The sequence below is a fragment of the Blastococcus sp. CT_GayMR19 genome, assembly GCF_004570385.1.
Lineage (GTDB): Bacteria > Actinomycetota > Actinomycetes > Mycobacteriales > Geodermatophilaceae > Blastococcus_B.
Window position 1 is genome coordinate 1 of record NZ_SPQL01000002.1, and the last position, 56,229, is coordinate 56,229.

The 56,229-nt window shown below is 73.4% G+C and carries 56 protein-coding genes and 2 tRNA genes (1 of these 58 only partly in view); 28 read left to right on the plus strand and 30 right to left on the minus strand.

The window, feature by feature from the left end; all coding sequences use genetic code 11:
* Positions 1-228: 228 nt before the first annotated feature.
* The 3 genes from E4P39_RS02580 to E4P39_RS02585 form a co-directional block, all read right to left on the minus strand.
* Positions 229-435 carry a hypothetical protein gene (locus tag E4P39_RS02580; protein WP_135134852.1) on the minus strand — a complete coding sequence of 69 codons (207 nt, stop codon included), beginning with the start codon at positions 433-435 and terminating at the stop codon, positions 229-231.
* 145 nt (positions 436-580) lie between these two features.
* Positions 581-748: a hypothetical protein gene (locus tag E4P39_RS22105; protein ID WP_167761533.1), complete on the minus strand. Its 168-nt coding sequence runs from the start codon at positions 746-748 to the stop codon at positions 581-583.
* Between the two features lie 153 nt (positions 749-901).
* The gene (locus E4P39_RS02585) at positions 902-1,633 is read right to left on the minus strand and encodes an NUDIX domain-containing protein (RefSeq protein WP_135134853.1); all 732 of its coding nucleotides are present in this window, start codon (positions 1,631-1,633) and stop codon (positions 902-904) included.
* Positions 1,634-1,704: 71 nt separating this feature from the next.
* Here E4P39_RS02585 and nadA point away from each other — a divergent pair, with 71 nt between their 5' ends.
* From nadA to E4P39_RS02615, 6 genes are all read left to right on the plus strand, one after another.
* Positions 1,705-2,718, plus strand: coding sequence for a quinolinate synthase NadA (gene nadA, locus E4P39_RS02590; protein WP_135134854.1), 1,014 nt, complete (start codon positions 1,705-1,707; stop codon positions 2,716-2,718).
* Positions 2,715-4,388: an L-aspartate oxidase gene (locus tag E4P39_RS02595; protein ID WP_135134855.1), complete on the plus strand. Its 1,674-nt coding sequence runs from the start codon at positions 2,715-2,717 to the stop codon at positions 4,386-4,388. The genes nadA and E4P39_RS02595 overlap by 4 nt, the downstream gene beginning before the upstream one ends.
* Positions 4,385-5,269 (plus strand): carboxylating nicotinate-nucleotide diphosphorylase, encoded by an 885-nt coding sequence (gene nadC, locus E4P39_RS02600; protein WP_135134856.1) that lies wholly within the window; start codon positions 4,385-4,387, stop codon positions 5,267-5,269. The genes E4P39_RS02595 and nadC overlap by 4 nt, the downstream gene beginning before the upstream one ends.
* 346 nt (positions 5,270-5,615) lie before the next feature.
* A complete protein-coding gene (locus E4P39_RS02605) occupies positions 5,616-5,867 on the plus strand; it encodes a DUF4242 domain-containing protein (protein ID WP_135134857.1) in 252 nt (83 codons plus the stop codon).
* Positions 5,868-6,121: 254 nt separating this feature from the next.
* Positions 6,122-8,068: an EAL domain-containing protein gene (locus E4P39_RS02610; protein ID WP_245159592.1), complete on the plus strand. Its 1,947-nt coding sequence runs from the start codon at positions 6,122-6,124 to the stop codon at positions 8,066-8,068.
* A 71-nt stretch (positions 8,069-8,139) separates the two neighbouring features.
* Positions 8,140-8,925, plus strand: coding sequence for a transglutaminase family protein (locus E4P39_RS02615; RefSeq protein WP_135134858.1), 786 nt, complete (start codon positions 8,140-8,142; stop codon positions 8,923-8,925).
* On the opposite strand, the gene E4P39_RS02620 is transcribed toward E4P39_RS02615, so the two are convergent.
* Positions 8,864-9,844, minus strand: a complete 981-nt coding sequence (locus tag E4P39_RS02620) for a pyridoxamine 5'-phosphate oxidase family protein (RefSeq protein ID WP_209306308.1) — start codon at positions 9,842-9,844, stop codon at positions 8,864-8,866. The two genes, E4P39_RS02615 and E4P39_RS02620, sit on opposite strands and share 62 nt — an antisense overlap.
* Before the next feature lie 56 nt (positions 9,845-9,900).
* Positions 9,901-11,325, minus strand: coding sequence for an NAD(P)/FAD-dependent oxidoreductase (locus tag E4P39_RS02625; RefSeq protein WP_135134859.1), 1,425 nt, complete (start codon positions 11,323-11,325; stop codon positions 9,901-9,903).
* Positions 11,326-11,399: 74 nt separating this feature from the next.
* On the opposite strand from E4P39_RS02625, the gene E4P39_RS02630 reads away from it, so the two are divergent.
* The 9 genes from E4P39_RS02630 to E4P39_RS02670 all read left to right on the plus strand — a co-directional run bounded on the left by E4P39_RS02630 (position 11,400) and on the right by E4P39_RS02670 (position 21,257).
* Complete coding sequence (locus E4P39_RS02630) at positions 11,400-13,028, plus strand: thiamine pyrophosphate-binding protein (protein WP_209306309.1); 1,629 nt, start codon at positions 11,400-11,402, stop codon at positions 13,026-13,028.
* A 58-nt stretch (positions 13,029-13,086) separates the two neighbouring features.
* Positions 13,087-13,599, plus strand: a complete 513-nt coding sequence (locus tag E4P39_RS02635; protein ID WP_135134861.1) for a flavin reductase family protein — start codon at positions 13,087-13,089, stop codon at positions 13,597-13,599.
* A gap of 84 nt (positions 13,600-13,683) precedes the next feature.
* The gene (locus E4P39_RS02640) at positions 13,684-14,268 is read left to right on the plus strand and encodes a sigma-70 family RNA polymerase sigma factor (RefSeq protein WP_245159593.1); all 585 of its coding nucleotides are present in this window, start codon (positions 13,684-13,686) and stop codon (positions 14,266-14,268) included.
* Positions 14,252-15,331: a hypothetical protein gene (locus tag E4P39_RS02645; RefSeq protein ID WP_135134862.1), complete on the plus strand. Its 1,080-nt coding sequence runs from the start codon at positions 14,252-14,254 to the stop codon at positions 15,329-15,331. Before E4P39_RS02640 ends, E4P39_RS02645 begins: the two co-directional genes overlap by 17 nt.
* A 19-nt stretch (positions 15,332-15,350) precedes the next feature.
* Entirely contained in the window at positions 15,351-16,337 is a 987-nt protein-coding gene (locus E4P39_RS02650; protein ID WP_245159594.1) for an ABC transporter ATP-binding protein, read from the plus strand.
* A gap of 227 nt (positions 16,338-16,564) precedes the next feature.
* A complete protein-coding gene (locus tag E4P39_RS02655) occupies positions 16,565-17,416 on the plus strand; it encodes an ABC transporter permease subunit (RefSeq protein ID WP_135134864.1) in 852 nt (283 codons plus the stop codon).
* A gap of 134 nt (positions 17,417-17,550) precedes the next feature.
* A complete protein-coding gene (locus tag E4P39_RS02660; protein ID WP_135134865.1) occupies positions 17,551-20,154 on the plus strand; it encodes a bifunctional FO biosynthesis protein CofGH in 2,604 nt (867 codons plus the stop codon).
* Positions 20,155-20,226: 72 nt separating this feature from the next.
* Complete coding sequence (locus E4P39_RS02665) at positions 20,227-20,658, plus strand: hypothetical protein (RefSeq protein WP_135134866.1); 432 nt, start codon at positions 20,227-20,229, stop codon at positions 20,656-20,658.
* Between the two features lie 134 nt (positions 20,659-20,792).
* A complete protein-coding gene (locus tag E4P39_RS02670) occupies positions 20,793-21,257 on the plus strand; it encodes a hypothetical protein (protein WP_135134867.1) in 465 nt (154 codons plus the stop codon).
* A 6-nt stretch (positions 21,258-21,263) separates the two neighbouring features.
* On the opposite strand, the gene E4P39_RS02675 is transcribed toward E4P39_RS02670, so the two are convergent.
* Complete coding sequence (locus tag E4P39_RS02675; RefSeq protein WP_135134868.1) at positions 21,264-22,022, minus strand: sulfite exporter TauE/SafE family protein; 759 nt, start codon at positions 22,020-22,022, stop codon at positions 21,264-21,266.
* A gap of 272 nt (positions 22,023-22,294) precedes the next feature.
* On the opposite strand from E4P39_RS02675, the gene E4P39_RS02680 reads away from it, so the two are divergent.
* The 4 genes from E4P39_RS02680 to E4P39_RS02695 all read left to right on the plus strand — a co-directional run bounded on the left by E4P39_RS02680 (position 22,295) and on the right by E4P39_RS02695 (position 24,308).
* Positions 22,295-22,585: a hypothetical protein gene (locus tag E4P39_RS02680; RefSeq protein ID WP_135134869.1), complete on the plus strand. Its 291-nt coding sequence runs from the start codon at positions 22,295-22,297 to the stop codon at positions 22,583-22,585.
* A gap of 103 nt (positions 22,586-22,688) precedes the next feature.
* Positions 22,689-23,123, plus strand: a complete 435-nt coding sequence (locus E4P39_RS02685) for a cupin domain-containing protein (RefSeq protein ID WP_135134870.1) — start codon at positions 22,689-22,691, stop codon at positions 23,121-23,123.
* Between the two features lie 91 nt (positions 23,124-23,214).
* Positions 23,215-23,589, plus strand: a complete 375-nt coding sequence (locus E4P39_RS02690) for a hypothetical protein (protein ID WP_135134871.1) — start codon at positions 23,215-23,217, stop codon at positions 23,587-23,589.
* 71 nt (positions 23,590-23,660) lie between these two features.
* Positions 23,661-24,308: an HAD family hydrolase gene (locus E4P39_RS02695; protein ID WP_135134872.1), complete on the plus strand. Its 648-nt coding sequence runs from the start codon at positions 23,661-23,663 to the stop codon at positions 24,306-24,308.
* Here the strand turns inward: E4P39_RS02695 and E4P39_RS02700 are convergent.
* Positions 24,295-26,175, minus strand: a complete 1,881-nt coding sequence (locus E4P39_RS02700; RefSeq protein WP_135134873.1) for a bifunctional diguanylate cyclase/phosphodiesterase — start codon at positions 26,173-26,175, stop codon at positions 24,295-24,297. The genes E4P39_RS02695 and E4P39_RS02700 overlap by 14 nt on opposite strands.
* 138 nt (positions 26,176-26,313) lie before the next feature.
* Here E4P39_RS02700 and E4P39_RS02705 point away from each other — a divergent pair, with 138 nt between their 5' ends.
* Positions 26,314-26,736, plus strand: coding sequence for a hypothetical protein (locus E4P39_RS02705; protein ID WP_135134874.1), 423 nt, complete (start codon positions 26,314-26,316; stop codon positions 26,734-26,736).
* Between the two features lie 73 nt (positions 26,737-26,809).
* Here E4P39_RS02705 and E4P39_RS02710 read toward each other — a convergent pair whose 3' ends face one another.
* The 4 genes from E4P39_RS02710 to E4P39_RS02725 form a co-directional block, all read right to left on the minus strand.
* On the minus strand, positions 26,810-27,550 hold the full coding sequence (locus E4P39_RS02710) for a phosphatase PAP2 family protein (protein WP_167761534.1): 741 nt from the start codon (positions 27,548-27,550) through the stop codon (positions 26,810-26,812).
* Positions 27,551-27,647: 97 nt separating this feature from the next.
* Positions 27,648-28,802, minus strand: coding sequence for an acyl-CoA dehydrogenase family protein (locus tag E4P39_RS02715; protein ID WP_135134876.1), 1,155 nt, complete (start codon positions 28,800-28,802; stop codon positions 27,648-27,650).
* Between the two features lie 3 nt (positions 28,803-28,805).
* Positions 28,806-30,809 carry an acetyl/propionyl/methylcrotonyl-CoA carboxylase subunit alpha gene (locus E4P39_RS02720; protein ID WP_135134877.1) on the minus strand — a complete coding sequence of 668 codons (2,004 nt, stop codon included), beginning with the start codon at positions 30,807-30,809 and terminating at the stop codon, positions 28,806-28,808.
* Positions 30,810-30,899: 90 nt separating this feature from the next.
* Positions 30,900-32,504, minus strand: a complete 1,605-nt coding sequence (locus tag E4P39_RS02725; protein WP_135134878.1) for a carboxyl transferase domain-containing protein — start codon at positions 32,502-32,504, stop codon at positions 30,900-30,902.
* A gap of 112 nt (positions 32,505-32,616) precedes the next feature.
* Here E4P39_RS02725 and E4P39_RS02730 point away from each other — a divergent pair, with 112 nt between their 5' ends.
* The gene (locus tag E4P39_RS02730) at positions 32,617-33,222 is read left to right on the plus strand and encodes a TetR/AcrR family transcriptional regulator (protein ID WP_135134879.1); all 606 of its coding nucleotides are present in this window, start codon (positions 32,617-32,619) and stop codon (positions 33,220-33,222) included.
* Positions 33,223-33,243: 21 nt separating this feature from the next.
* On the opposite strand, the gene E4P39_RS02735 is transcribed toward E4P39_RS02730, so the two are convergent.
* Positions 33,244-35,043: a hypothetical protein gene (locus E4P39_RS02735; RefSeq protein WP_135134880.1), complete on the minus strand. Its 1,800-nt coding sequence runs from the start codon at positions 35,041-35,043 to the stop codon at positions 33,244-33,246.
* Positions 35,044-35,204: 161 nt separating this feature from the next.
* On the minus strand, positions 35,205-36,398 hold the full coding sequence (locus tag E4P39_RS02740) for a hypothetical protein (RefSeq protein WP_135134881.1): 1,194 nt from the start codon (positions 36,396-36,398) through the stop codon (positions 35,205-35,207).
* Positions 36,399-36,540: 142 nt separating this feature from the next.
* Between E4P39_RS02740 and orn the strand changes: the two genes are divergently transcribed.
* Positions 36,541-37,218, plus strand: coding sequence for an oligoribonuclease (gene orn / locus E4P39_RS02745; protein WP_135134882.1), 678 nt, complete (start codon positions 36,541-36,543; stop codon positions 37,216-37,218).
* A gap of 61 nt (positions 37,219-37,279) precedes the next feature.
* Positions 37,280-37,355: transfer RNA gene (locus E4P39_RS02750), tRNA-His, on the plus strand.
* Between the two features lie 114 nt (positions 37,356-37,469).
* Here E4P39_RS02750 and E4P39_RS02755 read toward each other — a convergent pair.
* From E4P39_RS02755 to E4P39_RS02770, 4 genes are all read right to left on the minus strand, one after another.
* Positions 37,470-37,928: a DUF5313 family protein gene (locus E4P39_RS02755; protein WP_135134883.1), complete on the minus strand. Its 459-nt coding sequence runs from the start codon at positions 37,926-37,928 to the stop codon at positions 37,470-37,472.
* A 93-nt stretch (positions 37,929-38,021) separates the two neighbouring features.
* Positions 38,022-38,567, minus strand: a complete 546-nt coding sequence (locus E4P39_RS02760) for a MarR family transcriptional regulator (RefSeq protein WP_245159595.1) — start codon at positions 38,565-38,567, stop codon at positions 38,022-38,024.
* A 118-nt stretch (positions 38,568-38,685) separates the two neighbouring features.
* Positions 38,686-39,045, minus strand: a complete 360-nt coding sequence (locus E4P39_RS02765; RefSeq protein ID WP_135134884.1) for a DUF1801 domain-containing protein — start codon at positions 39,043-39,045, stop codon at positions 38,686-38,688.
* A gap of 49 nt (positions 39,046-39,094) precedes the next feature.
* Positions 39,095-40,423: a methyl-accepting chemotaxis protein gene (locus tag E4P39_RS02770; protein ID WP_245159596.1), complete on the minus strand. Its 1,329-nt coding sequence runs from the start codon at positions 40,421-40,423 to the stop codon at positions 39,095-39,097.
* A 180-nt stretch (positions 40,424-40,603) separates the two neighbouring features.
* Here E4P39_RS02770 and E4P39_RS02775 point away from each other — a divergent pair, with 180 nt between their 5' ends.
* The gene (locus tag E4P39_RS02775; RefSeq protein WP_135134885.1) at positions 40,604-40,846 is read left to right on the plus strand and encodes a hypothetical protein; all 243 of its coding nucleotides are present in this window, start codon (positions 40,604-40,606) and stop codon (positions 40,844-40,846) included.
* Between the two features lie 16 nt (positions 40,847-40,862).
* Here the strand turns inward: E4P39_RS02775 and E4P39_RS02780 are convergent, their stop codons facing one another.
* The 4 genes from E4P39_RS02780 to E4P39_RS02795 form a co-directional block, all read right to left on the minus strand.
* Positions 40,863-41,144, minus strand: a complete 282-nt coding sequence (locus E4P39_RS02780) for a ubiquitin-like small modifier protein 1 (protein WP_135134886.1) — start codon at positions 41,142-41,144, stop codon at positions 40,863-40,865.
* A 13-nt stretch (positions 41,145-41,157) separates the two neighbouring features.
* On the minus strand, positions 41,158-42,240 hold the full coding sequence (locus E4P39_RS02785; protein ID WP_135134887.1) for a sialidase family protein: 1,083 nt from the start codon (positions 42,238-42,240) through the stop codon (positions 41,158-41,160).
* A 134-nt stretch (positions 42,241-42,374) separates the two neighbouring features.
* On the minus strand, positions 42,375-42,794 hold the full coding sequence (locus E4P39_RS02790; protein WP_209306310.1) for a hypothetical protein: 420 nt from the start codon (positions 42,792-42,794) through the stop codon (positions 42,375-42,377).
* An 86-nt stretch (positions 42,795-42,880) separates the two neighbouring features.
* Positions 42,881-44,131, minus strand: a complete 1,251-nt coding sequence (locus E4P39_RS02795; RefSeq protein ID WP_245159597.1) for an Ig-like domain-containing protein — start codon at positions 44,129-44,131, stop codon at positions 42,881-42,883.
* A gap of 118 nt (positions 44,132-44,249) precedes the next feature.
* Between E4P39_RS02795 and E4P39_RS02800 the strand changes: the two genes are divergently transcribed.
* A tRNA-Lys gene (locus E4P39_RS02800) sits at positions 44,250-44,325 on the plus strand.
* Positions 44,326-44,550: 225 nt separating this feature from the next.
* Here E4P39_RS02800 and E4P39_RS02805 read toward each other — a convergent pair.
* From E4P39_RS02805 to E4P39_RS02820, 4 genes are read right to left on the minus strand one after another with little or no spacing between them, the layout of a single operon-like run.
* The gene (locus E4P39_RS02805; RefSeq protein ID WP_209306311.1) at positions 44,551-45,546 is read right to left on the minus strand and encodes a cation transporter; all 996 of its coding nucleotides are present in this window, start codon (positions 45,544-45,546) and stop codon (positions 44,551-44,553) included.
* Complete coding sequence (locus E4P39_RS02810) at positions 45,543-46,043, minus strand: transporter substrate-binding domain-containing protein (protein ID WP_135134888.1); 501 nt, start codon at positions 46,041-46,043, stop codon at positions 45,543-45,545. Before E4P39_RS02810 ends, E4P39_RS02805 begins: the two co-directional genes overlap by 4 nt.
* 4 nt (positions 46,044-46,047) lie before the next feature.
* The gene (locus E4P39_RS02815) at positions 46,048-47,850 is read right to left on the minus strand and encodes an NAD-binding protein (RefSeq protein WP_209306312.1); all 1,803 of its coding nucleotides are present in this window, start codon (positions 47,848-47,850) and stop codon (positions 46,048-46,050) included.
* Positions 47,851-47,862: 12 nt separating this feature from the next.
* Entirely contained in the window at positions 47,863-48,249 is a 387-nt protein-coding gene (locus tag E4P39_RS02820) for a DUF6394 family protein (protein ID WP_135134889.1), read from the minus strand.
* Between the two features lie 242 nt (positions 48,250-48,491).
* Here E4P39_RS02820 and E4P39_RS02825 point away from each other — a divergent pair, with 242 nt between their 5' ends.
* Both E4P39_RS02825 and E4P39_RS02830 read left to right on the plus strand, forming a co-directional pair.
* On the plus strand, positions 48,492-48,818 hold the full coding sequence (locus E4P39_RS02825; RefSeq protein WP_245159598.1) for an NAD-dependent epimerase/dehydratase family protein: 327 nt from the start codon (positions 48,492-48,494) through the stop codon (positions 48,816-48,818).
* 156 nt (positions 48,819-48,974) lie between these two features.
* Positions 48,975-50,132 (plus strand): MFS transporter, encoded by a 1,158-nt coding sequence (locus E4P39_RS02830; protein WP_135134890.1) that lies wholly within the window; start codon positions 48,975-48,977, stop codon positions 50,130-50,132.
* Between the two features lie 82 nt (positions 50,133-50,214).
* On the opposite strand, the gene E4P39_RS02835 is transcribed toward E4P39_RS02830, so the two are convergent.
* Genes E4P39_RS02835 through E4P39_RS02855 form a run of 5 tightly spaced genes read right to left on the minus strand, consistent with a single transcriptional unit; the run spans position 50,215 to position 55,240 of the window.
* Positions 50,215-51,459: an ABC transporter substrate-binding protein gene (locus E4P39_RS02835; protein ID WP_135134891.1), complete on the minus strand. Its 1,245-nt coding sequence runs from the start codon at positions 51,457-51,459 to the stop codon at positions 50,215-50,217.
* Positions 51,456-52,712, minus strand: a complete 1,257-nt coding sequence (locus E4P39_RS02840; protein ID WP_135134892.1) for a branched-chain amino acid ABC transporter permease — start codon at positions 52,710-52,712, stop codon at positions 51,456-51,458. The genes E4P39_RS02835 and E4P39_RS02840 overlap by 4 nt, the downstream gene beginning before the upstream one ends.
* Entirely contained in the window at positions 52,705-53,595 is an 891-nt protein-coding gene (locus E4P39_RS02845) for a branched-chain amino acid ABC transporter permease (protein ID WP_135134893.1), read from the minus strand. Before E4P39_RS02845 ends, E4P39_RS02840 begins: the two co-directional genes overlap by 8 nt.
* On the minus strand, positions 53,592-54,455 hold the full coding sequence (locus E4P39_RS02850) for an ABC transporter ATP-binding protein (RefSeq protein ID WP_135135264.1): 864 nt from the start codon (positions 54,453-54,455) through the stop codon (positions 53,592-53,594). The genes E4P39_RS02845 and E4P39_RS02850 overlap by 4 nt, the downstream gene beginning before the upstream one ends.
* The gene (locus E4P39_RS02855; protein WP_135134894.1) at positions 54,452-55,240 is read right to left on the minus strand and encodes an ABC transporter ATP-binding protein; all 789 of its coding nucleotides are present in this window, start codon (positions 55,238-55,240) and stop codon (positions 54,452-54,454) included. The genes E4P39_RS02850 and E4P39_RS02855 overlap by 4 nt, the downstream gene beginning before the upstream one ends.
* Before the next feature lie 615 nt (positions 55,241-55,855).
* Between E4P39_RS02855 and E4P39_RS02860 the strand changes: the two genes are divergently transcribed.
* Positions 55,856-56,229, plus strand: partial view of a metallophosphoesterase gene (locus E4P39_RS02860; RefSeq protein WP_167761535.1) — the start only. The gene runs 625 nt beyond the window's last position; only the first 374 of its 999 coding nucleotides appear in the window; its start codon is at positions 55,856-55,858; the stop codon falls past the right edge of the window.

Sequence of the window (56,229 nt, forward strand, 5' to 3'; positions counted from 1 at the left end):
CCCACCGCCGACGGCGGCCGAGCCCGCGCCCGCTCCGGCCCCGCCCCCGGCGGCACCGGTGCCGCTTCCGCCGGCACCCGTCCCGCCGAGCGTTCCGTTGCCGCCGGCACCGCTGCCGCCTGCGCCTCCGCCGGCACTGGTCCCCGGCGTGACCTGCGGCCTACCGCTCCAGCCCGTCTGCCCACCGCCGGCCTGATCGGCGGGCGGTGTCCGAGCTCTTCGCGCGGGTCAGTCCGCGGCGGCGAACCGGTTCCGCGTCACCGGCCCCACGCGGTCGGCGAGAGCACGCCGGCCGTTCCGCAGACGCTGCACCGCCGCACGAACGGAGGAGGAGGTCGACTCCCCCTGCTCACGGCGCTCCGCGGCCAATCCCAGCACCGCAACCACGACCGCGAGGCCGTACCAGGCCCCGAGGGCCCCCATCGTCCATGCCATGACAGTTCCGTCTCCTCGATCGACAAACGTCCTCATGGCGTTATCGGGCGTTCGTCGGCCCAGGCGAGCCGAAGCCGGGCCCTTTCTCACTCGGAGGGGTGCTGATCAGCCCTGGGCCGTGGCTCAGCCCTGGGCCGCGGCCGGGTCAGCCCGGGTGAACGACCACCGAGTGCGGGAACGGATCGTTGCTGTCGTCGAAGGCGCCGAGGTGCGAGAAGGCGACGAGGCCGGCCGCGGCGGCCACGGCGGCGAGGGACGCGGCGACCCTCCGGGCCCACTCCTGGGCGCGGCCCCGGCCACTCGTGTCCGTCATGGCGGCAATCCTCGCCGCCCAGGTGACCGTCCGTGACCGTCGCCCCGGCCATGCGCCCGTTCGGGCGACGCATATCCCTCGAAGGGGCCGGGCCGGACCACCGTCCGTCACCGGACCAAGCCGTGGTCCGCCCGCGAACGGCGTCGGCGCCGGTCAGGAGACGGACCCGCCCGCCCGGCCCGGCCGCTCGGTGGGTGGGCGGAGGACGGCGAACGGGTCGGTGACCTCCAGCGTCGGGGACGCGAACCGGTAGAGCATCGCCGGGCGTCCCCCGGCGCGGCCGGACGCCGTGTGCTCCCCCGTCGCCGCCAGCACACCCCGGCGCAGCAGCACCCGCTGGAGGTTCGTCGCCGTCACCTCGTAGCCCAGTGCGGCGACGTAGACCTCGCGCAGCTCCGCGATCGTGAACGTCGGCGGGGCGAGGGCGAACCCCACGTTCGTGTACGAGAGCTTCGCCCGCAGCCGGGCGAGCGCCGAGCCCACGACCGAGCCGTGGTCGAACGCGGTCACCGGCAATGCGTCCACCGGGTGCCACGTGGTGTCCTCCGGCAGGACCGGGTCCAGGTCGGACGGGATCAGCCCCAGGTAGGCCGTCGCCACCGTCCGACCCCGTGGGTCGCGGGACGGGTCGCTACGCGTCTCCAGCTGCTCGAGGTGCGCGAGCTGCCGCACCTCGACCTTCGACGCCAGCTGCCGCGCGACCGACGCGCCCAGCGTCTCGTCGGCCAGGAGCGGTCCGCCGGGCAGCGCCCACGCGCCCGCGAACGGCTCGGCCGCGCGCCGCCAGAGCATGACGTGCAGCCGCGCCGACCGGACCTGCAGCACCACGGCGAGCGCGTGGTGGGGATAGGCCGGCCGATCCGGTGAGGACCACACAGATGTCACGACGGGAATGCTAGGTTGCTCCCGTCGGTTTTCGACTGTGAGTAAGAAACCACCCCCCGACGGAGGCCCCGGTGACCGCCATCCTCACCGCCCCGACCGCAGCCACCTGGTCCGATGAGCAGTGGGCCTCCTGGCGCGCCGACGTGCGCCGGCTCGCCGCCGAGCGGGACGCGGTGATCCTGGCGCACAACTACCAGGCCCCGGAGATCCAGGACGTCGCCGACCACGTGGGCGACTCCCTCGCGCTCTCGCGGCTCGCGGCCTCGAGCGACGCCTCCACGATCGTCTTCGCCGGCGTCCACTTCATGGCCGAGACCGCCAAGATCCTCGCGCCGGAGAAGACCGTGCTGGTCCCGGACGCGAACGCGGGCTGCTCGCTGGCCGACACGATCACGGCCGATCAGCTGCGCGCCTGGAAGGCCGAGCACCCCGGCGCGGTCGTCGTCTCCTACGTCAACACCACCGCCGAGGTGAAGGCCGAGACCGACGTCTGCTGCACGTCGTCCAACGCCGTCGAGGTCGTCGAGTCGATCCCGGCCGACCGCGAGGTGCTCTTCCTCCCCGACCAGTTCCTCGGCGCGCACGTCCAGCGCGTCACCGGGCGGCAGAACATGCGCATCTGGATGGGCGAGTGCCACGTGCACGCCGGCATCTCCCCCACCGACCTGCGGCAGAGCGTCGCGAACGCCCCCGACGCCGAGCTGCTCGTCCACCCCGAGTGCGGCTGCGCCACGAGCGCGCTCTGGATGGTCTCGGACGGCCAGCTGCCGACCGAGCGGGTCCACGTGCTGTCCACGGGCGGAATGCTGGAGGAGGCCCGGCGGACGACGGCGAAGCGGGTGCTGGTCGCGACCGAGATCGGCATGCTCCACCAGCTCCGCCAGGCCAACCCGGTCACGGACTTCCAGCCGGTCAACGCCCGCGCGGCCTGCCCCTACATGAAGATGTCGACGCCGGAGAAGCTGCTGCGCGCCCTGCGCGAGGGCCGCGACGAGGTCACCGTCGACCCCGACATCGCCGCCCGGGCCCGCTCCGCCGTCGAGGCGATGATCGCCCTCGGCACGCCGTCCCCGGTCGCGGAATGAGGCTGCTCCCGGTGCGGCGCACCGCCGTCGTCTGCACCGCGCTGCCACTGCCCCCCGCCGCCCGGCGCCGCACGACCGACGTCGTGGTCGTCGGCAGCGGCGCCGCCGGTCTGATGACCGCCGTCGCGCTGGCCGACGCCGGACGCGCCGTCACCCTGGTCACCAAGGGGGCGCTCGGTGACGGCAGCACCGCGTGGGCCCAGGGCGGCCTCGCCGCGGTCCTCGGGCCCGACGACGACGCCGACCTGCACGTCGAGGACACCCTGGTCGCCGGTGCGGGCCTCTGCGACGAGGACGCCGTCCGCACCCTGGTCGCGGAGGCGCCCGCCGCCATCGCCGAGCTGCGAGCGCTCGGCGCCCGCCTCGACCTGGCGACGGACGGACGCCCGGCGCTGACCCGGGAGGGCGGGCACAGCCGCGACCGGATCGTGCACGCCGGCGGCGATGCCAGCGGTGCCGAGGTCACCCGCACGCTGACCGGCGCACTCCGGGCCCGCGGCATCGACGTGCTCGAGCACACCGCCGCCCTCGACGCCCTGCGCAGCGCCGACGGCCGGGTCGTCGGTCTCCGGGTCGCCCGCATCGACGACGGCGCGCTGGTCGACCACACCGAGCTCCGCGCGCGGGCCGTCGTCCTCGCCACCGGCGGGTACGGGCAGGTCTACGCGGCCGCCTCCGCCCCCGCGGGCACCACCGGCGACGGCCTCGCTTTGGCGCTGCGCGCCGGCGCCGAGGTCTCCGACGTCGAGATGGTGCAGTTCCACCCGACGGTGCTCTGGACGGGGCCGGGCGCCGAGGGGCAGCAGACGCTGGTCTCCGAGGCCGTGCGCGGCGAGGGTGCCGTGCTGGTCGACGGGTCGGGACGCCGGATCATGGTCGGCGCCCACCCGCTGGCCGACCTCGCCCCGCGCGACGTCGTGTCCGCCACGATCGCCACCCACCTCGCGGCGACCGGCGAGCAGCACGTCTGGCTCGACGCGACCGCGCTCGGGGCCGAATTCCTCGCCCGCCGCTTCCCCGGCATCCTCCGCGCCTGCCGCGAGGCCGGATTCGACCTCACCCGCGAGCCCGTGCCGGTCGCCCCGGCCGCGCACTACACGTGCGGCGGCGTGCTGGCCGACCTCGACGGGCGGACGAGCGTGACCGGTCTCTACGCCGTCGGCGAGGTCGCGTGCACCGGCGTCCACGGCGCCAACCGGCTGGCCTCCAACTCGATTCCGGAGGGGCTGGTCGCGGCCCGGCGGTGCGCGGAGCTGCTCGCGGACGAGCTGCCCACCGGCGGGGAACACGTCGACGGCAGAGCTTCGACCGGGGCGATCGACGCCACCGCCCGGCCGGCCGTCACCGCCGCCATGACCCGGTTCGCCGGCGTCCTGCGCGACGGGGAAGGCCTTCGCCGGCTGACCGGCGTGCTGGCCGGCGTCCCCCGGCTGGCCCGGCGCCGCCCCCTGGACGTGGCCGCGCTCGAGGCGACCGCGCTGCACACCGTCGCGACCCTGGTGAGCACCGGGGCCCTGGCCCGGACGGAGAGCCGGGGCGCGCACCGGCGGTCCGACGCACCCGGGACCCGACCCGAGTGGCAGGTCCGTCTCGTGCACCGGCTCGACGACGACGGCCGGCTGCACACGCGCACCGAGCCGATCCGCGTGCCTGCCCGGGTCGTGGCATGACACTGCGCCGCGAGATCGCCGCCGCCCTCACGTCGGCCGGGCTCGACCCGGCCGAGGTCGAGGCGGTCATCCGCCGAGCGCTGGAGGAGGACCTCGCCTACGGCCCCGACGTCACCACCGAGGCGACGGTTCCCCATAACGCACGGGCCACCGGGGTCGTCGTCCCGCGGTCGGCCGGTGTGCTCGCCGGGGTGCCGGTCGCCGCGGCCGTCTTCGACCTCATCGGGGGCCCGGCCGTGGACGTCGTCCTGCACGCGACGGACGGGACGCCGGCCGAGCCGGGGCGTGCCGTCCTCACCGTCAGCGGCCCCACCCGGGCGCTGCTGACCGCCGAGCGAACCGCGCTGAACCTGGTGAGCCACCTGTCCGGCGTGGCGACGATCACCGGCCGCTGGGTGGACGCCGTCGCCGGCACCGGCGCGGCCATCCGGGACACCCGCAAGACCACCCCCGGGCTGCGCGCGCTGGAGAAGTACGCCGTCCGCTGCGGCGGCGGGGTCAACCACCGGATGGGCCTCGGCGACGCCGCGCTGATCAAGGACAACCACGTGGCCGCCGCGGGCGGTCTCACGGCGGCGGTCGAGGCGGTAAGGGCGACCGCGCCGGACGTCCACCTGGAGGTCGAGTGCGACACGCTCGACCAGGTCAAGGAGGCGCTCGCGGCCGGGGTGGAGCTCGTGCTGCTCGACAACTTCGGGCTGGGTCAGACCCGCGAAGCCGTGGCGATGGTCCGCGGCACCGGCGTCCGGCTGGAGGCCAGTGGCGGGCTCGACCTGGCCCGGGCGGCCGCGGTGGCCGCCACGGGAGTCGACTACCTGGCCGTCGGCGCGCTCACCCACAGCGCCCCGGTGCTCGATCTCGGCTTCGACCTACGCGGCTGAGTCGTCCCGCGGCGGCGCCGGATGCGCGTCGAGGAAGCGCTGCGCCCGCTGCGTCTCCCGTCGGGACTGCGCCTCCACCCAGCGGTCCTCGTCGGTCTCGGTCGCCACGCCTGCAGCCTGTCCGACCACCGCGGCCGCGGCCGACCCGCGACGACCCGTTCCGCGTCGGGTGACGGTCGGCGAAGGCACCGCGCACCGCTGTGACGCCCCGCGGGCCCGCTCTCGTCGGCGCTCCGCGCACCGCGAACCGCGGACTTCCCGCGTGCAGGGGGGCGCAGGACAATGCGTCGTCCAGCCCAGCGCGGCCGGCACATCCGCACGCCGGCCCTGTCCCAAGGAGCCAGGCATGGCCCTCTTCATGGACGTGCACAACAAGGTGGACGGCCTCACCGCCGAGGCCGTCGCGGGGGCGCACCAGCGGGACCTCGAGGTGCAGGCCAAGCACGGCGTCGAGTACCAGCGCTACTGGTTCGACGAGGCCTCGGGCAAGGTGTTCTGCCTGGTCGAGGCGCCCGACGCCGAGGCCGCGGCGACGGTCCACCGCGAAGCGCACGGCCTGCTGGCCGACGAGATCATCCCCGTTCGCGAAGGAAGCTGACCGCCCGCGCATTCCCCCGATCAACGCCCGTCCAGCGCCCCCTCGGCGACCCGGAGAGATCTCCGAGCGGGCGGTGATCCCGGTGGGCGCCGTCCCCACTTGTTGCCAAAGTTCGGGCGACGCTCCCGTAGCCGCGAGGTACGAGAGACCCCTGTGACGGGAGCTGCGCTTTCTCACGTCGAGTGACGGCGCGAACACGACTCTCCGTCGGCAGGTTCCGTCACTTCTCGCTTCGAGTGAGTGACTCTGTGGTCGTGAGCCTTCCCGCGCCCGAGATGCCCCGGCCCCCCGCGGGCACCCCCGGAGCCGCCCGGCAGCGACTGCGGGCCATCGACACCCTGCTCGCCGACCGCGGCCAGCTCTTCCAGGCCCTGTTCCTCTCCGCCCCCATCCCGAAGGCGCTCGTCGACCTCGACGGCCACATCCTCGTGGCGAACCCGATGCTGTGCGCCCTCGCGGGACGCACTGCCGAGGAGCTCGCCGGGCGGCACCTGGACCTGCTGGACCACCCCGACAACCCGGTCGTCGGCGACCTCGGCCTGGACGCCGCGCCGGGCGAGCCGCAGCTGGACCCGCACCTGCTCAACGACGGGGAGCGCCGGCTGCGGCGCTCCGACGGCAGCGAGCTCTGGGTGGTCCAGTCCCACGAGGTCGTCCGGCACAACACCGGCGCCCCGCAGTTCGTCGTCCTCTCGCTCGTGGACGTCACCGACCGCCGCCGCGCGGAGGAGGACCTGGTCCGCCGCGCGTTCGTCGACCCGCTCACCGGCCTGCCCAACGCCCGCGCCCTCACCGACCGGCTGCGGCACGCGGTCGCGCTGTCCCGGCGCCGCGGGCTGCAGGTGGGCCTGGTGCACCTCAACATCGACCGCTTCAAGGCGGTCAACGACACCCTCGGCCACGAGGCCGGCGACCTGCTGCTCTGCCAGGTGGCCGACCGGCTCCGGTGGAGCACCCGCGTCGAGGACACCGCGGTGCGCCTCGGCGCGGACGAGTTCCTCGTGGTCGCCGAGGACGTCGAGGACCTGGACGGCCTGCGCGCGCTCGCCGACCGCCTGCTCGGCGTGCTCGACGAGCCGTTCGTCGTCAACGAGCGCGAGATCAGCCTGTCGGCCAGCGTGGGGCTCACCCTCGGCGCGGACATGACCCCCGACGACCTGCTGCGCCAGGCCCAGAGCGCGCTGACCAAGGCCAAGTCCGAGGGCAGCCGCGCCCGCGTCGAGGTCTACGAGGCCGCGCTCACCCACGGCGAGATCGACGCGCTCCAGCTGGAGACCGACCTGCGCCACGCGCTCGACAACGAGGAGCTGCGGCTCTTCTACCAGCCGATCGTGCACCTGGCCGACGAGACGCTGCTGGGCTACGAGGCGCTGATCCGCTGGGAGCACCCGACCCGAGGGCTCCTCCCCCCGGCGGCCTTCCTGTCCGCCGCCGAGGACAACCGGCTGACCGCCAAGCTCGGCGCCTGGGTGCTCCGGCGGGCCTGCAACGACGCCGCCTCCTGGCCGCCGGACCTCCGCGTGCACGTCAACATCTCCGCCCGCCACCTCGCCGAGGAGGGCTTCAGCGAGCTCGTCGCCGCGGCGCTGGCGGAGTCCGGCCTGGCCCCCGAGCGGCTCGAGCTCGAGATCACCGAGTCGACGGCGCTGTTCGCGGCGGAGGCCACCCTGCACTCGGTCGCCGTCGTCACCGATCAGGGCGTCACGCTCGCCCTGGACGACTTCGGCACGGGCTACTCGGCGATCACCGCACTGCACCGGCTGCCCATCCACACCGTCAAGATCGACCGCTCCTTCGTCGCCGACGTGGTGACCGAGCCGGCCACGGCCGCCCTCGTCCAAGGGCTGCTCCAGCTCGGGCGGGGCATGGGGCTGCAGGTCATCGCCGAGGGCATCGAGGACCTCGACCAGGCCGCCTGGCTGCTCGACCACGGGTGCGCCATGGCGCAGGGCTACGCGTTCGGCCGGCCGGCGCCGCTGCCCAGCCCCACCGAGGTGCTGCTCGGCGAGCTCATCGACGCCCCGGCCGAGATCGTCGCCGGCGAGCTCATGCCCGAGCCGCTGCCGCCGATGACGCGACCGGCCCCGCGCGGGATCGACCCGGCCGCGGCCTTCCACCACGACTTCGGCGTCGACGAGACCGGTGAGTTCGTGACGCGCCGGGACCTGTTCGAGGACCTGGTCGACCCCGAGGACGACTGACCCGGACGGCCGACGGGCTGCGTGAGGGAGCACACAGGGCGTCGGACCTGCGAAGACGCAACGATGCAGCCATGCGCATCGACGTCGCCGCCACGCTCACCGTCTCCTCCCCCGCCCCGGCGACGGCGCTCCTCCAGGTCGCCGTCGCCGCCCCGGTGTCCGAGCAGCTGACGGTCCTCTCCGGCGCCACTTCCGTGGAGCCGGAGGAGCTCGAGGTGGACGGCGCCCGGGTGCACCGCCTCGAGCTGCGCGAGGGGCAGACCACCATCACCTACTCCGCCGCGGCGGAGACCGGCGGAGGCCCGCGCCCGGTGACGCCGGCCGAGTGGGCCGCGGCGCTGCGTCCCAGCCGCTACTGCCCGTCGGACCAGCTCGAAGGGTTCGCCACCACCGAGTTCGACCGCTCCCTGCCGCGGGCCGAGCTCGTGCCCGCCGTCGCCGAGTGGGTGAACCGGCGCCTGGTCTACACCTCCGGCGCCAGCCGGCCGGTGGACACCGCCGTCGACACGCTCCTGGCGGGCCAGGGCGTGTGCCGCGACTACGCGCACCTCACGATCACGCTGCTCCGGGCGCTGGAGATCCCCGCGCGGCTGGTGGCCGTCTACGCGCCGGGGCTGTCCCCGATGGACTTCCACGCGGTGGTCGAGGCCGACATCGACGGCACCTGGTGCGTGGTCGACGCCACCCGGCTGGCGCCGACCAGCTCGCTGGTGCGGATCTGCGCCGGCCGGGACGCCGCCGACACCGCGTTCCTGTCGCTGTTCGGCGGTCAGGCGCGGTTCGAGTCGATGACCGTCACGGCGACGACGGCGGGCCTGCTGCCACCCCCGGACGACGCGCCGTTCCCACTGCCTTGATCGTCCTCAGGTCGGCCCACGGGATCGGCGGGCGGGCCAGCGAGCGGCGGTCCAGGTAGCCCTGCGCGGTGCGCCGGAGTGCGCGCAGCTGACGAATGATCGCCAGGGGGGTCGCGGTGCCACCGCCGCCGATGATCCGCTCGGGCCGGAAGGTCCAGCCGTCACCCTCGACGAGCTCCCCGGTCACGACGACGCTTCGCAGCGACCACAGCTGCTCGTCGTGGGAGTGGGCGAGCAGGCTGACCGGCCCCGGTCGCAGCGAGTCGTCCGGGGGCACGGCCAGCCGCAGCCGCCCGGCGGCGGCCGGCCCCGTGACGCGGACCCGCCGGAGGCTCGGCATGCCGTCGTCGGTGCGGCTGGCCAGGACCGCGCTGGGATAGCCCGCCAGCTCCGACAGCGCCGCACCGGACACACCCTGCGATCCGCCGTCCGGAACGGTCGCCGGGCCCGGCGGCAGCGGCGGCCGGACCGTCCAGGCCGTCGGGGTCACCGTGATCAGCAGCCGCATGTAGTACCAGTCGAAGAACCGTCGGGTGACGGCGTTGGCGCCGTAGGTCTTGTTGAAGGGCTGCCTCTCGTGCAGCCGCCGCCAGTACTCGGCGTTGGGCAGGACGTCTGTGACGATCTCGTCGGGGCAGACGGCCGTGCCCTGGACGAGCACCTGCGGAGCGCCGACCAGGCCGCTGGCCGTCGGCTCGCTGAACAGCATCGCCACCCGGCCGTCGCGGCGGATGTTGTAGGCCTTCTGGGGCAGCGCGATCGACGTCGTGATGAGGAACGTGCCGTCCGGGCGGTGCAGCGTGGCCGTGGGCCAGGCGATCGGCACGCCGTCCTTGCCGAGGGTGGCGAACTCGCAGGTGCGATACCGATCGAGGACGGCGAGGACGTCCGGATCGGATGGCGGCATCGCGCTCGTCATGTGCGGCGGCTCCAGTGCGGCGGGCAGCGGGCGGGCCCGATGCTGGCAGCACGGAATCACCCGCGGTAGGTCTCCAGCAGCCGCAGCCAGATCTCGTTGATCGTCGGATAGGCCGGGACGGCGTGCCACAGCCGCGCGATCGGCACCTCGCCGACGATCGCGATGGTCGCCGCCTGGATCATCTCGGCGACACCGGACCCGATGAACGTCATCCCGAGCAGCACCTCGCGCTCGGTGTCGAGAACCGCGATCGCCGTCCCCGTGTAGCCGTCGGCGAACACCGAGGCCCCGGCCACGTTGCCGATCGCGTACTCGACGACGCGGTGCGGCAGCTCGCGCCTCGCCGCCTCGACCGACGTCAGCCCCACGCTCGCGACCTGCGGATCGGTGAAGACGACGGACGGCGTCGCGTCGTGGTCGGCGGTGGCCACGAACGGCGACCAGGCGGCCATCGAGACCTGCTCGCCCTTCGCGCGCGCGACGATCGCCGCACCGGCCTGGCGTGCCTGGTACTTGCCCATGTGGGTGAGCAGCTTCCGGCCGTTGACGTCACCGATCCCGTAGAGCCAGTCGGAGCCGCGGACCCGCAGGGAGTCGTCGACGTCGAGGTACCTGCCCGCCTCCAGCCCGACGGTCTCCACGCCGATGCCCGTGGTGCGCGGCCGGCGGCCGACGGCGACCAGGACCTCGTCGCCGCGCACCTCGCCCTCGGGCGTCGTGAGCACCACCTCGGAGCCGTCGCGGCGGGCCGCGCTCACGCCGCTGCCCAGCCGGAGGTCGACCCCGTGCTCGCGCAGAGAGGCGGCGACGGCGTCGCCGGCGGCCGGTTCCAGCGGTGGCAGCAGACGGTCCCCCAGTTCGATGAGGGTGATCTGCGAGCCGAGCGCTTGCCAGGCCGTCGCCATCTCGCAGCCGACCACCCCGCCGCCGACGACCAGCAGGCGGCCGGGCACCTCCTTGGCGCTGGTGGCCTCGCGCGGCGTCCACGGCTCGATCTCGCGCAGCCCCTCGATCGGCGGGACGGCCGCGTCGGAGCCGGTGCAGACCGCGACCGCGTGCCGGGCGGTGAGCCGGGTCTCGGTGCCGTCCGCGTCGGTGACGACGACGGTCTTCTCGCCGTCCAGCCGCCCCGTGCCGCGGACCAGGGTGATCCCGGCGCCCAGCACCCACGCGGCCTGCCCGGAGTCGTCCCAGTGCGAGGTGAACGTGTTGCGACGTTCGAGGGTCGCCGCGACGTCCTGCTCCCCCGTGACGGCCTGCGCCGCCCCGGACACCGCACGCGCCTCGGTCAGCGCCTCGGTTCCGCGCAGCAGCGCCTTGCTCGGCATGCAGGCCCAGTAGGAGCACTCACCGCCGACGAGCTCGGACTCGACGAGCGCCGCGGTCAGACCACCCCGGACGACGATGTCGGCGACGTTCTCCCCCGTCGACCCGGCACCGAGGACGACGACGTCATAGGTGCTGTCCGCTGCACTGGTCATGCCACTGATCCTGTCGGTGTGGTCGACTGCCCGCCATGCCCCTCGGCGCCACGCGGTCCGGCGGAGACCCCGCGATGAGCCCCGCACCACCCGTCGCCCGACGGATCCTCGAGGCGTTCGCGGCGGCCGGCGTGCGGACGGCCTTCGGACTCCCCGGCGTGCACAACCTGTCCTTCTGGCGCGAGACCGGATCCGGGCTGCCGAGGATCGTCGGGGTCCGGCACGAGCAGACCGCCGTCTACGCGGCCGACGGGCTGGCGCGCTCGACCGGCGGGCTCGGCGTCGCCCTCACCACGACCGGCCCCGGCGCCGCGAACGCCGCCGGCGCGTTCGGGGAGGCCGCGGCGTCGGGTACCCCGGTGGTGCTGGTGGCCAGCGAGGTGTCGACCCAGCTGGCGCGGCCCGGCGTCCGCCGCGGGATCCTGCACGAGTCCCGCGACCAGGCCGGCATCTTCGAACCGCTGGCCAAGGCGGTGTTCCGGCCGAGGACTCCGGAGGACGCCGCCACGGCCGTGGCCGAGGCCATCCGCGCCGCCATGACGGGTCCTCGCGGCCCGGTCTACCTGGACGTCCCGACCGATGTCCTGTCCGAGCCGGGCCCGCCGGTTCCCGAGCTGTCCGTCGACCGCACCGCGCCGGACGAGGCCTCGGTCCACGCCCTGCACACGCTGGTCGAGCGGTCCCCGAACGTCGTCCTGTGGATCGGCGGCGGCGCCGTCCAGGCCGACGCAGGCGCCGAGGTGGCGGCACTCGCCGAACGGCTGCAGGCCCCGGTGGTGACGACCTTCGCGGCGCGCGGCATCCTCCCGGCGGACCATCCCTGCACCGTGGGCCTCCCGCCGCACGAGCCCGAGGTCGCCGCGCTGATCGCCGACGCGGATCTGATGATCGCGGTGGGCAGCGACTTCGACGGGATGATGACCCGGAACTGGTCGATGCCGTTGCCCGCCGCGATGGCGGCCGTCAACTGCGACCCCGCGGACCTCACCAAGAACTACGAGCCGGCCGTGGCCCTGCTCGCCGACGCGAAGCTCGCCCTGCGCGCGCTGCTGACGCTGCCCGGCCGGCCCCGGCCCCCGGTCGAGGAACGTCTGGCGGACATCCGTGCCACGTGCTGGGACCGGCTCGGTACGGATCCCCGAGCCGCGGCAGGACTCGAGTTCCTGCAGTCGGTCCGGACCGGGCTGCCGGCCGGCGCGGTGGTCGTCGCGGACATGGCCATTCCTGGCTACTGGTTCGGTGGCTACGGCCGCGTGGACCGGCCGAGGACGCTGCAGTACCCCGTCGGCTGGGGAACGCTCGGCTACGCACTGCCCGCCTCCATCGGCCCGGGGGTCCTCCGGGACCGTCCGGTGCTCGCGGTGTGCGGGGACGGCGGCTTCATGTTCGCCGTCGGTGAGCTGGCGACGCTCGCGCAGGAACGGCTCCCGGTGACCGTCCTCGTCGTCGACGACGGCGGCTACGGGATGCTGCGCTACGACCAGGACCACGCCGGAGACGAGCACCGCGGTGTCGATCTGGTGCGCCCGGACTTCGCTGCGCTCGCCGAGTCCTTCGGCATCGCGGCGGCGAGGGTGAGCGGGGTGGGACCGGCGCTGGCCGGGGCCCTCGCCGAGGCCATGGGCAGCGGCGAGCCGCGGCTGGTGGTCACGGAGGCCGCCATGGTCCCCCCGCGCACCACGTCCCCGCGCTGGCACGAGTGACCTGATCCGACCGGGGACGCCGGCCCCTCGGCGCTCGGCGTGTGGTCGACTGGCCGCCATGCCCGTCGATCCCGCGGACTTCACCACGGCGCTGCGGCAGTACGCCGCCGGCGTCTGCCTGCTCACCGTGCAGGACGACATCGACGACGTCGGGACGACGGTCAGCTCGGTCATGAGCGTCTCCGCCGCGCCACCGCTGGTCGCCGTCGGGCTGACCGCCGGCGGGTACCCGGTCGAGGTGCTCGAGGCGGTCGGCCGGTGCGCGCTGACCGTGCTGGGCGCGCAGCACGCGATCGTGGCCAGCCGGTTCGCCTCGCACGGGCGGCCCAGCGCACGCCACCTGCTCGAGTCGGTGCCGTGGACGCGCGCCACCGGCAGCGGCGCGATCGTCCTCCGCGACGGCCTGGCCTCGGTGGACTGCCGGCTGGAGCGCCTCGTGCCGGCCGGCGACCACGTGCTGGCCCTCCTGGAGCTCGAGGACGTCCCGGTGCTCAACCCGGCCGCCGCGCCGCTGGTCCGCCTGCGCGGCCGATACGTCGACGAGTCGGGCAGCGCCCTCGGCCGACCGTGACCGGCTGCCGGGAAGATCTGCCGGTGCGTGTCACATTCCGGGCGTCGGCGGTGCTCTCTCCATGTGGAACTCATTCGGCCGGCGGTGACCGCCCCCCTGTCGGTGGCCGGACTGCGCCCGGCCCGGCCTGAGCGGACGGGGACGGGGACGGTGGGCATCTCGCGGGACCGGACGGACATCCGGCCGGATCTCGAGGCCGTGTTCCGCAGCGACTACCCGCGGGTGGTGTCGATCGCCGCCCGCGTCCTCGGCTCGCGCGATCAGGCCGAGGACGTCGCCCAGGAGGTGTTCCTCTCCTTCGGCCGCTCGTCGGTACCGGTGGGCGAGGCCGCGGGCTGGCTGACCGTGGCCGCCACGCACACGGCCCTCAACCTGCTCCGCTCCGGGCGCCGCCGCAGCGCACGGGAGGAGTCCGCCGGCGACGGCCCGACCGTCGTCCCCGATGTCGCCGACCTCGTGATCACCCGCGAGGAACGGAGCTCCGTCCGTGCCGCGCTCGCCCGGCTGCCGCACAAGCAGGCCGCCGCGCTTGTGCTCCGGCACAGCGGCCTCAGCTACGCCGAGGTCGCCGCCGCACTCGATCTGTCCCCAGGGAGCGTGGGCACCACCGTGCGCCGCGCCGAGTCCGTCCTGCTCAAGGAGCTGAACCGCCATGCGTCACCCGAGTGAGGGCGTCCTGCGCCGACTGGTCGACGAGCCGGCCGGTGTGACCGACGACGATCGCGCCCACGTCGCCGCCTGCCCGGCCTGCCTGGCTGCACTGGACACCGCCCGCGCCGACGCGCGGCTCGTCGGCGCCGCGCTGGCGACCTCCGGCGCCGTCGACACCGACGCGGCGTGGGCCCGGCTCTCGACGACGACCGCGACCGCCGCACCGCGGCCGGCTGCCTTCAGCAGCCGGCGGAGCCGCTGGCGGACGACGGTTCGCCGTCCCGCGATCGCCGCACTCAGCGCGGTGGTCCTGGTGACCGGAGCGGGCGTCGCCGCGGCCAACGACTGGCTGCCGATCTTCCAGACCGAGCGCGTCGATCCGGTCGAGATCACCTCGACCGACCTCGTCCAGGTGCCCGACCTGTCCGCCTACGGCGACCTCGAGGTCACGAAGGAACCGGCGCCGGAGCAGGTGGCCGACGCGGCCGCTGCCCGTGAGCGGACCGGTCTCGACGTCCCCGAGGTGGCCGAGCTGCCCGAGGGCGTGACCGGGACCCCGGCCTACCAGGCCGCCGGCGTCGCGAGCGCCACGTTCACCTTCTCGGCGGCGAAGGCGGCCCAGGCGGCCGCCGCCGAGGGCGAGGTCCTGCCGCCCCCGCCCGCCGGGCTCGACGGCAGCTCGCTGCGGCTCGATGCCGGTCCGGCCGTCGCGGCGATCTGGTCGCAGCCGACCGGCGTGCCGACGCTCGTCGTCGCCCGGGTGGTCGCACCCACGGTCTACTCGTCGGGCGTGCCGTTCGAGACCGTGCGCGACTACCTGCTGTCCCTCCCCGGCCTGCCCGACGGGCTCGCGGACCAGCTGCGCGACCTATCGGCCGAGGGCGGAACGCTGCCGCTGCCCGTACCGGCGGAGCTGGTGACCAGCTCCACGGCCGACGTCGGCGGCTCGGAGGCGACCGTGCTCACCTCCCGCGACGGGCTCTTCGCCGGGGTGGTCTGGGTCGAGGACGGGGTGATGACGGGTGTCGCCGGAACGCTGAGCGCCGACGAGCTCCTGTCGGTCGCCCGTGACCTCAGCTGAGGCCACTAGCGTCCGGGGAGTGACCACCGAGATCCCGGCCGCGGCCCCCACGGCCGACGTGCTCGCCGGCCTGCCGGCGTCGCCGGCGGTCTGGTGCTCCGGTCTGCGCAAGCGGTACGGACGCCAGACCGCCGTCGACGACGTCTCCTTCACGGTCGCCCGCGGCGAGGTGCTGGGCCTGCTGGGCCCCAACGGTGCCGGCAAGACCAGCGTCATCAAGATGCTGCTGGGCCTCGTGCAGCCCGACGCGGGCGAGGTGATGCTGCTCGGCCGGCGGTCGTCCGATCCACGGTCGCGCAGTGCCGTCGGCTACCTGCCCGAGCTGTTCCGCTACCAGCCGTGGCTGACCCCGACCGAGGTGCTCGACCTGCACGTCCGGCTCTCACGGGCCGACGTCGGTGCCTCCGAGAGCCGCGAGTGCCTGGCCCTCGTCGGCCTGGCGGACCGTGCCGGCGACCGGGTCGGCGGGTTCTCCAAGGGCATGCAGCAGCGGCTCGGGCTCGCGGTCGCGCTGGTCGCCCGGCCGGAGCTCGTCGTGCTCGACGAGCCGACGAGCGCGCTCGACCCGCTCGGCCGGGTCGACGTCCGGGACCTCGTGCTCTCGCTGAAGTCGCGCGGCATCGCCGTGCTGCTCAACTCCCACCTCATCGGGGAGGTCGAGCGCGTGTGCGACCGGGTGGTGATCCTCGACAAGGGCCGGGTGGCGGCATCGGGCAGCCTCGCCGAGCTGCTGGTTCAGCGCGAGGTCCGGCTGCGGCTGGCCGACGCGGACGGCCGTGCGGAGGACCGGATGCGCGCCTCCGGCACGCTGACGCGCAGCGGCGACTGGTTCACCGTCCAGCTCGCCGCGGACGACGACGGCGTCACCGTGCCCGACCTGGTGCGCGACCTCGTCGGCCTGGGTGTCCGCGTGCACGCCGTCGAGCCGGCGCGGATCAGCCTCGAGGAGCGCCTGCTCGCCGTGCTGCGGCACGAGGAGCCCGCCCGCGCGGAGCCCGCCCCGTGACCGAGCTTGCGAGGTCACGGACGGACACGGCACCGCCGGTCGCGTGGCCGACGAGCGCCGGCGAGGAGGGCACGTGACCGAGCTTGCGAGGTCACCGATGGACACAGCACCGCCGGTCGCGTGGCCGACGAGCGCCGGCGAGGAGGGCACGTGACCGAGCTTGCGAGGTCACCGATGGACACGGCACCGCCGGTCGCGTGGCCGACGAGCGCCGGCGAGGAGGCCACGTGACCGCACTGATCATCGCCGGGCTCACGTTGCGCGAGGCCGCCCGACGGCGGGTCGTGTGGGCACTCCTGGCGCTCACCGTGGTGCTGCTCGCGCTCAGCGGCTGGGGCTTCTCGAAGCTGATCGGCCTGGACAGCGAGCTGGGCACCATGACCAGCGGGGAAGCACGCCTCGTCGCCTCGCTGCTGCTCAACCTGATCATGTTCGGCTTCAGCCTCATCGCGGCGATCGGCACGGCCTTCCTCGCCGGGCCCACCCTGGCCGGCGAGGTCGAGTCCGGGCAGGCGCTGGCGATCCTCGCCCGCCCGGTCCGCCGCTCGGCCGTGCTGCTTGGGAAGTGGCTCGGCCTGGCCGCCTTCGGCTGCGGTTACGTGATCCTGGCCGGCCTCGCCCAGATCCTCGTCGTCTTCTTCGTGGTCGGCTATTGGCCGCCGGCGCCGGCCACCGGGCTCGCGCTGCTCGCGGCGGAGACCGTCGTGCTGCTGACGCTGGCTCTCCTGCTGTCCAGCGTCGTCTCGCCGATGGCCTCGGGCATCGTCTCCGTCGGGCTGTTCGGGGCGACGTGGGTCGCCGGAGTGGTCGGGGGGCTCGGCGGGGCGCTGGGCAACGAGGGCGTCGAGCGCGTGGGCATCGTGTCGCGGATGATCCTGCCCACCGACGGGCTGTGGCGCGGGGCGATGAACGGCTTCCAGGACCCGGGCGCCCTCTTCCAGATGAACGCCGACGAGGGGGGTGGGTTCCCGTTCCTGGCCGACGCCCCGCTGACCCCCGCGTACCTGGTCTGGGCCGCGGTGTGGATCGCCGTGATCTGGGGTCTGACCGCGCTGTCCTTCTCGCGCCGCGACGTGTGAGCGCTGCGGCGGCGCGAGTGTGCGGAAATCGGGGCCTCGACCGCGGCTGAGCCCCGATTTCTGCACACTCGCCGCACCGGCGGCCGGGGCAGGAGTTCTGGACCCACGCTGCCGCGACTAGCGTTCTCGGCGTCATGAGTCCGCTGCCTCCTCCGTCCGGGTCTGCCGTCCGCCGCGCCGTCGTGCGCGCCGAGCGGGGTGTCGCGCTGGACGCCATCGAGGCGGAGACGCTGCTGCACGCCCGCGGGCTCGGCGAGGGCGAGCCGCTCGACCGGCTGCTGGCGGCCGCCGGTCGGGTCCGCGACGCCGGGCTGGCCTCGGCCGGGCGGCCGGGCGTCGTCACCTACAGCCGCAAGGTGTTCATCCCGCTCACCCACCTGTGCCGCGACCGCTGCCACTACTGCACGTTCGTGACGACGCCGGGGCAGCTGCGCGCCGCCGGCAAGGCGCCCTACCTCTCCCCCGACGAGGTCCTCGACGTCGCCCGGGCCGGCGCGGCGATGGGCTGCAAGGAGGCGCTGTTCACCCTCGGCGACCGGCCGGAGGAGCGCTGGCCGGTGGCCCGCGAGTGGCTGCACGCACACGGCTTCGACTCGACCCTGGCCTATCTGCGCGCCATGGCGATCCGGGTGCTGGAGGAGACCGGGCTGCTCCCCCACCTCAACCCGGGCGTGCTGTCGTGGGAGGAGATCCAGCGGCTCAAGCCGGTCTCCGCCTCCATGGGGATGATGCTGGAGACCACGGCGACGCGGCTCTGGTCGGAGCCCGGCGGCCCGCACTTCGGCTCGCCCGACAAGGAGCCCGCCGTCCGGCTGCGGGTGCTCGAGAACGCCGGCCGCTCCGCCGTCCCGTTCACGACCGGCGTGCTGCTGGGGATCGGGGAGAACTACGCCGAGCGCGTCGACGCGATCCGCGAGATCAAGGCCTCGGCGCAGCGGCACGGGCACGTGCAGGAGGTCATCGTCCAGAACTTCCGCGCGAAGCCGCGGACGGCGATGCAGGCGCACGACGACCTGGACCTGCAGGAGTACGTGGCCGCGGTGGCCGTGACCCGGCTGCTGCTCGGCCCGAAGGCACGGGTGCAGGCGCCACCGAACCTGTCGGACTCCACCGAGCTCGGGCTCCTGCTCCGGGCCGGGGTCGACGACTGGGGCGGTGTGTCGCCGCTGACCCCCGACCACGTCAATCCCGAGCGGCCGTGGCCGAACATCGACAAGCTCGCGCTGCTCACCGCGGAAGCCGGTTTCGAGCTGCGCGAGCGGCTGGCCGCCCAGCCCCCGTACGTGCTCGCGCCCGAGCCGTGGCTGGACCCGCGGGTGCGCCCGCACGTGTTCGCCCTCGCCGGACCGGACGGGCTCGCCGTCGAGGGCCGGGTCCCGGTGGGCCTGCCCTGGCAGGAGCCGGACGAGTCGTGGACGTCGTCGGGCCGGGTCGACCTGCACGTCGAGGTGGACACGATCGGCCGGACGTCGGACCGGCGCAGCGACTTCGATGCCGTCTACGGCGACTGGGCCGAACTCCGCGACCGGACGACGTCAGCACGGGACGGGCACTCCACCGCGCTGCACGCCGGCGACCGCGAGGTGCTGGCCGCACTGCTGCACGCCGAGCAGGACCCGGCCGGGCTGAGCGACGCCGAGTACCTCGCCCTGCTCGGCGCGGACGGCACGGACCTGGAGAACCTCGCCGCGCTGGCCGATGCCGTCCGCGCCGACGTCAACGGCGACTCAGTCACCTACGTCGTGAACCGGAACATCAACTTCACCAACGTCTGCTACACCGGCTGCCGGTTCTGCGCCTTCGCCCAGCGGCGCACCGACGCCGACGCCTACACGCTGTCGATGCAGCAGGTGGGCGACCGGGTGGACGAGGCGTGGGCGGCCGGCGCGACCGAGATCTGCATGCAGGGCGGCATCCACCCCGACCTGCCCGGCACGGCGTACTTCGACCTGGCCCGCGAGGTGAAGAAGCGGCAGCCCGGCATCCATCTGCACGCGTTCAGCCCGATGGAGATCGTCAACGGCGCGGCCCGCACCGGGCTGTCGTTCGTCGACTTCCTCACCGCCGCGAAGGAGGCGGGCCTGGACTCGGTGCCGGGCACCGCGGCGGAGATCCTCGACGACGACGTCCGCTGGGTGCTGACCAAGGGCAAGCTGCCGACGGCGACCTGGCTGGAGATCGTCCGGACGGCGCACCGCGTGGGCCTGCCGACCACCTCGACGATGATGTACGGGCACGTGGACACCCCGGCGCACTGGGTCGCGCACCTGCGGACCCTGGCCGCGCTGCAGGACGAGACCGGCGGCTTCACCGAGTTCGTGCTGCTGCCCTTCGTGCACCACAACTCCCCGATCTACCTGGCCGGCGTGGCCCGCCCGGGGCCGACGGTGCGGGAGAACCGGGCCGTGCACGCCGTCGCCCGGCTGTTGCTGCACGGGCGGATCCACAACATCCAGACGTCGTGGGTGAAGCTGGCCGAGGCCGGCACGAAGGCGGTGCTGCGGGGCGGGGCGAACGACCTGGGCGGCACGCTGATGGAGGAGACGATCAGCCGGATGGCCGGCAGCGAGAACGGCTCGCTGAAGACGATCGCCGAGCTGGAGGCCATCGCCGCCGCCGTCGGGCGTCCGGCCCGTCAGCGCACCACCGAGTACGGCACGCCGTCCGCCGAGCGCCTCGCCACCGCGCGCTCCGACGACGGCCGGCGCCGGCTCACGCTGTCGATCACGCCGTCCTGACGGAGTCACTCGCACGGGCGCCACGCAGAACAGCTTCTTGCTCGGCCGCCGCGGCCCTGGGAGTCTCCGCGCGTGACGACGACCGAGGCCCGCCCGCGGACCGACCGCGACTGGCGGCTGGTGGGGTGGCTGATCGCCGTGGCCGTGCTGGGCACCCTGCCCTACCTGATCGGGGTACTCCTGCCCTACTACGTCAACGGCCTGCACCTCCTGCCGCTGGAGGAGATGGCGAGCGGTCGGCACGATCCCAAGGATCTGTGGCCGCAGGGATTCGTCGGGGGCCTTGCCCAGTTGGCCGGCTTCCTCTCGCTCGCCCTGACGCCGCTCGCCCTGGCCTTCATAGGTCTCGGGAGCGCGGCGGCGGGGATCGCCGGCCTGCTGACCGGAGACATCCGCCGCACCGCCGCGGCAGCGATGATCGTCCTCACCGGCGCGTGCGCCCTGGGGCTCGCCTGGTTCCTCGGGGACACCAGCGCTGCCCTCACCACGTGGCGGATGGACTGATCGCGCACGCCAGCGAGGCTCCGCGCCGGGGCCTGCGTTCCTCGTAGGTTCCGACCACCCTGACCTCCGGTGGCGCGTCGCGCTTCCGGGTCACGGGCCTTGTCGCCCCACCGCTCGCCTGCCAGGCTGCGGCCGTGGCGGTGGCGGTGACGGTGACGGTGACGAAGGAGGCGGACACGAGCACGCCGCGCACGTGGCGGTCGGTCGTCGTCCTGGTGGCCTGGCTCGTGGCCTGCGTCGCCCCTTTCGTGGTGGGCCTGGTGATTCCGTACTACGTGAACGGCCTCGATGCCCTGCCGCTGGCCGAGCTCACGAGCGGGGCGCATGACCCGAAGGACCTCTGGCCGCAGGGCAGCGGGCGCGGCTGGGTGGATCTGGCCGCCGGCCTCTCGCTGTCCTTGGCGCCGCTCGGGGTGATGGCCGTCGGAGGGCTCAGCGCGCTCGCCGTCGTCCAGGAATTCGGAACCTTCCCGCAGAGCCGGCGGGCTGCACGTCCCGTCGCCGTCGCGCTGCTCCTCGTGGCGCTCACCGTCGCCGCGCTGCTGATCTGGTCCGCCACACCGATGGCCTCCGCGCTGGTGAGCTGGCGCCTCGACTGAGCCCGGTCACCGCCCGGCCAGTGTGGTGACCACGGTCGCCAGGCCGGTGAGCATCACCAGGATCAGCGTGAGCCTGCGGAACAGGTCGACGGGCAGCCGCGAGCCGTAGGCCAGGCCGACGGTGTTGCCCACCAGCGCGCCGGGCAGCCACCACGCCAGCAGGGGGCCGAGCCGGTCCAGCTCGAGCCCGCCGCTCATCGCGATCAGGGCGAGCGCGATCCCGTTGCAGCAGATGAGGTACACCGCCATGTCCGCGATGAACTCCCGCGGTTCGGCCCGCTGGCGGGAGAGCAGGATGACCGGCGGTGGCCCGTTCAGCGACGTCGTCATGCCCAGGAACCCACCGAGCAGCCCGGCCACCCCCGACTGCAGGCGGGGCGGCGGCCCGGCGTCCGCCGCGCGGGGAGCCGGCGGCCGGAACAGCAGATAGGCGGCCACGGCGACGGCCACGCTGCCGGCGCCCACCTTGAGCACGGCGTCGTCGACGGCGTCCCGCAGGAGCAGGCCCAGGAGCAGACCCGGCACGCAGCCGAGAACCAGCCAGCCGGCCCGGCGACGGTTGACGAAGGAACGCAGCCGCGCCACCGCGAACAACCGGGCCACACCGGAGATCGTCAGGTTCACGATCACGACGTCGGGCAGCGCGAACCCGGTCAGCAGGAGCAGCGGGGTGCAGACCAGGGCGAATCCGAACCCCGTGACGCCGCCCAGCACGCTGGCCAGGAAGACGACCACGCCGCCCGCGACCAGCAAGAGCACGTCCACGACGCGTCACCCTGCCAAACGCCGCCGGGCACCGCGTCCGAGCACCCCTGGCGGGGAGGGCGCCGCGGGGACGACACACTGCCCCGGGCCGGCGGGCGTCATCCCGTCGTGACGCCGTGCACCGCGGCGCATGACGCGGACCCAGCGCACAAACGCGCCGGCCGGCGGTGTCCACCTGAGCGCTACCGGAGCCGCCCTCCGCCCGTCATGTCCTCGCGCGGGCGTCGTCCTCATGAGCAGAGCGCGGAAAGCCGACCGTGAGGAGTACCGACGTGAGCTTCACCCGTCACCTCGACGCCCAGATCGAAGCGATCGCACTGCGGAACCGGACGGTCGAGCGCCGCCGCGAGGCGCTCGAGAACCTCCGGCGGCTCGCCGTCCAACTGGAGGCCGCGTCCGCCCTGGACCGGCGGGCCGACCGGTCCAACCCCACCCTTGCGGCCGTGCTCCGCGAACGGGCCGACGAGCGTCGTCGCATTGCGGAGGTCGTCCGCGCCCATCTCGACGCCGAAGGTCTGTCCAGCGAATGCCGCCGGTTGCTGCCGAGACGGAGCCGCCCCTGACCGGGCCCCGCACGCGCGGGTCCCGATGCGGCGGCGTCGGGCGGCTGGGCAGCTCGTCGGCCCGCTAGGTTGCCCTGACCGAGCCCGGCCCGCGAGGAGAGTCATGGCACACGACGAATGGCACCGTCCGCTGCGGCACGTCCGCGCCGGGGACCTGTCGCCGGACACCGGTCAGACGCCCGGGATGTCCCGGCGCGAGGCCGTGTCCGCCCAGACGGTCGGCTCCGAGCGCGTCTGGATGGGCCAGACGGCGGTGGCCGCCCGGACGGCGTCCGCCAACCACCACCACGGCGACTCCGAGACGGCGATCTACGTCGTGTCGGGCCACCCCGTGTTCGTCTTCGCCGAGAACGGTCAGGAGGTCCGGTTGACGCCCGGGCCGGGCGACTACGTCTTCGTTCCTCCCTTCACGCCGCACCGGGAGGAGAACCCGACGGACGACGAGGCCGTCGTGGTGCTCGCCCGCAGCACCCAGGAGGCGATCGTCGTCAACCTGCCGGGCCCGCTGACCGACGAGGACGGCGACCCCCGGACATAACGCTTTCGCAGCTTTGCGCTGGTCAGGCCGGACATTGCGGGACGATCCGGGCCACCCGCGGGAGGACCGCGGGCCTCGGAGAGGAGCCGACGTGCCGGCCTCGGACCGCCTGACCCTGCGCAACGCGTACCTGTACCTGGTCTGCCTGATCACGCTGGTGGTCAGCCTGTTCGCCGCGGTCTCGCTGGTGCGCAGCACCGTGGGCGTGTTCTACCCGGACCCGGGCTACTACGGCTACTTCCCCGACCCGGCGAGCCCCGACGGCGGAATGAGCGACGAGGAGATCGAGCGCCAGGAGGAGCTCGCCAAGGACTCGCAACGGCGCCAGGAGGTGCTCAGCCTGGTCGGGTCGGCCACCACGCTGCTGATCGTCGGCCCGGTGTACGTCTACCACTGGCGGCGGGTGCAGTCGGAACTGCCGGCGCGTCCCGGCCAGGACGTCGCGGGCGGTCCGCCGGCACCGTGACGACGGGCGGAGGGACGGCGGCCCGTGGACACTGACCGGATGCACCCCGACGTCGTCCCGGCCCCCCGCGCATGAGCTCCGTCGTCGTCTTCGACCTGGACAAGGTGCTGCTCGGCGGCGACGCCTCGACGCTGTTCCTGTCCGGACGGCTCAGCCAGGCCCCCGCCCGTCTGGTACCCCTGCTGCTCGCCTCGCCCCTGCTGCTCCCCGGGTCCGCGCTGCCGCAGTCGCGGCCGCTGGCCGCTCGGCTCATGACCCGGATCGCCGTCGGCGGCAGCTCCGGGGACGACGTCGAGGCGGTCGCCGAGGCCTACCGCCGGGCCCTGGCCCGCAAGCCCGAAGCCGCCGTGGCCGAGGCCATCGCCTGCCTGCGGCGGCACCAGGCCGACGGCGACCTGGTGGTGGTCGCGACCGGGTGCGAGGAGATCCTGGCCCGCGGATTCCTCGCCGCGGTCGGGCTGGGGGACCTCGACGTCGTCGGCTCCACCGGCAGGCTCTGGCCGCCGCGGGTGCGCCGGGCCATGGGCGAGGCGAAGGTGGCGATGCTGATCGAGCGGGGCTATCCGCCGCCGTGGAAGGCGGTCTACAGCGACAGCCCGTCGGACCTGCCGTTGTTCTCGGGCAGCCCGCGGCCGGTCCTGGTCAACAACGACGAGAAGGCGGCGCAGCAGGTCGAGCGGACCCTGGGCCGCCGTCCCGAGACGGTCACGTGGCGCTGAAGCCCGCAGCCCTGCCCCGGGTACGGGCGCTCGACCGGGGCGCCGGGATCCGGACCCGACCGGGCTGCTGCTCGGCGGCCGGACGGGGACGCCCGAACAGGTAGCCCTGCGCGTGCGAGCAGCTCAGCTCCTCCAGGACGGCGTGCTGCTCCTGGGTCTCCACGCCCTCGGCGACGACGTCCAGGTGCAGGCTGCGCGCGAGCTCGATGATCGAGGCCACCAGGGTCGTCGACGGTCCGCCCGTACCGAGTTCCTGGACGAAGCTGCGGTCGATCTTGACGATGTCGGCGGGGAGCCGGCGCAGGTAGGACAGGCTCGAGTAGCCGGTTCCGAAGTCGTCGATGGCGATGCGGACGCCGAGGGTGCGCAGCGCGCGCAGCTGGTCGACGACCTGCTCGACGTCGCTCATCAGCACGCCCTCGGTCACCTCCAGCGTGAGCTGGCGCGCCGGAAGGCCGCTGGCGGCCAGCGCGTCCGCGACCGCCTGGACGACGTCGTCGTCGGCGAGCTGCCGGGGCGAGAGGTTGACTGCCATGTCGATCGGCCGCCCGGTCTGCCGGGTCCACGCGGCCGCCTGCTCGGTGGCCTGAGCCAGGACCCAGCGGCCGATCTCCACGATGTGCCCGCCGTCCTCGGCGAGCGGGATGAACTCCGCCGGCGGCACGAGCCCGCGCGTCGGGTGGTGCCACCGCAGCAGCGCCTCGTACCCGGTCGTCCCGCCGTCGGCCAGGGAGATGGTCGGCTGGTAGTGCACCGCGAGCTGACCGGAGGCGACGACGCCGGCCAGGTCCTCGACCAGCTCGACCTTGCTCTGCGCGGCCTGGGCCATGCCGTCGGCGTAGCGCACCAGCCGGTTCTTGCCCTGGGCCTTGGCCATGTACATCGCCAGGTCGGCGTTGCGGAGCAGTGTGCCGGAGCTGCGGTCGGAGGTCGTGAGCGTGGACGCGAGGCCGATGCTCACGCGGATCCCGAGCGGCCGCCCGTCGATCTGCACCGGGTCGGACAGCGCGACCAGCATCCGCTCGGCGATCTTCCCCGCGGTCGTCGGCCCGTTGGCGATGAGCACGGCGAACTCGTCGCCGCCGAGGCGCGCCACGACGTCCCCCGGGCGGACGCAGCCCTGCAGTCTCGCGCCCACCGCGAGCAGGAGCAGGTCCCCGGCGTCGTGACCCCGGGCGTCGTTGACGTCCTTGAAGTCGTCGACGTCGAGCAGCAGCACCGTGACCGCACCGGTCCGGTGCTGCAGCAGCCGGTCGGTCGCCTCGACCAGCATCGTCCGGTTGGCCAGGCCGGTGAGCTGGTCGCGGAGGCCCTGCTGCTCGTTGAGCCGCCAGGCCGCGAGATGCGCCAGGCTCGCGGCCAGCACGAATGCCCCGTGCACGCCGGCCCAGGCCCACGGGTTGTGGTGGGCCGCGCTGTGCCCGAACACCGAATGCGGGAACAGCGTGCCGAGGACGCCGTGGTGGATCAGGACCACGACCAGGGCGACGCCGAAGGGCACCCAGTCCTGGTACAGCGAGACCAGCCCGACCATGACGAAGAAGTGGAAGTGGGCCTCGGTGAGCCCGTGCATCAGGTAGACCAGGAGCATCGAGGCCGCGAGCAGGCTCATCGTCGCCGCGGCCGCCTGGACGGCGCGCGCCACCCGGGGCAGCACGGCCACCACGACGGGCAGGGCCACGGCGCCCGCCTCGAGCAGCGCCACCTGAACGGCCTCACCGGTGAGCAGCGCCACCACGCCCAGCACGGCCGCCTGGACCAGGGCGATCCGCACGATCGTGCGGTGCCGTCGCTGCCACACCTCGTCGGGCAGCAGACGTCCCTCGGGCAGCAGCTGGTTCAGCCGGTCGCGGAGTCTGGGGAGCACACCGTCCTATCGGCAGCGGTCGTTGCCTGGTGCACCAGAACCGCCGGGTATCTCGCCCGTAAGGGGGGTGCCGCTCACCACACTGCCGGTGGTCGATCGCGCGACCCCTGGCCTGCCCGTCGTCAGTAGCCTCGCGGCGTGGGGCACTTCGGGAAGTACGCGTACAGCGCCGGCCGGTGGAGCACGGGCGGGCCGACCGCCGTGCCGTTCCTGCTGATCGACGTCCACGACAGCGACATCGCGACGGTCGACTACCGCGCGGCCGACGCCTCCGGCGGCCGGTTCTTCCTGGGCTGCGAGCCCCGGTTCTACTTCGAGGAGCCGGACGCCGGGGCGCCGGTGGACACGGTCGCCGAGTCGGAGGGCTTCGCCCGGTGGGCGAGGGACGTCACGGGAACGGACGTCGACCCCGCCGACGTCCGGCAGCTCCTGGCCCCGACGGAGGCGGCGCCGGCACGCGAGGACGACGTCGTCGTCGAGGACGTCGTGGGGCGCCTGCTCGGCCTCGCCGGACTCCCGTCGCCCGACTGGCCCAGGGACGACGACGCACCGGCCGGGTGACGGCGGCAACGGGCCGGAGTCCGCGCCGCCGAGGGGCCCGGGTGACCGGACATGTGCCCGAGCGGGCGGCCCGTCACGGCGGGCGGGGACCGGGGGCCGCCGCCGGCCGGTCCTCGACATCCTTGGGCAGCAGGATCGTCCGCAGGAGCAGCAACCAGACCAGGGTGAAGACGACGCTCGCGGCGACGTCGGTGGGCCAGTGCATCCCGCGGTAGAGCCTGCTGACCAGCACGAACGCCGCCACGGCCACCGCCAGGAACCAGCTCGACGCCCGGAGCCGGTGCCGGGGGTGGGTGCGGGCCAGACCGAGGGCCAGTCCCACCCCGAGGGCGATCGTCGCCGCGGTGTGCCCGGACGGGAAGCTCGAGGTCGGCGGCGCGATGTCCAGCTGCTCGATCGGCGGGCGGACGCGGTCGATCGCGAGTGCCGCGAGGAGGAACAGCCCGGTCTCCCCGGCGACGGCCACCGCGAGGAAGGCGGGGAGCCGGGGACCCTGCCCCCGCCAGGCGAGCAGGAGACAGCCCGCGGCGGTCAGGATCACGATGGTGACGGTCGACCCCAGCACGCTGCCGTAGTGCGTCACCTCGTTCCAGAACGGCGTGCGACCGGCCGCGAGCGTGCGCTCGAAGGCGAGCTCCTCGGCGGCGACCGCGCTGTCGTCCAGACCGCGGGTGATCAGCAGTCCCAGCCCGAGCAGTACCGCCTCCACCAGGAGGAACGCGCCCGCGATCAGGCCGATCAGCCGCGGGAGCCGGCGCACGCGCGCGCCCGCCAGGACCCCCGCCCGTCCGCCGGCCCTGCCCGGCTGCTCCATCGCTCTCCTCCGACCCGCACCGGGCCGACGTGCACGCATCGGGCTCCCGGTCGGCCCGACACGTGCACAGTGGCGGCTCCGCGCCCCCGACGGGCGGTCAGCCGACGCCGAGGTCGCGGGCGATGAGCATCCGCTGCACCTCGCTGGTGCCCTCGCCGATCTCCAGGATCTTCGCGTCGCGGTAGAAGCGGCCGACCGGGAACTCGTTCATGAATCCGTAGCCGCCGTGCACCTGGGTCGCGTACCGGGCGTTGTCCATGGCGATCTCCGAGCTGTACAGCTTGGCGATCGAGGCCTCGCGCTTGAACGGCTCGCCGCGGAGCATCTTCTCCGCCGCCCGGTAGTAGGCCAGCCGCGCGGTCGAGGCCCGCACCTCCATGTCGGCGATCATGAACTGGATCGCCTGGTTGCGGCCGATCGGCTGCCCGAACGCCTCGCGCTGCGCCGCGTACTTGATCGACTCGTCGACGCAGCCCTGTGCCAGCCCGACCGACAGCGCCGAGATCGCGATCCGGCCCTCGTCGAGGATCGAGAGGAACTGCGCGTAGCCGCGCCCCCGCTCCCCCACCAGGTTCTCCTCCGGCACGCGCACGTCGCTGAACGACAGCTCGCGGGTGTCCGAGGCGTTCCAGCCGACCTTCGAGTACCGCTGGCCGACGACGAAGCCCGGCGTCCCCGAGGGGACGATGATCGCCGAGATCTCCTTGTGGCCGTCCGGCCGCGTACCGGTGACGGCGGTGACCGTGACGAGCTGCGTCAGGTCGGTGCCGGCGTTGGTGATGAACGCCTTCGACCCGTTGATGACCCAGTGGCCGTCCTCGAGGCGCGCGGTGGTCTTCGTCGCGCCGGCGTCCGAACCGCCGCCCGGCTCGGTCAGCCCGAACGCGCCCAGCGCCTCCCCCGAGCACAGCCGCGGCAGCCACTCCTGCTTCTGCGCTGGCGTGCCGAACCGGTAGATCGGCATCGCGCCGAGGGAGACGCCGGCCTCCAGGGTGATCGCCACGGAGCTGTCGACCCGGCCCAGCTCCTCAAGGGCGACGCACAGGTCGAAGTAGGTGCCCCCCGAGCCGCCGTACTCCTCCGGGAAGGGCAGGCCGAACAGGCCGAGCTCACCCATCTGCCGCACGATCTGCGTCGGGAACTCGTCCCGCTCGTAGAACTCGCCGATCTGCGGGGCGATCACCTCCTGGGCGAACTCGCGCACCGTCTTGCGCAGGGTCTCGGTCTCGTCGTCGAGCCGGTAGTCCAGCATCCGTCAGTTCTCCTGCTGCTCGGGAGCGTCGGCCGCCGGGGTCACCACGGCCACCCGCTCGTCCAGCCCGACCGTCTGGCCGGCTGTCACGTCGAGCGCGGTGACCGTTCCCGCCACGGGGGCGGTCAGCACGTGCTCCATCTTCATCGCCTCGACGACCAGCAGTGGGGTTCCCGCCGCCACCTCGTCGCCGACCGACACCTGCACCACGGTCACGGTCCCGGGCATGGGCGAGCTGACGACGCCACCTGCGCTCGCGCCCTCGGCGTGCGCGGTGAGCCGCTCCTGCTCGCGCAGCGCGGTCACCCGGCCGTCCGCGGCCAGCCAGACCGTGCCGCCCGCGTGGACGAGGTAGTAGGACATCGTCAGCCCGTCGAGGCTCACGGTGATCCGGTCGCCGTCCCGGACGGCGCGGGCCGCCACGGGCTCGCCGTCCCCGACCTTGACCTCCGCCGCTTCCGACCGGCCGCGCAGCCGCACCTCGACCGGTTCCCCGCCCGAGGCCTGCAGCTTCCGGACCGTCCACGCCGGCTCACCCATCCGCCAGCCGTCCGGAACGTCCCACCGGTCGACGACGCCGCCGGCCGGCTCGCTCTCGATCAGCAGGGCCAGGCCCGCCGCGGCGTACACGTGCGGCGGTGGCGGCTCGGGCAGCGTGAGGTCGTCGCCGCGGCGCTCGATCAGCCCCGTGTCGAGCTTCCCGGCGACGACGTCGGCGTCGTCGAGGAGCGCCCGCAGGAAGGCCGCGTTCGTCGTCACACCGAGGACGGCGGTGTGCCCGAGCGCCCCCACCAGCCGGGCGCGGGCGGTCTCGCGGGTCGGCGCCCAGGCGATGATCTTGGCCAGCATCGGGTCGTAGTCCGAGCCGACCACGGTGCCCACGGCGAGCGAGCTGTCGACGCGGATGCCGGGGCCGGTCGGCTCCAGCAGCCCGAGCACCGTCCCGGCCTGCGGGAGGAAGCCGCGGGACGGGTCCTCGGCGTAGAGCCGCGCCTCGATGGCGTGCCCGTCGAGGGTGACGTCGCTCTGGTCGACCGGCAGCCGTCCGCCCGCCGCGATCCGGATCTGCTGCTCGACCAGGTCCATGCCGGTGATCAGCTCGGTCACCGGGTGCTCGACCTGGAGCCGGGTGTTCATCTCCAGGAAGAAGAAGTCGCGCGGCCGGTCGGCGTCGACGATGAACTCGACGGTCCCGGCGCCGGTGTAGCCGACGGCCTTGGCCGCCTCGACCGCCGCCCGGCCCATCGAGGCGCGGGAGGCGGTGTCGAGCAGCGGCGACGGGGCCTCCTCGATCACCTTCTGGTGCCGTCGCTGCAGGCTGCACTCGCGCTCGCCGAGGTGGATGACGTTGCCGTGGGCGTCACCGAGCACCTGCACCTCGATGTGCCGGGAGTTGCCGACGTACCGCTCGACCAGCAGCGTGTCGTCGCCGAAGGAGCCCGCCGCCTCGCGCCGGGCACCGGCGATCGCGTCCGGCAGCTCCTCCTTCGAGCGCACGACCCGCATGCCCTTGCCACCCCCGCCCGCGCTGGGCTTGAGCAGCACCGGGAAGCCGACGGCGACGGCGGCGTCGGTGACCTGTCCGTCGTCCATGCCGGGCTCGGTCCGGCCGGGGACGACGGGCACCCCGGCGGCCATCACGGTCTGCTTGGCGCGGATCTTGTCGGCCATCGCCTCGATCGCGGCGATCGGCGGCCCGATGAACACGATGCCGGCCTTCTCGCAGGCGCGGGCGAACTCCACGTTCTCCGACAGGAATCCGTAGCCCGGGTGGATGGCCTGGGCGCCGGTGCGCTCGGCGGCCTCGAGCACGCGCTCGATCGAGAGGTAGCTCTGCGCCGCGGGGGCCGGCCCGATGGGGACGGCGACGTCGGCCAGCCGGGTGTGCAGCGCACCGGCGTCGGCGTCGCTGTGCACGGCGACGGAGCGGATGCCCATCTCCCGCAGCGTGCGGATCACCCGGACGGCGATCTCGCCCCGGTTGGCCACGAGCACGGTCTCGAACATGCCGCTCACCGTCCCCGACCGGCCGAGAACGCGCTTTCGGTACCGAAAGCCGCCGCGTCCACCGCCGCTTTCGGTACCGAAAGCGGGAAGTCACATGCGGAAGACGCCATAGCCAACCTCTTCCAGGGGTGCGTTGGCGCAGGCGGACAAGGCCAGGCCGAGCACGGTGCGGGTCTGCGCGGGATCGATGACGCCGTCGTCCCAGAGGCGGGCGGTGGCGTAGTAGGGATGCCCCTGGAGCTCGTACTGGTCGCGGATCGGCTTCTTGAACGCCTCCTCGTCCTCGGCGGTCCACTCCTCGCCGCGGGCCTCGAGACCGTCGCGCCGGACCTGGGCCAGCACGCTGGCGGCCTGCTCCCCGCCCATCACGGAGATGCGGGCGTTGGGCCAGGTGAACAGGAAGCGGGGCGAGTAGGCGCGGCCGCACATCGAGTAGTTCCCCGCACCGAAGGAGCCGCCGATGACCACGGTCAGCTTGGGTACCCGCGCGCAGGCGACGGCAGTGACCATCTTGGCGCCGTGTTTGGCGATGCCGCCCGCCTCGTAGTCGCGGCCGACCATGAAGCCGGTGATGTTCTGCAGGAACAGCAACGGGATCTTCCGCTTGTCGCAGAGCTCGATGAAGTGCGCACCCTTGAGCGCCGACTCGGCGAACAGCACGCCGTTGTTGGCGATGATCCCGACCGGGTGGCCGTGCAGGCGAGCGAAGCCGGTCACGAGGGTGGCCCCGTACAGCGGCTTGAACTCGGCGAACCGGCTGCCGTCGACCAGGCGGGCGATGACCTCGCGGACGTCGTAGGGCGTGCGCGGGTCGGGCGGCACGACCTCGTAGATCGACGCCGGGTCGGCCAGCGGCTCCTCCACCGGCGCGACGTCCCAGGGGCGCGGGCTGCGTGGACCGAGGGTGCCCACGATCTGGCGGACGAGCTGCAGCGCGTGCGCGTCGTCGTCGGCCAGGTGGTCGGTGACGCCGCTGATCCGGCTGTGCAGGTCTCCGCCGCCGAGCTCCTCGGCCGTGACGACCTCGCCGGTCGCGGCCTTCACCAGCGGCGGGCCGCCCAGGAAGATCGTGCCCTGCTCCCGGACGATCACCGCCTCGTCGCTCATCGCCGGGACGTACGCGCCGCCGGCGGTGCACGACCCGAGGACGGCGGCGATCTGCGGGATCGCCGCCTTCGACATCGTCGCCTGGTTGAAGAAGATCCGGCCGAAGTGCTCGCGGTCGGGGAAGACGTCGTCCTGCATCGGCAGGAAGGCCCCGCCCGAGTCGACGAGGTAGATGCAGGGCAGCCGGTTGTGCAGCGCCACCTCCTGTGCCCGCAGGTGCTTCTTCACCGTCATCGGGTAGTAGGTGCCGCCCTTGACGGTGGCGTCGTTGGCGACGACGACGCACTCGCGGCCCGAGACGCGGCCGATCCCGGTGATGATCCCGGCGGCGGGCGCGTCGCCGTCGTAGAGGCCGTGCGCGGCCAGCGGGGAGAGCTCCAGGAACGGGCTGCCGGCGTCGAGCAGGGTGTCGACCCGCTCGCGCGGGAGGAGCTTGCCCCGGTCGGCGTGCCGTTGCCGGGCGCGTTCACCGCCCCCGAGGGCCGCCTGGCGCAGCTGGTCGGCGAGGTCGGCCGCGAGCGCGGCGTGCGCCGCGGCGTTACGGTCGGCGTCGGCCGATGCGGTCCGGGGAAGCACCGGTGCGTCCACGCCGCGAAGGTTAACGGTCGTTCACACGCGGGTCCAGACGCGGGGCCGAAATGGCCACATTGGCCCCTCCGAGGGTTAACGGCCGTTCACCGTCGCCGCTACCATCCGGACCATGACGTCGACGCGCGTGCTGCAGGATGCCGCGCTCCATGCCGACGCGGAGCGCCCGTCCCGCCGGGACGAGATCCTGCGGGCCGCCGCGCAGCTGTTCGCCGAGCGCGGCTCCCGGGCGGTCGGCGTGGACGACGTCGGGGCGGCCGTGGGCGTGACCGGCCCGGCGATCTACCGGCACTTCGCGAGCAAGGACGCGATGCTGGCCGAGATGCTGCTGCGGATCAGCGAGACGCTGCTGGCCGGCGGCACGGACCGGGTCGCCGACGTGGGCGACGACGCAGCCACCCAACTGCGTGCCCTGATCGCCTTCCACGTCGACTTCGCGCTCGACAACCCCGCACTGATCACCGTGCAGGACCGGGACCTGGGCTCGCTCCCCGACGGCGACGCCGCCCAGGTGCGTCGCCTGCAGCGTCGCTACGTCGAGGTGTGGGTGGCCGTCCTCGCCCGGCTGCGCCCCGAGGCCGGCGCCGCGCTCTGCCGGGCCCGCGCGCACGCCGTCTTCGGGCTGATCAACTCGACGCCGCACAGCGCCGGCCGGCTCCCCCGTCACGGGATGGCGGCCCTGCTGGCCGACATGGCCTGGGCCGCGGCCACCGCCTGAGCTGCCCCGCGGGAGGAGCGGTCAGCTCCCCGAGAAGGGCGGCACCTCGAGTGCGAGCGCCTCGCCGGCCACCCGGTCGATCTCGGCCGACCCTCCCTCGGCATCGGGGTCGACCCAGGCCGCCTCCACGATCGTCACGGTGGAGCCCGAGAGCGCACTGGCGTACTCCGCCCCCGACAGCTCGGCCGGGCTGCCCGAGTACCGGACGCCCTCCCGCAGCAGGTCGCTGACGTTGCCGCTGCCGTTCTGGTCGGCGAGCGACCGCAGGTCGCGGGCCGCCGTCGCGTCGGGCATCTGCACGCGGATCACCGAGACGACGACGTCCTCGCCACCGACGTCGGTCGAGTAGAGCGCCCGCGAGAGCCCGGTGCAGTCGGTGCCGCCGAACGACTCGGCGACCGCCCCGTACGCGTGCCCGGCGCAGGTGTCCTTCAGGTCCACGGCCTGGACGGTGTAGCTCGTCCCGGCGACCGCCTGGACGTCGCCCACCTCCGGTCCAGGCGGAGCGTCCGCGGTCGGGGAACCCCCCGCGGTCCCGCGGCTGCCCGCGCCGTCGTCGCTCTGGCCACCCAGCAGGAGCCACCCGCCCACGCCGAGCAGCACGACGACCACGAGCGCGGCGGCGACGAGGAGACCGGTGCGCCGGCCGGAGCCCCGCTCCTGCGGTTCGTCCACCGACGGCTCCGCCGCCTCGGCGGAGCGGCTCCAGAAGGCGACCGGCGGGGCGTCGGGTGTCTCCGCCTGCGGCTGGGCCGGGAACACCGACGTGCGGGGCGGCGGACCGGACGCGGGGAACACCGACGTGCGCGCGGACGACTCGGCGTCCGCGCGGTCCGGCTCGGCGTCGGAGAAGAGGCCGGCGATCCCGGCGTCGTCGTCCTGCGGGGCGTCGATCGCCACCGTGTCGCGCTGCGCGGGCACCGTTCCCGCCGGCGGCTGCGCGACCGCGGGCGGGGCCTGCTGCGCGACCGCGGGCGGGGCCTGCTGCGCGGCCTGCGCTGCTGCTGCCGACGCGGCCACCGCCTGGGCGATGGCCTCCGGTGAGGGCTGCTCACGCACCGGGGGGACGGGGGCCGGCCCCGGCGACGATGCGGGTGCGGCCGGCGCCTCGGGTGCAGCGGATGCGCTGGCCGCCATGGCCGCGGGAGTGAGCAGGTCCGCCCGCCGAAGGACGTAGGGCGAGTACGGGAAGCTCTCGCCGTTGAGCTCCTCCACGGTGGGCCCGCGTCCCTCCAGGCCGAGCGCCTCGAGGGCGGCCCGGACGTCGGCCGTCGTCCAGAGACGCGGGTTGTCGACGCCGGCGTACCGGCTGGCCCGTGCGATCCCGAGCAGCAGCGAGCGCGGCTCGAGGAGGGCGACCTGGTCGCCCTCGCCGAGATCGCCGTCGGCCGGGAGCAGCCCCGTGACGTTCCCGACCAGGATCGTCAGCCGGGCGATCCGGCCCGGTTCGAGGCCGGCCCTCCGCAGCTTCATGGCCGTGTCCATGCCGGCCCGCATGAGGCCGTCGAGCGGGGTCGAGCCGCCGCCGGAGAGCTGGAGGGCCTGGCTCGGGCCGGATTCCGGGGCGATGGTCCAGGCACCCTCGGGGGACGCCGTGACGACGCCGGACTGCCGGACGATCTCGGCGATCCGGACCACCGCCAGCCCCTCCGGGACGAACAGGACGGCGTCGGACATCCGGCGCTGCGACGCACCGTCCGCGAGCGGGATCGAGGCCATCACCGCGGCCCGGACCGAGCCGCCGGTGTCCCAGCGGGTGAGCTCGCCGAAGACCGCGCGTTCCCCCGCCGTCTTCAGGGGCACCGGGGTGAGGGCCAGCACGTCGTCCTCCGAGCGGTCGGGATCTGAGGGTCTCCGGCACCGGCCGTGAGGCGCCGGGGGGCGGCGCCGAGCCTGGGCGGGTGCGACCCGGCGCCGGCTGCAGCCCCCGACGCTACGTCATCCGGCGGGGCGTACCGGACTTCCGCGCCGGAAGCCCGTGATCAGGCCGGGACGGAGGCCGGCTCGGCCGACCCGGGTGCGTCGGCGAGCGTCCAGCGGGCCAGCCAGGCACTCCGGGAAAGCGCGTCCACCACTGCCCACAGCAAACCGAAGCCCACCGCGACCGGCAGCAGGGACCACCAGTTCCACGGCGGCAGGAAACCGAGGGCCTCCTGGACGAGACCCACGCCGTACACGGCGGTCGCCACAAGCGGGCCCGCGGCCCAGCCGGGCACCCGGTGGGTGACGGCGAGGTCGACGAGCACCGCGCCGGCGATCAGCACCGCCGGCAGGACGGAGGGCGGGAAGCCGATCGCGACCAGGGCGAGCCCCGTGACGGCGCGATAGGCCAGGTAGCTCACGGCGACGATGGTCGCGGTCCAGCGCAGGCCCACGATTCTGCGGGCGAGGACGAGCGAGAGGAGGCCCGCGCAGATCAGCCACGCCGGGTGCACCCAGGACGGCACCGGTAGCGCGAATTCCAGGGGCGACGCTCCCTGGGCGGCCGCGAAGTCCAGCAACTGCGGCTCGGCGGTGCTCTGCCCCGCGTTGTAGGACCGCACGGAGAGGACGCCGTACTCCTGGTGCTGGTTGGGGAACAGCGCGTTCTCGACGAAGAAGAGCCACAGACCGAGCGAGACCAGGTCGCGGACGCGCCCGGGCGCGGCGTACAGCCACCAGCCCCGGATGGCGCCGGCCAGCATGATCGCCGTCCCCAGGTAGAGCAGCGCGTGGCTGGGGCTCCAGCTGGTGATGTCCAGCCCGTTGATGCGGTGATTGAGGATGTCGATCGGGACCGCCATCAGGAAGATCCCGATGCCCCACTGCATCAGCCGCAGCGCGCGGCGGTCGACGCCGTAGCCCGTGTAGCTGTGGAAGAGCACGAGGCCCACCACCACCGCGGTGCCCGCGGAGTTGAGCAGGTGCGGCGGTGCGAGGTCGTCACGCAGCCAGCGGAAGTGCCAGGAGACGTCCCAGGACGAGCCCAGCAACTTGAGCAGGAAGGCACCGAGCCAGGCGGAGTAGAGCCAGCGGAGCTCGAGTTCCGTCGTGGGCCGCCCGGGCCGCCCCGGCGTGACGTAGGCCAGCCACAGCCACCGCAGCAGCGCCACGGGGTGGGACAGCCCGGCATGCAACGAGCCCGGCGCCGGTGGCACGACCGACGGGGCCGAGGCTGGTGCGGCAGCAGAGGGCACGGGAACTTCCTTGGCTCGATGGAGCCCCGACAGTAACGGCGCCGGGCCCCGATTCCGACCCCTTCGAGCGGTGCCCTCGTGCGGGCGCGACGCGACGGGCGCCCGGGGCGGGGGGTGCGAACGGTGCGTACTGTCGGGCGACGTGGCGGAGAGCGCGGGGCACCTGGTCTGGATCGACTGCGAGATGACCGGCCTGGAGCTGAGCCGGGACAAGCTGATCGAGGTCGCGGTGCTGATCACCGACTCCGAGCTCAACGTCCTGGACCCGGGGCTGGATCTGATCATCTCCGCCGACGACGCGGACCTCGACGGCATGAACGACGTCGTCGCCGACATGCATGCGAAGTCCGGGCTGACCGACGCCGTCCGCGCGTCGACCCTCACCCTCGCCGAGGCCGAGCAGCAGCTGCTCGCCTACATCAAGCGCTTCGTCCCCGACCGCCGGACCGCGCCGCTGTGCGGCAACTCCATCGGCACCGACCGGGGGTTCCTCGCCCGGGACATGCCGGAGCTCGACGACCACCTGCACTACCGGATGGTCGACGTCTCCTCGGTGAAGGAGCTGGCCCGTCGCTGGTTCCCCCGCGTCTACTTCGCCCAGCCGCCCAAGGGGCTCGCGCACCGCGCCCTGGCCGACATCATCGAGTCGGTCCGGGAGCTGGCGTACTACCGCCGCACCCTGTTCGTGCCGGCCCCCGGCCCCAGCGGTGAGCAGGCCCGGGGGGCCGCCGACGAGGTGGTGGGCTCGTTCGCGGCGCTGCTGGCCGCCGGGGACGCCAATCCGGAGGACACCGCTCCCCCGGCCGCGTCGGAGGCCTGACCGGCTCCGGTATCGTTGCTGCGTTCCCCCGCCGGCGCCCTGTGCCGGTGCGGGAGACGTGGTGGGTGTAGCTCAGTTGGTAGAGCACCAGGTTGTGATCCTGGGTGTCGCGGGTTCGAGCCCCGTCACTCACCCCACGAGGAGAGGCCCTGGTCAGGCAACTGACCAGGGCCTCTCGCTGTCCGGGTGAGGGCCCCGGAGCCCAAGGGCCACGGAGCGAGGGCCGCGCCCGTCAGCTCAGGACGGCGGGCTCAGCGCTCCATGCGGTCGCGGTAGCGGGCGGCGCGCCTGGCGTTGGCGGCGCGCTTGCGGTCGCTCTCCCCCTGCTGGCGGACGAGGCTCGCGCGGTCCCGTACCCGGGTCGCGGTGCCGGCCGGATAGCCGGCCTTGACGACGCGGTTCTCCACGGCCTCGGGCATGTAGGCCACGGAGTAGAAGAGCGCCAGGGCCAGGCCGCCGCCGGCGCAGGCCAGGCGCAGCCCCCAGCCGGCCGGCAGGAAGGCCAGCAGCAGCGCGATCGGGATGGCCAGTTGCACGAGCATGCGGACGACGTGGCGCAGCCACCAGGTCGGGGTGGTGGTGTCGTGCAGCACCCAGCCGCGGTGCCGAGCGGGCAGGGCGCCGCCGAAGGCGTACCACAGCCAGCGGTGGAGGGCCGGGCGGACGATGGGCTCGGCCGGCGGGCCCGGCTCAGCGGTGGGGGTCGTCATGACGCTCCTGTGCTCCTGCTCGATCACGGTCACCGCTCCATGCTCCCTCAAAAGCTAGGGGTACAAAGAGTTGGAGCACAAACTGTCGGCAAGCTAACAGCCGCGCGGCGGAACGGCCAGGTTCAGGCGACGGTTGCTCGCGGGGCGGCGTCGCCGGCCGGGGCCCCCGAGCGCACGCTGGGAAGCGGCGATCACCTGGGTCAGCGCGCCGTGCAGGCTCATCAGTTCGTCGATCGGCATACCGAGCCGCTCGACGATGCCGGCGGGGATCTTCTCGGCCTGCTCGCGCAGCGCCCGGCCCTGATCGGTCAGCGTCAGGGCGAGGTTGCGCTGATCCTTCGGATCCCGCTCCCGGCGCAGCAGGCCGGCCGCCTCCAGCCGCTTGAGCAGCGGCGAGAGGGTGCCCGGGTCCAGTTGCAGCAGGCCGGAGAGGTGCTTGACCGACAGGGTTCCGTACTGCCACAGCGACAGCATCACCAGGTACTGCGGGTGGGTCAGGCCAAGGGGCTCAAGGACCGGGCGGTAGACCGCGACCACGTTCCGGGCGGCCACCGAGAGGGCGAAGCACACCTGCCGGTCGAGGGCCAGCACGTCCTCCGCGCCGAGGGCGGCTTGCGGCGTCATCTCGCTGTTGGTCACCGCCCCAGCCTAGAACCCGTGCGCCCCAAGAGTTGGGCTACCAACCATTTCGGGGCGGAGCTGCCGCCTTGCTCGCCCTGCGGGAGAGGGAACCGATCAGGGCCTCTCCCCGACGGCGTCAGAGGCCCGCGGCCCGCCGTTCGACCAGGACGGCGACCACGCGGCCGACGAGCCCGTACGGGATCGGCTCCCGCAGCGGCAGCTGCATCGCGTCCTTCGCCCCGCGGTACGGCGCGACCTCGGCCGCGAGCGAACCCTCCAGTTCGGGCAACGGATAGATCCCGATGTGCTTCTTCCACGCCGCGACGTGCACCAGCGGCAGGCCGTCGAGGACGAACGTGGGCATGGCGTAGCTGATCCGCTCCTCGACGCCGGGCGCCGCATCGCGGATCGTCCGCCGGATGCCTCGCATGATCACGCGGACGTCGTCGGGCAAGGCGGCGATGTACTCGTCGACCGTCCCGGACGTGCTCACCATCGGACTCCCCTCACCGATTCCGCCGGGGACACTCTCCCCCGCAGCGCGATCAGGCGCCGTCGACGATGCGCTGCAGGTCGGCGGCCATCCGGGTGGCCTCCTGCGAGGCGCCGACGACGGCCTCCTGGGCCTGCGCGGTGGAGGCGCTCTGCTCCTCGACCGCCGTGGCGATCGTGGCCTGAGCCTCGACGACCCCTGCGATGATCTCCTGCACCCTGCCCAGCGCCGTGCCGGCGGAGTCGACGTCGCCGCGCACGGTGTCGACCACCCGGCGGATGCGCTCGGTCGCCTTGGCGGTCTCGCCGGCGAGGTCCTTGACCTCCCCGGCGACGACGGCGAAGCCCTTTCCCGCATCACCGGCGCGGGCCGCCTCGATGGTGGCGTTGAGCGCGAGCAGGTTCGTCTGGTCGGCGATGGTCGAGATGCTCCCCGCGATCTGGTCGATCTCCGCCATCGTCGCGGCAAGGCGGTCGACGGTCTCGGCACTGTCCCGGGACCCGGCGCTCGCCTCCTGGGCAGTGGCACTGGCGGACGTGGCCGCAGCCGCGATCTCCGCGATGGCCGAGCGCAGGCCGGCCATCACGCTCGTGGCGGTGCCCACGTTGTCGTCCAGGCGCTTGCCGGCATCGACCAACTCGGCGAGATGACCCTCCAGGACGGCGGCACGTTGCTCGCGGGCCGCGAGCGCCGAGGCTGCCTCCTCCGCGGCCCGGGCCCGCTCGGCCGCGAGCTGGGACTGCGTGTCGGCCTGGGCGAGGGCCTGCTCCTCCGCCCGCCGCTGCTCGGCCCGCCGGGCGTGGTCGGCGTCCTCGGTGAACTTCCAGCCGTAGGCCAGGAACGTCGCCTCGGCCAGCAGGAAGACGGCGTGCAGCAGCGCGAAGAGCAGCGGGTTGGCCTGCGCCTCGTGCGTGGAGAAGACGGAGTGCGGCATCCACACGCTCATCGCCGCGTGGTGGACGGCCACGAAGACGACGGCGAGCAGGAACGGGACCCACGCCTGGTACAGAGCGACCAGCGCGAGCAGCACGTAGAACCAGATGTGCAGGTCGGTCAGGCCCCCACCGACGTGCACCAGCACGTCTGCCCCGATCATCAGCCCGAGGCTGACCGCGCTGGCGCGGACCACCTGGCTGCGCAGGACCTGACCGAGGACGAAGGCGACGGCGATCGCGGCGAGCTGACCCCAGAGGAGCCAGTCACTGACGCCCCTGACCACGCCGATGGCCGCAAGTGCAGGCACATGGATGACCAGCACGGCGGAGATGATCCGATGCCGGCTCCGGAAGCTGGGCTCGTCGAGCCGCACCCCCCGGGGGACCTTGGACCAGAAGCCGGTCTCCCGGGGCTGCGCCGGCCCGGTCGGTGTCGTCGACGTCACGCCCTGCCTTTCGGCCGCACGCCGACTTTATCCACTACAAGTTCTGTTCGACGTCGTTCCGGTTGCGCCGTCCGCCCTGCGCGTCGCCCTGCCGGGACCAGTGGGGCGGCTGTGACCGATGTGCTGGACACACCCTCGGCGGTACTGGCCCTGCCCGGTCATCCTCCGGACTCTGTCGGTATGACCACCGTCTACTCGTACGGCACGGCGCACGCGGTCGTGATGGTCGGCTCCTTCGGCGCGGAGGGGCTCAAGCCCCGGCAGATCGGCCCGGCCCACGCGACGATCGGGCGGGTCAACGGCCAGAGCCGGAAGGCGCTCTGCGGCGCCTACGTGACCATCGACGAGCAGCTCCCCTGGCCGCCGGAAGGCTACGACGAGCAGCACCTCTGCGAGAACTGCGCCGCCCTCGCCGCGCTCTGACCCGGCCACCCGTCGGTCATCCGCCCGCCACCGAGGGCAGCACCTGCACCTCGGCGCCGTCGCGCACCTCCGTCGCCAGCCCCTGCGTGAACCGCACGTCGTCGCCGTCGACGTAGACGTTCACGAACCGGCGCACCTGCCCGGTCTCGTCGCGGATCCGCCGTCCCAGCAGCGGATGCCGGGCAGCCAGCTCGTCGAGCAGGTCGGCCAGCGTCGTCCCCGCCGGTTCGACGTCGAGGTGCTTGGAGCCGCCGGCCAGGTCGGCGAGCACACCGGGCAGCACCACCTGGACGCTCATCCCCGCTCCCCTCTCACGGCAGCCGCACGGCGCGGACGGCGAGGACGTCGGGCAGGTGGTCGGCGACGAGGCTGAAAGTCTCGCCCTCGTCGGCGCTGGCGTAGACGCAGCCGTCGCGCGTTCCCACGTAGATCCCGGTCGGGTCGCGGTCGTCGGCGCACATGGCGTCGCGCATGACCGCCGTCCAGGCCCTGTCCGGCAGCCCCGTGCCGACCTCGGACCAGCTCTCGCCGGCGTCCCTGGTGCGGTGCACGCGCAGGCGTCCGTCCGGCGGCACCCGCTGCATGTCCGCGACGAGTGGAACCACCCAGGCGGTGCCGGGCGCATGCGGCGAGGTGACGATCGGAAAGCCGAAGTCCACCGGCAGCCCCTCGGCGATCGAGGTCCACGATCCCCCGCTGTCGTCGGTGCGGAAGACGCCGAAATGGTTCTGCGCGTACATGCGCTGGGGACCGCCCGCGTCGACGGCGACCTTGTGGACGCACTGGCCGTACTCGGGCATCGGGTCGGGCATGAAGACGGCGCTGATCCCGCGGCTGCGCGGTTCCCAGGAGTCCCCACGGTCCTCGCTGACGTACACGCCCCCGGTGCTCATGGCGATCGTCACCCGGTCCGAGGCGGCATCCGGCAGCACCGTGTGCACCGCCCCACCGCCGCCCCCGGGCTCCCAGGTCGGCCGGTGCGGGTGGTCCCAGAGGCCGCGGACCAGGTCGAAGGTGCAGCCGCCGTCGGCACTGCGCCACAGCGAGTGCGGCTCGCAGCCGGCCCACACGACATCCGGCCGGTCGTCGGTGTCGGGGCGCAGCTGCCACACCCGCGCCAGCGCGGCACCGGTGTCCTCGGGGAACCGGATCGCGCCGTGGTCGGTCTCCTGCCAGCTGGCGCCGAGGTCATCGGACCACATCACCGTGGGCCCCCAGTGGCCGTACTGGATGCCGGCGAGCACCCGCGGACGCTCGCGACGCGTGTCGACGGAGACCGCGGCCACCTCCTGGGCGAGGAGGTGCGGGCCGTCCACCGTCCAGGTGCGCCGGTCGTCGTCACTGCGGGCGAGCCACAGCCCCTTGCGCGTACCGATGGCGAGCAGGTCGGTCATGACGCCCCTCCGGAGATCGACGGATCGACGGGGCGACCGTAGTGCGGAGAGCCGACACGATCACGGTCTCCGCGCACCGGCCGTCGAGGCCGGAGGCGTCCCCTGGGAACGCAGACCGTCCCCAGGGGCAGAACTCATCGGCGGGTCGCCCCGCCCCCCGGCTCGTCGGGCCGCAGCGGCCGGTCGGCACGGTGCTGGGCGCCCTGCCCGTCGGCGAGGCCGGGGGCCAGCTTCTCCGCCTTGGCCCGGAGCTCCTCGGCCGAGGAACGCTCGTCGTGCGCCTGCGCCACGCGCTCGCGCGCCTCGCGCTCGGCCACGGCGGCCCGTTCCTCGGCCTCCGCCTTCTCCCGCCGCGCGCGGGCGGCCTGCTCCTCGGCCAGCGCCTGCGTCTGGTCGGCCTTGGCGGACCGGACGTGCGCCTCCTGCAGGTGCTCGCGCGCCTGCTCCCGCTTCTTCGCCTGGGCGACGCCCGATCGCTTCGACATCGTCATGGCGATCAGCGCGAGCACGATCACCACGGCGACGACGATCAGAATGATGACCCACGTGTCCATCGCTATCCCTCCTCGGCCCCGTGCCCGGAAGGGTTCCCGCCGACGCCCCGCGGGAAACCGCGACCGCGAGCGCGCAGGTCAGGGGCCTACTTCAGGGCGCTCCCCGCCCGCCACTGGTCCCACGGGATGACCCAGTCGTAGATGTCGGAGCGCAGGTCGCCGGCGCTGGAGTTGCGGATCTCGACGATGTCGCCCGGCCGGGAGAAGTTGAAGAACCAGGCGGCTCGCTCGGTCGACATGTTGATGCAGCCGTGCGACACGTTGGTGTTGCCCTGCTGGGCGACCGACCACGGAGCGGCATGAACGAACTCGCCGCTGTCGGAGATGCGGACGGCGTACTCGACGGGCGTCCGGTAGCCCTCGGGACTGTCGACCGGGACGCCGTAGGTGCTGGAGTCCATGATCCGGTCGCGGTTCATCTCGGTGACGACGTGCGCGCCGTTGTAGCTCGGGTTGTCCGGGCTGCCGGCGCTGATCGGGAAGGTCTGCACCAGCTGGTCGCCGTCGTAGACCTCCATGATGTGGGTCGCGGTGTCGACGACGGAGACGTGCTTCGCCCCGATCGAGAAGGACACCGCCCGGTTCTTCTCACCCCACACGCCCGCGCCGAAGTCGACGCCGTAGAGATCGGCGTCCAGCGTCACGTCCGTGTTCGGGGGCCAGTACTGCGAGGGGCGGAAGTGGACCTCGGAGTCGCTGAACCAGTTCCACGACCCGTCGGTCGGGTTGGAGCTGGTGACGCGCAGACGGCTCTCGACGGCCGCCTTGTCGGCGACCGGATCGTCGAAGTACACCCGGATCGGCATGCCGACCCCGACGACCATGCCGTCGAGCGGCCCGATCGACGGCGTGGAGAGGGTCTCGGGAGTGACGGTGGTGAAGGTGGCGGCCGCCTCCGCCTCCTCGTCGTCCGCGTTCTCCGCCGTGGCGGTGAGGGTGTAGCTCGTGCCGTACGCGAGCGGCGCCTCCGGCACGAAGACCTCGGCGCCGGGGTTCTCCGCCGAGTCGGTCAGCGAACCGGGAACCGCGGTCCCCTCGCCGTCGACCACCGTCACCTCGGCCAGTTCGCCGTCGGTCACGGAGACCTCCAGCGGGACGACGGGTGAGACGTCGGCCGATCCGTCGGCGACCGCGAGGGCGACCTGGGCAGGTGGCGCGTCGGCGGCCGGCTCCGGGGACCCCCCGCCGCCGCGGGCGTCGTCGCCGCTGCAGCCGGCCAGGAACGCCAGCATCGCCGCGGCCGCCACTGCCGCTGTTCGTCGCACCTGCACGACCCCCTCGACCACGTTCCCCCGCCCGACGGTGCGCGGGCGGGGTGGACCGGCTCCAGTGTCCATGCTGGAACGGTGCCTGGACGGTGTCGTTATGCAGCCGGAACCTGCCGGGGCACCCCGGACCGGCCACCGGCGGTGCGCTGGTATCGTTCTCCCCTGTTGCCCGGCCCGCCGGCGCAGCGCGCCATTAGCTCAATTGGCAGAGCAGCTGACTCTTAATCAGCGGGTTCGGGGTTCGAGTCCCTGATGGCGCACCACGATCGACCAGCGGCTTCGTCCCTCCGGACGGAGCCGCTTCGTCGTCCCTGGCGCCCGACGCCGGCCCGGCCGCGCGGTCGCCGCAGGTAGCGGTCGCCGACAGCGGCGGGTCGTCAACCGCCTTCGCGCGGGCGACGAAGCCGGCTCGAGCACCTCCCGACGTCCCCGGTCGAGGGAACCTTGCGCAGCTGCGTGAGGCGGTGTCTCCCGGCGGTCCGGCCACGTCAGGACGGCGGGAGGTTCCCCAGGGGCAGCTCGCGGACGGGCGCGACGACGACGTGGTGCAGCTTCCAGTCCACGCCGCGGACGGCGTCCCGGATCCGGTCCAGGTCGCCGAGGCCGAGCGCCGCGCCGGACGGCACCACGAACACCTCCGCGTGGAAGACGTGCCCTTCCTCGCGGACCCGCACCTGCACGGCGCCCACACCCCGCTCGGCCAGCGCGGCGTCCCGGATGCCGGCAACGGCGGGGTGCACGGTCGTCCGGTCGTCGAAGACCGACGCCCGCGAGTCCATCAGGTCGCTCAGCGCCGTCCGCAGGTTCTTCCAGCCGTCGTAGCCGATCGAGGCGCCGATGACGATGGCCGCAACGAAGTCCAGCCACCAGAGACCGAGGCCGATGCCCAGCACGCCGACGATGCCGGCCGCCGCCGTCTGCCAGTCCGCCTTGTTCATGTCGGCATCGGCGTAGAGCACCTTGTCGTGCAGCTCGCGGGCCGGCGTCAGCTTGGCCCGACCGAGCAGCACCGGTGGGACGAGCGTGTAGGTGAGGGCGGCGATCATCAGCCAGCCCGCCCAGAACGTGTACCCGAAGACGGTCACGAGCCCGATCGGGACGTGGTCGGCGGACACCAGTCCGAGCGCCGATTCCGCTACCAGGTAGGTGCCCATCGTCAGCAGCGCCACCGCTGCCACCAGGTAGCCGACGCTGACCGAGCGGTGGAAGCCGAACGGGTGGTCGCGGGTCGGCTCCTTGGACCGCACACGGTTGGTCACGAGGAACGCGATGGGCGGCAGGAAGGAGAGCAGGTCCTCGATCCACGCGGCCTTCATGGCCTGGGAGCTGCCGAGCGCGAGGTACATGGCCGTGACGGCGGTGACGAGGAAGGCGATGGTCAGCCACTCGAGGCGGACGGCGTGCTGCAGCACGCGGGTCTTGGCCGGCGGGAGCTCGATCCGCTCCGCCAGCGTCTTCGCACGCCGTTCGCTCCGGGTCGTCACGGGCGCTCGCCGTCCAGCTCATCGGCCACCGCGGCCTCGTGCTCGAGCAGGAAGCGCTCGAGCGCGACCAGCAGCGCGTTCTCTCCCCGTCGCGCAGCCATCACGTGCGGCTCCGGCGAGCCGTCCGGGCCGGTCACGACGACGTAGGGCCGGGTGAGCGCGGCGGCGTCCACCCACGGCGTCTTCTCGGTCAGGCCGCCCACGACGACGTCCAGCTCGCCGCGGTGCAACTGCTCGATCAGGGACTCCTCACCGCCGTCCTGCCATTCGACGTCGGCGTCCCGCCCGGCCGCGAACTCCTCGATCAGGCGCACCTCCACGCCCGACCGCTCGCCGTCGTCCAGCGCCGTCCACGGCTCGTGCTCAGACATGCCCACCCGGAGGACGCCGCCGGACGCGCGCTCGAGAGTGCCCTCGGGATCCACCGGGATGGCGGCACAGCCCGGCGCGGCCACCAGGACGGCGACCGCGACGGCGAGGAACGTGCGCGGGCGCATGCGCCTATGCCGCTCGCGTGCCGGTGAGCCGGCGCCAGATCCAGCTCGTCGGCACGCGCCGTCCCGTGACGACGTACTCGCGGGCCGCGTCGATCTGCAGGATGGTCCCCAGAGCCCGGCGGGCGGCGGGCCAGCCGGCGAACAGCAGTTCGTCCCCGGGGGCGAGGACGAAGTCCGAGCCGGGCGCGAGAGTCGCCTCGTCGCCCCGCAGCACCAGCAGCGGCACCGCATGCAACGACTCGTCGCGGTTCTCCGGATTGCGCAGCAGATCCCCCAGCCGGGCCGTGCCCGAGTCGAGCCAGGCGGACAGCGCAGGTGCCTCCTGCGGGGTGAGCCGCTCCTTCCAGAGAGCCTGCAGGTGGGAGCCGCACACGTCGCTGAGACGGGCGACGAGTTCGGCCGCCCAGTCGTCGCCCTTCGCCGGCATCTCGCGCAGGAAGCGCCACAGCAGGGGCGTGGACAGCTGCGCGTAGATCTCGTGCGCGACGACCTCGGTCGGCACCAGCAGGGCATCGATCTCCATGGCGCCGAACAACGGCCCGCTGGCCGGCCGGTTCTGGCGCGCGGCGACGAACAGCGACGGATTGATCCGCCGGGCCGCGGCCACCAGGGACAGGTTGGTCGTGTCGTTGTCGGTGCCCGCCACGAATCCGACGGCGCCCTCGAGGTCCGCCCGTTCGAGCACGCCCGGTTGCGAGGGGTCGCCCACCACGACGTCCTCGGCGTCCGCGACCACGGGTCGGGACTCGATGACGGTGACGGCCAGCCCCTCGCGCCGCAGGTCCGCAGTCAGCTCCCGACCGAGCCGGCCGTACCCGCAGACGACCCACCGGCCGCTGCGTGGCGGTGAGCCGCGGGACGGGAGAGCGGCACCCGGTCCGCTCTCCAGCCAGGTCAGCAACTGGTAGGCGGCCGGCGTCCGCAGGGCGAGCCGGAGGTGGTCGCCGAAGACGTCGAAGGGATTGACGACGCTGGGCCTGCCGAAGGCACGCATCCGGTCGGCCATCGCCCGGGACGTCGCACGGGCGATGACGGGGACGTCGGGGCGCAGCAGCGCGGCCGACATGACGACGGCCAGGTTGGCCTCGTCGTCGTCGGTCAGCGCGACGACCGCCTCGCACGACGCATGACCGAGGCCCGCGACCCCGAGATGACCGGGATCCCGCACGTCCGCCGCCAGACCGGGGACGTCGGCGTGGTAGCTCTCCAGCTCCAGCCCGTCGATCCGCTCGGCGGCGTTGTCGAGGACGACGAACCGCCGGCCGAGCGCGTCCATCGAGTGCCCGAGCAGCTCCCCCGCGCGCCCGTAGCCGGCGACGAGCACGAAGGGCTCGCCCAGCCGGGCGACCTTCCGGGTGAAGCGCTGCAGCGCGAGCGCCGAGCGGAACGACCGGTCCTGGAGCAGGGCGAGCAGGGACCCGATCGCGTACGCCCAGCCGACCACGGTGAGGTAGATGGAGATCGTCACCCACATCCGCTGGTTGTAGGTGAACGGGTACGGGAGCTCGCCGAAGCCGATGGTCGTCGCGGTGTAGCTCATGATGTAGAAGGCGTCGAAGAAGCCCATCTCGTGGGGCCGGCCCTCCGGGTCCTCCCCCGGGATGAGGGTCAGGCCCAGCACGCTCACCGCGAAGATGGCGATGAGCACGATCAGCGGCGCACGCATCCGCCGCAGGATCAGGAAGACCGTCGCCGAGGCCTTCGCCGCGGACGCCGCGGCCACCCGCACCGACGCCCGCCGCAGCCGCCGCTCGTCGTCGTCGGTGTCGAAGATCCGGGTCCAGAAGGCGAGGAGGGGGTTGCCCACGACGGTCTCCGATCAGCCGCGGTGGAACGACACCGTCTCGATGACGAGCAGCACCACGGAGACGATGTTGGCCAGCAGCGCTCCCCCGGAGAGGGAGACGACGCTCGCCGTCCAGGCCGCGGTCATGCCCGCGGTGGAGACGTACGTGGCGTAGCCGAACATGAGAGCGGCACCGATGAGCTGGAGGTCGGCGACCAGACTCGTGGCCAGGTGGACCGCACCGATCTGCGTGCGGTCACCGAACTTCAGCACGGTCGCGATGAGGTTGACCACGACGGCCGCGAACAGCTCGTAGGGGTTGTGCAGCGTCGGGTCCGAGATGTCGCCGATGAAGAACCCGAAGTTCAGCGTCGCGGCGAGCACGACGAAGAAGCCGAAGACCACCTTCTCCAGGTTCACCCGCACTCCCGTCGTCGGCCTGCCCAGCGTGCGGGGACACACGCAGGGGCGCGAACTGTAGCGCCAGCGGCGGGAATCGTCCCCCCGTCGACCTTTCCCCGCACGAAACGTGACCTGGGGGGGGCGGGCAGCACGCACTGCGCACGCAGGGCTTCCCCGCCGCACGCGGGCGATGAATCATCGGCGGACACCGTCACCGGCCACGGATGGGGCCCGGCGGCAACGACGCCCGAGGAGCCGCCGTGGCCGCCGCCGATCCGGGAACAGCACTCCCGGCGAGCCACGTGCAGGCGGCGCCCCGTCCGACCCGCGACGTCCACCGGGTGGTGGTGACCGGCGGCGCCGGGTTCCTCGGCTCGCACCTGTGCACGCGGCTGGTCGCCGAGGGCGTCGACGTCGTCTGCCTCGACAACCTGCTCACCGGCAGCGCCGCCAACGTCGGCCACCTGCAGGGAGCCGACGGGTTCCGCGTCATCCGGCGCGAGGTGACCGACTTCGTGCACGTGCCGGGCCCGGTCGACCAGTTCGGCATCGGCGGCAGTGGCAGTGGCACTGGGAGATCATCGTGACGGCGAGCGTCATCGCGACGGTGCCGATGATCGTGCTGTTCTTCCTCGGTCAGCGGCCCTTCGTCGAGGGCATCGCCACCACGGGCAGCAAGGGCTGACCGGCGGGTCGTCCGCGACCGGATCGTGGCCGTACGGCCGGGTCCGTAGGGTCGGCCGGTGATCTGGAAGCGGGCCGTGTTCGCCCTGTTCGCCGTGGCGGCGGGCACCAACGTCCCGACCCCGTTGCTGCTCGTCTACCAGGAGCGGCTCGACCTGTCGGCCGAGGTGCTCACGGCACTCTTCGGCTGCTACGCCGCCGGCCTCGTCCCGGCCCTGCTGCTCGCCGGGCCCCTGTCGGATCGGCTCGGCCGCCGTCGGGTCGCGATACCGGGCATCGTGCTGTCGGCACTGGCGTCGCTGGCCTTCGCGGCCGCGGGCGACTCCCTGAGCCTGCTGTTCCTCGCCCGCTTCGCGCAGGGGGTCGTCAGCGGCGTCGTCTTCAGCGTCGGGAGCGCGTGGGTCGGCGAGCTGTCCCTGGCCTCCGGGGAGGGAGCCGGTGGCCGCCGCGCGGCGTTCGCCATGACGGCCGGCTTCTCGCTCGGCCCGCTGACCAGTGGACTGCTCGGCCAGTACGCGCCGGCCCCCACCGTGCTCCCGTACCTCATCCACGTGGCGCTGGTCGCCGTCGGTCTCGCGCTGGCGGTCCGGCTGCCCGAGACCGTCGACCTGCTGCACCCGAGCCGGACGGGGCCGGACAGGGCACGGTCCTCGCCGCTGATCCGCGCCGGGGACGGACTGCTGGTGCTCACGGTCCTGGCCCCGGTCGCGGTGTGCGTCTACGCGTTTCCGTCCACGATCATCAACGCCGTCCCCCTGCTCGTGGACCTGCCCTACGGCGGGGTGGCGGTCACCGGCGTGCTGGCCGGGGTCACCCTCGGCGCCGGCACGGTCGTCGCGGGGCTGCAACGCCGGCTCGGCCCGTGGACGGCGGTCGTCGGCGCCGCTCTGGGGACGGTGGGCTTCGGAGCCGCCGCGGCATTCGCCACCACCGGTGCGCTGCCGTGGCTGATCGCCGCGGCGCCCCTGCTCGGGGCCGGCGGCGGGCTCTGCCTGGCAGCGGGACTGACGCTCACCGCCCGGCTGGCCGCCCCGGCCCGGCTCGGCGCGCTGACCTCGCTGTTCCTGGCGTGTGCCTACATCGGCTTCGCGGCGCCGTTCGTGATGGCCGTGGCCGCCCGGGCGACGTCCCCCACGGTGCCACTGGCCGTGGGCGCCGTCCTCACCGGCGTCCTCGCCCTGCGCCTGCTCCCGGTCGCGCGCGCCAACCGGCTGTAACCACGCGACCCGACGAACCGCAGAAAGAAGGCGGCGCCCCCTCCCCGGAGGGAAGAGGCGCCGCCGTCGTGCCGGCCGTCGATCAGCCGGCGATCTTCTCCGCGAACTCGCCCTCGAAGGCCTCGGCCGCGACCGTGGCGCCGCCGGGGACGTCCGCCGGCCGCAGGATGAAGCTGGAGAGGCTGGGCGACTTGCCGGTCTCGAAGCCCCGCAGCGGGACGATCAGGTCACCGGTGTCGACCTCCTCGAGCGCGTCGAAGGCCTCCCGCACGCCGGCGCGGGTGAGGTCACCGTTCTCGCACGCCGCGTCGAGCACCTGCTTCATGGTCTCGGACATGCCGAGGCCGAAGAGCACGCCGGTGCTCGGGGTGACCTCGGGGTAGGCCTCCTCGTACTGCTTCAGCTCCTCGGGGTGCTGGTCGAACGTGGAGAACGGGGCGGCCACGTAGAGCCGCTCCTTCAGCACGTCCGCCGTCGGGCCGGCCAGCAGGCCGGGCGCGAAGACCGGGTTGCTGCCGAGGATCGGCACGTCGAGGCCCTGGGCCGCGGCCACGCCGGCGGCGGACGCCGTCTGCGTGGGCGAGACGGTGAGGACGATCGCGTTGACCCCGGCCGCCTTGAACTGGGTGATCTGGGCGCTCATGTCCTGGTCGGTCGCCTTGATCTGCGCCTCGACCACGGTGAGGTTCATCTCCTCGGCCACGGCCTTGGTGCCGGCCAGGCCGTTCGCGCCGTACTCACCCTCGAAGTAGATGTGGCCGACGGTGTCGCCCTCCTTGAGGAGACCCTCCTCGAACAGGTACGAGTAGCCGTTGGCGATCTCGACGTCGTAGGTCGCGCCCAGGACACCCGTACCCGGGATCTCCGTGAGGGTCTTGGACCACGCCGACGGGAAGTTGACGATCTCGTCGGCCTCGTACTCGGGGGCCAACGCCGTGTTGATCGGCGAGCCGATCGTCTGCTGCATGGCCAGGACGCTGTCCTTCATCCCGCTGTAGAGCTGGACGCCCTGCTGGGGGACGTAGCCCGTGTCCTGGATGTTGAGCTCGACGTCGTAGGTGTCGCAGACCTTGTTGTTCTCCCAGAACAGCGTGTTGGCGTTGGTGATGTCGTTGCCGAGGGCAGCGAACACACCGGTGAGGTCGGTCAGGACGCCCAGGGTGATCGTGTTGCCCTCGACGCCGATGTCGGTCTGGACCTCGGCGGCCGCGCCGCCACCGCCGCCGCCGCCGCTGCTCTCCGGCGCCTTCGTGCTACAGCCGGTTGCCGTCACGACGACGGCGGCGGCCACGACGACCGCGCTCCGAGAAGTCTTCCCTAGCTTCATGTGGTGCTCCCTTGTGCTGGACGATCGGACGGACTGGGGCTGGTGGAGGTAGTGGAGGTATCGGTGGACGGGGGTGGGGTGCTGGCGCCGCCGCCGGGACGTGCGCGGGCGCGGCCGCGGCCGGTGATGCGGTTGGCGATGCCGGCGAGGCCGGCGGGCTCGAAGAGGATCACGAGGATGATCGCGGCGCCGAAAAGGAAGCGGGCCGCCTCGCCGGCCGCCAGTCCGCCCCCGCCCTGTCCGCCGACGAACGGGATGATGTCGGCGTAGCGCTGGAAGACCAGCGGCAGGGCGCTGACGAAGATCGCCCCGAGGACGGCTCCGTTGACCGAGCCGAGGCCGCCCAGCACGATCATGGCGAGATAGAGGATCGAGAGCTCGAGCCCGAAGGACTCCGGCGCGATGCTGCCGATGGACAGGGCGTACATGACACCCGAGAGCCCGGCGTACATCGAGCTGACCAGGAAGATGCGCGCCTTGTAGCCCTGGACGTTGACGCCCATGACCGCCGCCGCGACCTCGCTGTCCCGCAGGGTCTGCAGCGCCCGCCCGGGGCGGCTGCGCAGGATGTTCCGCGCGAACAGGTACGCGGCGAGCGCGAGGACCAGCCCCAGGTACCAGAGCCGCTCGGCCTCCCGGAACGGGACGCCGATGACGTAGAGCTCCGGGTCGCGGTTGCCGAAGGTGAACCCGAACAGCGAGAACTCCGGCGCCGTGCGCCCGTTGAAGCCACCGGTGACCGACGTCCAGGCATTGAGCACGTGGATGCCGATGAAGACCAGCGCCAGGGAGGCGACACCGAGGTAGATGCCCCGCAGCCGCGCCGCGATCGGGCTGAAGATCAGGCCGGCGAGGCCGGCGAGCAGCACTCCGACGATCATCCCGACGATCGGCGGGAACGAGAGCCCGTCGAGATCCGCGACGCCCAGACCGCCCGGCTCGCCGGAGACGAAGACGTAGCTGACCGCGCCGACGGCGAGGAAGAAGGCGTGCGCGAGGGACAGCTGGCCGGTGGTCCCCACGAGCAGGTTCAGCCCGATGGCGCCCACGATCGCGCCGAACACCGCGAAGCCGGTGCGCAGCCAGAACTCGGGGACGTAGAGGGGCAGCGCGAGCAGGACCACCAGCAGGGCGGCCACGAGCAGCAGCTTGATCAGCGAGCGGGCCGACCGGCCGCCGCCGGCCCCGTTGCTCCCCTTGGCTCCGTTGCGACGGGTCGCGCCCTTGGCGGCCACAGCGGTCGACTCAGACACGGGTCAGCTCCTTGGTGCCGAACAGCCCGGACGGACGGAACATCAGGACGGCGATCATCACGATGAACGGGACGACGGCGCTGAACCCGCGACCGAGGAACAGCAGCTGGTCCTGGTAGCCGGCGGCGAGGGCCTCGGCGATGCCGATGAGCAGTCCGCCCACGAGGGCACCCCCGGTGGAGTCGAGCCCCCCGAGGATCGCCGCGGGGAAGGCCCGGAGCCCGACCGCGTAGGCGGCCGGGGTGACGCCCGGGGTGGGCGACCCGACCAGGAAGAGGGCGGCGACCGCGGCGAGGATGCCGGCGACCACCCAGGCCAGCGCGGAGACCTGCCCCTGCTTGATGCCCATGAGCGCGGCCGTCTCGCCGTCCTCGGCGGAGGCCCGCATCGCGATGCCCCAGTTGGAGTACTTGAACGCCGCGAAGAACAACCCGATGAGGACCGCGGCGACCGCGATCGCGACCAGGCGGTTCTGGCTGATGCCGACGTCACCGAGCCGGAACGACCCGCCACCCCACGGGTGCGGGACGTTGAGGATGTCCGAGCCGATCCGCCGGATCATCTCGGTCAGGATGATGATGTCGACGCCGATCGTCACGATCGCGAGACTGATCACCGCTGCCCCGCGGAGCCGGTTGATGATCAGCCGCTCCACCAGGACGGCCGCCAGGGCCGTGACGGCCAGCCCGACCAGCACCGCCGGGAAGAAGCCGATCGAGTCCGACGCGCGGGCGATCGTGTAGGCGCCCAGCAGGAGCAGCGAGCCGTGGGTGAAGCTCACGACCTCGCTGGCCTTGAAGATGATCACGAAGCCGAGGGCGATGAGCGCGTACAGCGCGCCGAGTGAGACGCCGTTGAGCAGCAACGACAGGAACTGGGTCACGAGTGCGTCCCGGGAGTGTCGGAGGAATGTGCGGCGGCCGCGGCCGGATCGATCTCGTCACCGGATCCCAGGTAGGCCCGGATGACCTCGGGGTCGGCCTGCACCTCGGCGGGGGTCCCGTCGGCGATGCGCCGTCCGAAGTCGAGGACGGTGACCCGGTCGGCCAGTGACATGACCATGCCCATGTCGTGCTCCACGAGCACGACCGAGATGCCCAGCGCCGAACGGATCTCCAGGATCGCCTCCGCCATGCGATGGGTCTCCTCGGCGTTCATCCCGGCGACCGGCTCGTCGAGCAGGAGCAGCCGGGGCTCGGTGCAGAGCGCCCGCGCCACCTCGACGCGCTTCTGGTCGCCGTAGGACAGCACACCGACGGGCGTGTGCAGCTTGTTCCCGAGCTCGAGGAACTCGGCGATCTCGGCCACCCGGGCGCCGTGCACCTTGCCCTCGCGCGTCGCGCGCGGGAGCCGCAGCCCGGCGGCGAGGAAGCCGGCCTTCGTGAGGTGGTGACGGCCGAGCATGAGGTTCTCGGCCACGGTCTGGCCGGCCGACAGGGCGATGTTCTGGAAGGCCCGGGCCACGCCGATGCCGGCGATCTTGTACGGCCGCATCTGGTCCAGCCGGTGGTCGCCGAACCGGACCTGCCCCTCGGCGGCCTTGTAGACGCCGGAGAGAACGTTGAACATCGTCGACTTGCCCGCGCCGTTCGGCCCGATGACGGCGTGGATCGTGCCGGGCTGGACGGTGAACGAGACCCCGGACAGCGCCTTGATCGCCCCGAAGCGGACGCTGACGTTGTCGACCTCGACGGGCGGGATGTCCGGCCGGACGTCCGCCTCGACAGGGGAGCCGGCGGTCATGCCGTCCACCGGGAGAGCTTCTTGCCCGACACCGCGGACGTGCGCAGGGGCGCCTGCTCACCGTCGTGGCCGAGGTAGAGGCGCTGCACCTCGTCGGTCTGGGCGAGCTCGCGTGCGTCCCCGGAGAGCGACACCTCCCCGACGTCCAGCACGTAGGCGAGGTCGGCGACCCCGAGAGCCATGGTGGCGTTCTGCTCCACGAGCAGCACCGAGGTGCCCTGCCGGTTGATCTCCGCGATGACCTCGCCGATCTGGCCGATGATCCTGGGCGCCAGGCCCAGCGACGGCTCGTCGAGCAGCAGCAGCTTGGGACTCGCCATGAGCGCCCGGCCGATGGCCAGCATCTGCTGCTCACCGCCGGAGAGGAGGCCACCACGCTGGGAACTGCGTTCCTTCAGCACCGGGAACATCTCGAAGACCCGTTCCTGGGCCTTGGCCTTGGCGGCCTTGTCCTTGTTGCCCATGCCGCCGGCGCGCAGGTTCTCCTCGACGGTGAGCCGTCCGAAGATGCGCCGCCCCTCGGGCACCTGCACCACGCCGGCCCGGACGATCTGCCCCGGGTCGCGGCCGACCAGGTCGAGGTCCCCGAGCCGGACCGACCCGGCGTCCACCTTGCCCCGGTGCAGCCGCAGCGTTCCGGAGATCGTGCGCAGCAGGGTGCTCTTCCCGGCACCGTTGCTGCCGAGGACCGCGACGACCTTGCCGTCGGGCACCTCCATGGAAACCCCGCGCACGGCCTGAACGGCACCGCCGTAGGTCACGTGGAGCGAATCGATGCTCAGCACGGACAGCACTTCCTCTCTGCGTCGTCCTGCGACGCGGGGGCGAGGGGCGGATCGGGAGGAGACGAACAGGTCACGAGAGGGCGGACGCCGCGCCGGTCGGCCGGCGGCGTGCCCCACGGGTCCCGGCACCGGGGGCAGGGGGTGCCCCGGGGCCTGACCGGAGGGACCAGGCGGCCGGGGCGAGGCGAACGGCACATCGGCCGGGCACACACCCCTCGCGTGACCTGGCCCACATGGGGCGTGACTCTAAGGGCATTAAGGCCCCAACCGAGCAGCGGGAGATAACGGATCGGTCACCATGCCGTAGTCCACCCCTTCGAGGGGGCTCCCCGCGGGCCCCGGCCGGTCGACGTGGTGCGTCCCCACACCGCTCCTGGGGCGACCCACGTGCGCACACCACATTGCGCAAGGGGCGTTGCCCCTCCGCTCGGTCGTCCGGGAATCGGCACTGCCCGGTCGGGTGGAACGGGGTCCGCTGCAGCACGCGCGCGGTGCCGGCCTGCTCCGTGAGCAGGAGCGGCGGCCCGCATGTCCCCCTCCGCCGACGGCGCCAGGTGCTTCCGGGATCCGGGCCGGTTGCCTATCGTCGTGCCCTCCGAGCGCACAGGGGTCGCCATGAAGCCTCGCCGTCGGACGCCGGTTCCCGTGCGGCTGCCGGCCCTCCTCGTGGCACTCCTGCTCGTCTCGACGGGGTGCTCGGAGGGCCGCGCCACCCCGACAGCGCCCGCGGAGACCGCCGGAGCGGGCGGCCAGGAGAGCGAACGCACGGAGCCCGCTGCCGCAACCGCGGTCACGATCATCGGAGCCGGGGACATCGCCGGCGACAGGGAGGAGGCCGCCGCGACGGCGGCGCTGATCCAGGCCGCAGCTCCCGCCGCGGTCTTCACGACGGGCGACAACGCGTACCCCGACGGCGCGTTGTCGGACTACCTGGAGAAGTACGACCCGACCTGGGGGGCGTTCAAGGACCGGACCAATCCGGTGCCGGG

What these genes read in the sequence shown, in the direction of transcription:
- E4P39_RS02720 (WP_135134877.1), bottom strand. Translation starts at nt 30,809, where the DNA reads ATGTTCGAGACCGTGCTCGTGGCCAACCGGGGCGAGATCGCCGTCCGG.
- E4P39_RS02580 (WP_135134852.1), bottom strand. Translation starts at nt 435, where the DNA reads ATGGCATGGACGATGGGGGCCCTCGGGGCCTGGTACGGCCTCGCGGTC.
- E4P39_RS02810 (WP_135134888.1), bottom strand. Translation starts at nt 46,043, where the DNA reads ATGCGCCCGCGCACGTTCCTCGCCGTCGCGGTCGCCGTCCTGGTGGCC.
- E4P39_RS02765 (WP_135134884.1), bottom strand. Translation starts at nt 39,045, where the DNA reads ATGGTGAGCACGTCCGGGACGGTCGACGAGTACATCGCCGCCTTGCCC.
- E4P39_RS02785 (WP_135134887.1), bottom strand. Translation starts at nt 42,240, where the DNA reads ATGACCGACCTGCTCGCCATCGGTACGCGCAAGGGGCTGTGGCTCGCC.
- E4P39_RS02615 (WP_135134858.1), top strand. Translation starts at nt 8,140, where the DNA reads ATGCGCATCGACGTCGCCGCCACGCTCACCGTCTCCTCCCCCGCCCCG.
- E4P39_RS02755 (WP_135134883.1), bottom strand. Translation starts at nt 37,928, where the DNA reads ATGACGACCCCCACCGCTGAGCCGGGCCCGCCGGCCGAGCCCATCGTC.
- E4P39_RS02775 (WP_135134885.1), top strand. Translation starts at nt 40,604, where the DNA reads ATGACCACCGTCTACTCGTACGGCACGGCGCACGCGGTCGTGATGGTC.
- E4P39_RS02835 (WP_135134891.1), bottom strand. Translation starts at nt 51,459, where the DNA reads ATGAAGCTAGGGAAGACTTCTCGGAGCGCGGTCGTCGTGGCCGCCGCC.
- E4P39_RS02685 (WP_135134870.1), top strand. Translation starts at nt 22,689, where the DNA reads ATGGCACACGACGAATGGCACCGTCCGCTGCGGCACGTCCGCGCCGGG.
- E4P39_RS02630 (WP_209306309.1), top strand. Translation starts at nt 11,400, where the DNA reads ATGAGCCCCGCACCACCCGTCGCCCGACGGATCCTCGAGGCGTTCGCG.
- E4P39_RS02625 (WP_135134859.1), bottom strand. Translation starts at nt 11,325, where the DNA reads ATGACCAGTGCAGCGGACAGCACCTATGACGTCGTCGTCCTCGGTGCC.
- E4P39_RS22105 (WP_167761533.1), bottom strand. Translation starts at nt 748, where the DNA reads ATGACGGACACGAGTGGCCGGGGCCGCGCCCAGGAGTGGGCCCGGAGG.
- E4P39_RS02715 (WP_135134876.1), bottom strand. Translation starts at nt 28,802, where the DNA reads ATGCTGGACTACCGGCTCGACGACGAGACCGAGACCCTGCGCAAGACG.
- nadC (WP_135134856.1), top strand. Translation starts at nt 4,385, where the DNA reads ATGACACTGCGCCGCGAGATCGCCGCCGCCCTCACGTCGGCCGGGCTC.
- E4P39_RS02605 (WP_135134857.1), top strand. Translation starts at nt 5,616, where the DNA reads ATGGCCCTCTTCATGGACGTGCACAACAAGGTGGACGGCCTCACCGCC.
- E4P39_RS02710 (WP_167761534.1), bottom strand. Translation starts at nt 27,550, where the DNA reads ATGGAGCAGCCGGGCAGGGCCGGCGGACGGGCGGGGGTCCTGGCGGGC.
- E4P39_RS02635 (WP_135134861.1), top strand. Translation starts at nt 13,087, where the DNA reads ATGCCCGTCGATCCCGCGGACTTCACCACGGCGCTGCGGCAGTACGCC.
- E4P39_RS02645 (WP_135134862.1), top strand. Translation starts at nt 14,252, where the DNA reads ATGCGTCACCCGAGTGAGGGCGTCCTGCGCCGACTGGTCGACGAGCCG.
- E4P39_RS02780 (WP_135134886.1), bottom strand. Translation starts at nt 41,144, where the DNA reads ATGAGCGTCCAGGTGGTGCTGCCCGGTGTGCTCGCCGACCTGGCCGGC.
- E4P39_RS02850 (WP_135135264.1), bottom strand. Translation starts at nt 54,455, where the DNA reads ATGACCGCCGGCTCCCCTGTCGAGGCGGACGTCCGGCCGGACATCCCG.
- E4P39_RS02790 (WP_209306310.1), bottom strand. Translation starts at nt 42,794, where the DNA reads ATGGACACGTGGGTCATCATTCTGATCGTCGTCGCCGTGGTGATCGTG.
- E4P39_RS02620 (WP_209306308.1), bottom strand. Translation starts at nt 9,844, where the DNA reads ATGACGAGCGCGATGCCGCCATCCGATCCGGACGTCCTCGCCGTCCTC.
- E4P39_RS02795 (WP_245159597.1), bottom strand. Translation starts at nt 44,131, where the DNA reads ATGGACACTGGAGCCGGTCCACCCCGCCCGCGCACCGTCGGGCGGGGG.
- E4P39_RS02730 (WP_135134879.1), top strand. Translation starts at nt 32,617, where the DNA reads ATGACGTCGACGCGCGTGCTGCAGGATGCCGCGCTCCATGCCGACGCG.
- E4P39_RS02595 (WP_135134855.1), top strand. Translation starts at nt 2,715, where the DNA reads ATGAGGCTGCTCCCGGTGCGGCGCACCGCCGTCGTCTGCACCGCGCTG.
- E4P39_RS02660 (WP_135134865.1), top strand. Translation starts at nt 17,551, where the DNA reads ATGAGTCCGCTGCCTCCTCCGTCCGGGTCTGCCGTCCGCCGCGCCGTC.
- E4P39_RS02695 (WP_135134872.1), top strand. Translation starts at nt 23,661, where the DNA reads ATGAGCTCCGTCGTCGTCTTCGACCTGGACAAGGTGCTGCTCGGCGGC.